We start from the raw sequence: 57,671 nt of genomic DNA, 5'->3' as shown, positions 1-57,671 counted from the left end.
GCCGGGGGCGCGCTGTAGCTGCCCTCCCAGCTGTTGGTGCAGCCGCCGGCGAGGGCGCCCTCGCTGGACTGGAGCCAGGTCAGGAACTCCAGCTGCCGGGTCAGGCTCTTGGACCAGTCCGACCTGGCCGTCGCCGACTTGGGGGTGAGCGAGGGGACGTTGGACAGCGCCCACGCGGCGAGCGGGTTCTGATAGCCCTGGTGGGATGCGCCGTCACCGATGCGCCAGGCCCAGCCGCCGCCGCTGCCCGCGGCGGCTCCGCCCCATGCGTAGTACCACGACAGCAGGTAGTGCTGGGAGTCCCGGCCGGATGCGGCCGGGCAGGAGTCCGGGTCGGTGCAGTCGCCGACGCGCTTGAAGTACTTGTCGAACATCGCGTAGCGGAGGAAGTCGCCCATCTTGGCGGCCTTCGCCACCGACGCCGCGACCTGGCTCTCCTTGCCCTGATCGGAGGCCCAGCGGTACGCCCAGTAGGCCGCCTGCACCGCGCGGGCGTCGGCGTCCGGCGCGTTGGTGTACTTCCACTGCTTGGCGTAGCTCTTGTCCCCGACGAACAGGTCGAGGTACCCGTTGGGGCCGCCGTACTTGAAGAGGTCGGTGGTCGGCTGCGGGACGGTCTCCCACACCGACTCCTGCGCACCGCGCTGGTAGGTGTTGATGAAGGACGCGCCGGCGCCCGGCCCGGACTCGCCGCCGGTGCCCGGCTTGTTGCCGTAGCCGTAGACGTTGTCCAGGTCCATCAGCCAGTGCATGCCGTAGACGTCCTTGGTCCCGTAGGACGAGGCGAGTTCGGCCGAGAGCGGGTCGGTGCCCACCGGGACGGTGCTGTCCAGCGCTGAGGGGTAGCCGCTGGGCAGCGGGTGCTCGGGCGCGTAGGTCGCGGGCGCCGAGGGGTTGTACGAGTCGCTGGTGGACTGGTCCGCGTGCTGCGGGATGATGGTCTTCTCCGCCACCGCCCAGGCCGCGTTGAACGGTGCCCAGTCACCAGTCACCCTGCCGTACGCCGCCTCCAGCCACATCCAGAAGCTGACGGCCTCCGAGGTCGTCTGGTGGCCGTGGTCCGGCGCCTCGACCATGAGGGTCTCGACCGAGTGGTACGGGAGACCGTCCGGGCTGAAGTAACCGTTGGCGGCGTCCTTGATCTTGCCGTACTGGGTGAGGAAGGCCTGCGTGTACGGGTCGTCGCCGGCGGCGGCCGCGCGGGATCCGGTACCGGCCTGCGCCGAGGCGGGCCGGGCGATCGCGGTGCCCTGGGCCAGACCGATGGCCAGCACGCTGCCGCCGAGGGCGCTGCTGAACGTTCTACGTGATATCGACACAAATCCTCCAGTGGCGGGTGTCGTCGAGGGGGAGGGGAGGAGGGGAAGCGATGGGGACGGGGTGCGGCGGTTTCGCGGGAGGGTTCACACAAGGGGAGCGGGGGCCTGAGCGTGGCCCCCGGGATCAGGGCTCGATGCCCCAGACCAGTTCGCCACCGACGTACACGGTGACCTTCGAGGCGTCGGCGTACGAGGCGCCGGTGCCGTGGCTGTAGTCGTCGGACTCGTTGAAGTTCGACCAGTCCGTCTTGCTCAGGCGCAGCTGCATCTCGCCGGTCGATGCGCCCGGGGCGAGGGTGCCGCTCGCGAATCCGACTTCGAGGTAGTGGTCGGCGCCGGCCTTCGGGGTGCCCGCTGCGGCCACCCGGTGCGTGATGGTGGAGCAGTCGATCGGGGACCAGTCGCACCAACTGCCGTACGTGGAGGCGCCGTTGTCGCCGGAGAACCAGTAGCGGACGGTCACCGCGGGCAGGTTGACCGAGGCGCTGCCGGTGTTCACGAGTTGGAGGCCCGGCTTGATCTGGTTGTCGCCGGCCGAGGTGTCGTTGGCGCGGTACTGGGCCTTCAGCGTGCCCGGCGTACCGTCGTCGTCGCCCCCGTCGCCCCCGTCGCCCCCGTCGCCCCCGTCGCCCCCGTCGCTGTCGTCGCCCAGGGCGGTGCGTACGGCGGCGTAGGCGGGCTTGGGGGCCAGGTTGTCGTCGTACAGGTTGGCCGCGCCCTCACCCGGGAAGGTGCTCGGAACCCAGGAGTACTTGTCCGTGTAGTCCCAGACCGTGATGCCGACGCACCGCTCGACGGCGAGGCAGGCGTCGACCACCTGCGCGTAGTACGAGGACTGGGTGGCGAGCTTGGTGGCGTCCGCCGGAAGTTGCATGCGCACGTCAAGCTCGGTGACGGCGACGTCCAGGCCGAGATCGGCGAACCGCTGCATGTTCGCCTGCATCTGGTACGGAAACCCGTACTGGATCGCCAGGTGCGCCTGCATCCCGACCCCGTCGAGCGGCACACCCTCGTCGAGCAGGTCGCTCACCAGGTCGTACAGGGCGTCGCTCTTCGCGCCCTTGCCCTCGACGTTGTAGTCGTTGATGTAGAGCTTCGCGTCCGGGTCGGCCGCGTGCGCCGCGCGCAGGGCCTCGGCGATGTAGTCCTTGCCCATGGCGTTGTAGAACGGGCTGGTCCGGAAGGTCCCGTCCTCGTTGAACGGCTCGTTCACCACGTCCCACGCGGCCACCTCGCCGCGGTAGTGGGTGGCTTCCGCGGTGATGTGGTCGGTCATGGCCGTCTCCACCTGCGCGGCCGGCAGCGAGCCCACCCAGTCGGGCAGCTGGCTGTGCCAGACCAGGGTGTGGCCGCGCACGGTCTGGCCGTGCTCCCGGGCGAAGTCGGTGATCACATCGCCCTTGGTGAAGTCGAACTGGCCCCGGGCTGGCTCGGTGGTGTCCCACTTCATGGAGTTGCCCGGGGTGACCTGCCCGAACTCGGCGCCCAGTTTCGCCGCGTAGGCCACGTCGGGAAGCTCGGGGTTGTCGGTGGCGGAGCCGAAGTACTTGCCCTGGGCTGCGGCGAGGTCGTGCAGTGTGTCCTGCGGTGCGGCCGACGCCGGCCCGCCCGCCAGGCCGGTGGCCAGGGCGAGTGCGCCGACCGCGAGGGCCGGGAGCCCCGGGGAGCGGCGGGGCCTACAGCGCTTCACCAAGCTCATGACAAACGCCTTCCTCTGCCGGGCAGCGCGGAACATCACGGGGAGCGCGGCTGCGCCCCGTAACGCCCTTGCCGCACAACGGCGTTGGGGGAGAAGGGAGGGGGTGGAGTGTGCAAGTCTTGATTGTGGGAGCGCTCCCAAGGTGGCGTGGCGACAGGCACCTGTCAAGGGTTGAAGCGCAACTGGCTTACGGGCACGTGAACACGGCCATACGTCGAACGGATGCTGCGCGCAGCGGAGTTGACGGCCGGTAACGAGCGATGGGCGGCTGCGCCGTGCTGCCCGGCGGTGTCGCCCCGTGGCGTTCGCAATCGCATGCGCGGGGCCGCCGGGGCGGCCGGATGCCGGCTTCGGGCGTGCGCACGACTGATCACCCAGGGTGATGAGTGCCTCCGGCGCGGCGATGGGTTCCGCAGCGCGCCGAAGACGCCGAAGCGCAAGGGCAGGGGCGCATTCGACCGGGCGAGGTGCATCCCCGGCCGGTGCGCGCCGGCCCGGCGCCGATGGCCGGCGACGCCCTGAAACGGACGGGGAGTGACGGGCGGGGCAGGAGCGACGACGGCCGCACGGGACGTTTGCGACGCTGGCATCGCCGTCGCCGGACGCGAAGGTGTACGCGTCGACGCACCGCGTGCGCCCGCGCGGGGGGCTGGGGTCCCCGAGGCGGACGGCCCCGCCGCGCGGCACGCCCCTCCGGAAAGTGCGGGTTGCGGCCGGTCACCGTATGCGCTGGTTCACCTGGGCGTAACGCTGCCGGATCGCCGCCCGCCGGCCTGGACAGCCGCATGGGAGCGCTCCAGCCGGGCGGGATCCCACCTCCAGCATCCCGACTCCGACTCACGCTGCGGCAGCGGCCCGGCACGCCGGAAGGACGCCGCAAGCCCGGACGTCGAGTGTGTACGGGAGAGCGCGGTCCCCGGCCGCCCGCACCGGGCGGGCGGCCGGGGACCGGTCCCGTACCGGCAGAGGCGGCCACCGGCCGCCCGCTCACGTCTCCCGCGTAGCCGCCATACCGATCGTGATCAGCCCCAGCAGCACCCAGCCGAACCAGAGCCAGCCGTTGCTTCCCAGGGCCACCGTGTAGGCGGTCACCGCCACCAGGGCTCCGGCGGTGAGCATCCCCATCGTCTTCGTGGATCCGGACATGCGCGCACCCTCCTCATCGGCCGCGCGGCCGTAAAGGCCATCGTCACCCGAAAGGAGGGTCTGCCGCTACTGCCCGCGCGCCTGCAACGACGCGAGATACGCGTTGTACGCCTGGAGCTCCTGGTCCCCGTCGCGGTCCGCGGCCCGGTCCGTGCGCTTCGCCGTGCGCTGCTCCGAGCGGTACCACTGGAACACCAGGGCCACCAGGACCAGTACCGAGGGGATCTCGCTGAACGCCCACGCGATGCCGCCGGCGGCGCTCTGGTCGGACAGGGCTTCGATGCCGAGCGAGACCGGGGGGTCCTTGTACACCTCGATCATCGGCGTCGACGCCATCATGAGGGCGATCCCGAAGAACGCGTGGAACGGCATTCCGGCGAAGAGCTCCAGCATCCGCATCACATAGCCGGGCCGGTGCGGCCCCGGGTCCACGCCCATGATCGGCCAGAAGAAGAACAGACCGACCGCGAGGAAGTGCACCATCATCACGAGGTGCCCGGTCGTCGAGCCCATCAGGTAGTCGAAGAGCGGGGTGAAGTACAGACCGTAGAGGCTGGCGATGAACAGCGGGATCGTGAACGCGGGATGCGTGACGATCTTCATGTACCGGCTGTGCAGCAGCATGAGGAGCAGCTCGCGCGGCCCCTTCGTCCCGCGCGGCGCGACCGGCAGGGCACGCAGCGCGAGCGTCACGGGCGCGCCCAGCAGCAGCAGGATCGGCGACAGCATGCTGATCACCATGTGCTGCACCATGTGCACGCTGAACATGACCATGCCGTAGTCGTTGAGCCGGGTGCACATCACCAGCGCGATGGTCAGCACGCCCACGACGAACAGGACCGTGCGGCCCGCCGGCCACGCGTCACCGCGCCTGCGTAGCCGCAGCACCCCGTACCCGTACAGCAGCACGGCGAGGACGCAGCCGACCAGGAAGAACGGGTCCGCGGAGAAGTGGAGCCCGCGTCCCAGCGTGAACGGCGGCAGGTCCATGTTCATGCCGTGCCCGCTGTGATCCATCTGTTCACTCCCGATGGGAACGCCGGGACGTCCCCGTTTCGTGCTGGTTGTCCCGACCAGAGTAGAACCGCCCCCGGCCGCTGATGCGGCCGGGGGCGGTCTCTCGTGTCGGGGTGTCGCTCAGAGCACGCACTCCGCCTCGGCGTACCGGGCGGCCGGGACCGTCTTCAGGGTCTCCACCGCGTGCGCCAGGGGCACCAGCGTGATGTCCGTGCCGCGCAGTGCCGTCATCATGCCGAACTCGCCCCGGTGCGCCGCCTCCACCGCGTGCCAGCCGAAACGGGTCGCGAGGACCCGGTCGTACGCGGTCGGCGTGCCGCCGCGCTGGACGTGGCCGAGGATCACCGGGCGGGCCTCCTTGCCGAGGCGCTGCTCCAGCTCGACGGAGAGCTGGGTCGCCACGCCCGTGAAGCGCTCGTGGCCGTAGACGTCCTTGACGCCCGACTCGAACTCCATGGTGCCCTCGCGCGGCTTCGCGCCCTCCGCGACCACGACGATCGCGAACTTCTTGCCGGCCGAGAAGCGCCGGCCCACGACCTCGGTCAGCTCGTCGATGTCGAAGGGGCGCTCCGGGACGACGACGGCGTGCGCGCCGGCCGCCATGCCCGAGTGCAGGGCGATCCAGCCGGTGTGGCGGCCCATGACCTCGACGATCATGACGCGCTGATGCGACTCGGCGGTGGTCTTCAGCCGGTCGAGCGCCTCGGTGGCGACACCGACCGCGGTGTCGAAGCCGAAGGTGACGTCGGTGGAGGCGATGTCGTTGTCGATGGTCTTCGGGACCCCGACGATCGGCAGCCCCGCCTCGGAGAGCAGGTTCGCCGCCTTGAGGGTGCCCTCGCCGCCGATGGGGATGATCGCGTCGAGCCCGAGATCCTTGACGTGGCCCCGGGCCGTCTCGACGCCCCCGCGCAGGTGTGCCGGCTGGACCCGGGAGGAGCCGAGGATCGTACCGCCACGGGCGAGGATGCCACCCACGGCGTCCAGGTCGAGCTTGCGGTAGTCGCACTCCAGGAGGCCTCGCCACCCGTCGTGGAAGCCGATGACCTCGTCGCCGTGGTCGACCACAGCGCGGTGGACGACGGACCGGATGACGGCATTGAGGCCGGGGCAGTCGCCGCCGGAGGTGAGCACACCAATTCGCATTGCCCGGGGAACCTTTGCAACGTGGGCCGACGACCGGACCACGTCGTCCGGTTGGATCCCCGCCACCCTACCGGCGCAGGGTGGCGGGACCGAACCCGGCGTCCGCCTGCTGGACGCCGCTCAACTGAGCTGCGCCCGCCTCATCGGACCACCGGTGGAACGCCTGGTCAGGCGGGCTGTGTGGCCGCCGCGACGCGCTCCGCGCGCAGCGCCTCGTACCACCGGTCGTCGGTCGGCGGGAGCGCGTTCACATCGAGGGCCAGCTTCAGCAGCAGGTCCGCGATCATGGGGTTGCGCGCCATCACCGGACCGTGCATGTACGTGCCGAACACGGTGTCGTTGTACGCGCCCTCGGTGCCGTCGCCCGTGCCGTTGCCCCGGCCGAACCGCACCCGGGCGAACGGCCGTGCCGTCGGACCGAGGTGCGTGACGCCCTGGTGGTTCTCGAACCCGGTCAGCGGCGGAAGGCCCAGCTGGGGGTCGATGTCCGCGAGCACGTCGCCGACGCACCGCGCACCCTCGCCGCGCGTCGAGACCACGTCCAGCAGGCCGAGACCCTGCTCGCGCTCACCGAGGTCGTTGATGAACTCGTGGCCGAGAATCTGGTAGCCGGCGCAGACCGAGAAGATGATCGCGCCGTTGGACGCCGCCCGGCTGAGCCCGCCGTCGCGGCGAAGCCGCTCCGCCGCCAGCCGCTGCGGCCGGTCCTCGCCGCCGCCGATCAGATAGATGTCGCCCGACGTGGGAACCGGCTGGTCGCTGCGCACGTCGACGCGCGCCACGTCCAGGCCGCGCTGACGGGCCCGGCGCTCCACCACCAGGGCGTTGCCCTGGTCGCCGTAGGTGCTCAGCAGGTCCGGGTAGACCCACACCAGCCGCAGGCTGTTGTTGCTCATGCTTCGTCCTCTCCGGAGGGGCCCGGGGCCGGGGTCAGTTGCCGACACGGCGGCGCAGATCCTGGAAGGCGGTGTAGTTGGCGATGACCTCGATGCGTCCCGGCGGTGCCTGCTGGACGGCCTCGTCGAGGTTCTCGCAGACCCGGAAGTCGAGTCCGGCCACTTCGAGGCGGACCGCGAGGTCCAGCTTGCGGTCGCCGAGCACGAAGATCGGGTGGCCCGCGAGCTGGGTGTAGTCGACGTCCCACAGCCAGGAGGTGTCCGTGCCGTCCGCGCCGCGCGCGTTCACGGAGAGGATCACCGGGGTGGGCGGCGGGTCGATCAGCGAGAACGTCTCCAGCCAGCCCGCCGGGTTCTTCGCCAGCAGCAGCCGCAGCTCACGGCCGAGGAAGCTCACCACGTCGTAGCGGCCGGCGACGGCCTGCACCTGGTACATCCGCTCCAGCGCCACCTGCGGCGGCACCCCGAAGACGGCGGCGACGGCCGCCGAGCTCGTGGCATTCGCCTTGTTGGCGCGGCCCGGGAGCTGGAGGTGGATCGGCCACGCCGAACCGTGCGGATCGAGCACGTAGTCGCCGTGCAGCACCCAGCTCGGCGGCGGACGGCGGAAACCGCACTCACCGCAGAACCAGTCGTCGCCGGGCCGCTGCATGACCCCGCCGCAGGACGGGCAGGACCAGGCGTCGTCCTTCCACGCCTGGCCGGCCGCGACCCACACCACGTTGGGGGAGGAGGAGGCCGCCCAGACGATCAGCGGGTCGTCGGCGTTGGCGACGATCACGGCCTTGGAGCCGGAAAGACCCTCGCGCCACTTCTCGGCCAGCATCCGGGTCTCCGCGGCCCGGTCCAGCTGGTCGCGCGAGAGGTTGAGCAGCGCGATCACCTTGGGCGTCGTGTCGCGGGCTACACCGGCGAGGTACTTCTCGTCGACCTCGATCACGCCGTACTGCGCGTCGGAGCCGCCGGCCAGCGCCGAGGTGATGCCCGCGGGCATGTTGGCGCCGAGCGCGTTCGAGACGACCGGACCCGCGGCCCGCAGCGCCTCGGCGATCAGCCGTGTGGTGGTGGTCTTGCCGTTCGTCGCCGAGACGAGGATCACGTCCAGGTGCTGCGCCAGCCGCCCGAGCAGGTCGGGGTCGAGCTTGAGCGCCACCCGGCCGCCGATCACCGATCCGCTGCCCCGCCCGGCCGCCCGCGACACCGCCGCAGCGGCCTTGCCCGCCGTCACGGCCAGCTTGGCCCGCGGCGACAACGGCTCCGTGTTGCCTGCCATCGTCCTAGATCCTCCTTGCATCGGTCCGCAGCCCAGCCTATCGATGTCCGGCACTATGACCGTACGGCGGCACCGTCCGGCACCCGGACTTCCTCTGGAACGGAGGAGGACGCGTGCGGGCACCACCGCGTTCTCCATGGGGCCACCGGCGTCGGAAATTCCGGTGCACGGGCGGCCGGGGGAGCGTTACCTTCGACTTATGGACGTCAACGGCATCACCACCACCGCGACCGCGCGAGCGCCCCGCTCGCCGGTTGCCGCCGTCTGACCTTCCCTTCCCCCGGCGACCGGAAACGGTCCGTCGGTGGTGCCGCGGTGTTTTTCGCCAGCGGCCGGGTGACTGAACGGTTCCGTTCTCCGGCGCCTCCCGCGATCGCGCGAAGGAGCCGTCCCCATGGACACCGAACAGCTGGCCCGTACCTTCATCGAGTACTTCGAGGAGCGCGGCCACCGCCGCATCACCGGTTCCACCCTGCTGCCGCCGCCCGGCGACCCCGTGCTCTTCACCACATCCGGGATGCACCCGCTCACCCCGTATCTGGAGGGCCGCCCGCATCCACTGGGCAGCAGGCTGGTCAACCGGCAGCGCTGCCTGCGCACCACCGACCTGGACGAGGTCGGCGACGCCACCCATCTGACCGTGTTCGAGATGCTCGGCAGCTGGTCGCTGGGCGACTACGAGGGGCCGCGGAGTCTGGAGTGGGGATACGGGCTGCTCACCGAGGGCCTGGGGATCGACCCCGGCCGGCTGCACGCCACCGTGTACGCCGGTGACGACCGCACCGAGCGGGACACCGCTTCGCTGCGGGTGTGGCAGGACCTCGGCGTGCCCGTGGAACTGACCGTCGAGGACAACTGGTGGTCCAACGGTCCGGTCGGGCCGTGCGGCCCCGACTCGGAGATCTTCCTGTGGAGCGGCGAGGGCCCGCCCCGCTCGACACCCACGGGTGACGACCGCTGGGTGGAGGTCTGGAACCACGTCACGATGAGCCACCGCAGGCTCGACGACGGCTCGCTGGTGCCGCTGCCGCAGCGCAATGTCGACACCGGGCTCGGTCTGGAGCGGCTGGCCTCGCTGCTCCAGGGCAAGCGGTCGGTGTTCGAGTGCGATGTCTTCGACCCGTGGCGCCGTCTCGCACCGGCCCTCTGGCCGCTGGACGAACCCTCGCTGCGGCTGGTCTGCGACCACCTGCGCTCCGCCGTCGTCGTCCTCGGCGACGGGGTCCGCCCGGCCGTCACCGGACGCGGGTACGTGCTGCGCCGCCTGCTGCGACGGGCCCTGACCGTGCTCCGGCGCGACGATCCCTCGCGCACCCTGGGCGACCTGCCGGCCGAGTTGGTCCGGCACACCCTGGACCATTTCCGGCAGGACACCGACCCGGGCGAGGTACTGCGGGTGCTGGCCGACGAGGAGCGCCGGTTCGTCCGGCTCCTGGAACGCGGGCGGCAGGTGCTGGCCCGGCCCCGGTTCCGCGGGCCGCTGACCGAGGAGGACCTGCACTACCTCCACGACACCCACGGCCTGCCGCGCGACCTGGTCACGAGCCTGCGGGAGGAGTGAGACGGCAGCGGTGCCGGGGGCCGCCCCGGCACCGCTGGAGGTGTTACGGAGTGACCACGTTCCCGCCGAAGGACACGACCAGGTGGCCGTCGGACGCGAACGACCAGGCGAGGGCGCCGGAGTACGCGGAGCACCGGGAGCCGTTCGAGCCGGACCAGAACTGGTTGGAGCCGTCCGCGTCCCCGACGGTCTTGTCGTTGGAGCCGTCGTCGCTGCGGCAGGAGGTGTTGGAGCGGAACACCGAAGTGCCCTTGTCGAAGGAGAAGTTGCGCTCCTCGTTGTCGATGCCGACGTTGTGGGACACGGTCATCGAGCCGGGGTTGCTGTTGTACGTGAAGCCGTGGTGCCCGTTGTTGTAAGCGATGTTGCGCCGCACGATGTGGTTGACCTTGATCTTGTCGCCGCCGAGCTTGAAGCCGTTGCGGTCGCCGTCCTCGTTCACGGTCCCGTCGGAGAGGGTGCCGTTGTCGTAGCTGAGGGAGTCCTCGATCGTCACCGGACCGATGGGGCCGGTGGCCTTCTTGGTGTACAGGTCCCAGCCGTCGTCGATGTTGTTGTGGGAGACGGTGTAGCGGAAGACGTTGCCGGGGCCCGCGGTGAGCTTGGCGGCGAACCCGTCGGCGTCCTCGCCGTCGGAGTCGGCGTTGTCGTGCGACTCGGAGCTCAGGACGAGGTTGTTCGCGGGCCACTCGTCGTCGGGTGTGCTGGAGGAGATCCGGGAGATCTGCAGGCCCGAGTCGTGGTTGAAGCGGGTCACGACGTGCTCGACGACGTTGTCGCTGCCGCCGACGAAGATGCCGTTGTCGCCGGCGTGCTCGACCGTGATGCCGTCGATGTGCCAGTAGTCGCCGTTCACGGCGAGCCCGCGGTTGGCCGGGTCCTCGCTCATCTCCGAGAAGTTCAGCACCGGCTTCTCGCCCGGGTAGGCGGCCATGGTGGTGCGGGCGCCCGAGGTGCCGTCGTTGCCCGGCGGGATGGTGACCGTCTGCCCGTAGCGGTACGTGCCGCCGCGCAGGTAGATCGTCCCGCCGGTGTCCACCCGGCTGATCGCCGAGGCCAGTGTGGTGGGGTCCGACTCGGTGCCGGCCGCGTCGGTGGTGCCGTCCGGTGCCACGTACAGCGCAGCGGCTGCAAAGGAAGCGTTTTCCGGACCCGGTGCGGCTTGCGCCGTGGTGCCCAGGGCGGTGAGGGAACCGGCCAGCAGGCCGACACATGCGAGAACAGGCTTGAGCTGCATCTTCGACTCCAGGTGGGGGGAGTGAACCGGACGGACTGCCGTCCGGCATGGTGCAAGCGCTTTCCGTCGACCGTAGAGTGACGCCATGGGCACGTCAATGGTCATGCATGTGTTCGCTGATCGGATATGTGAACGTTCTGGCGCCTCCACGCGAAGGCCTTTACGCGAAGGTGTACGGGCGCAGCACCATGAGCGAGTCCTCCTGCGTCGCCGCCATGGCGAAGGAGAACCGATCGAGTTCGAGGCAGAGCGCCACGTCATCGGTGTGGGATCCCTCGCGCACCCCCTGCGCCAGCTCGGCGGCGGCGCGCGAATCCCCGGCCCGGCGCAGATACGGCGCCGCGTCCGCCGTCTCCCCGGCCGCCCGGCGGGCGATGTACTGGGCGCACGCCAGGTCCTCGTCGGCGCGCCCGTCCTCACCGGTGACCACGAAGGTGACGTCGTGGCACCCGCGTTCCCGCAGCAGCCGGGCCGTCGCCCCCCGCCACCACGAAGCCGGCGCACAGCACCAAAGACGCGTCCTTCACCGCGAGGGCGCCGACCGTCCCCGCCGTGGTCTTCTGCACCACGGTCCGGCCGCCCAGGTCCTGCGAGCGCAGCTGCCCCGGAGAGTTGACGGCGTCGAACCCGGGCGCGGGCGCCCCGTCCTTGAGCGCCACCCAGTCCGGGCGCCCCGTCCTTGAGCGCCAGCGCCTCGTCGAGCGACCCGGCGAGCACGATCTTCTCCGCGCCCCGGGCGAAGGCCCAGGCCGCCACGGTGTAAGCGCGCATGACATCGACGACGACCGCCACGGAGGGGGTCGCGGACAGCTCGGCGATACCGAGGAAGCGGGCGTCCATCCGCCCATGATCGCCCACGGCCGGCCGTGCCCGCCCGGCACAGTGGAGCACATCACACCGGCGGCCCGGGAAGGCCGCCCGGGTGACCGCGGCAAGGGCGTTGACGCAGGCCTCCGGCGGGCCGTTCGGCGTCTTTGGCACCGCCCCATGGAACGTACGATGGCCGCCATGCGCAACCGCCCGATCCCCGGCAGCTCCGGAATCGTCCGCACCATGAGCCTGCTCGGCGACCCGGTCCTGCACGCGCCGTGTGAACCGGTCACGGACTTCGGTCCCTCGCTCGCCCGGCTCGTCGAGGACATGTACGCCACGATGTACGAGGCGCGGGGCGTCGGGCTCGCCGCCAACCAGATCGGTGTGCCCTCAAGGGTGTTCGTCTTCGACTGTCCCGACGACGAGGACGTGCGCCACCTCGGGCACGTCGTCAACCCGGTCCTGGTGGAGGCGGACGGGATCACCGTGCGCGGGCCCGAGGGCTGCCTCTCGCTGCCGGGCCTGGAGGCCGGTACGCGGCGCTTCGACCACGCGGTCGTCGAGGGCGTCACGGTGGCGGGCGAGCCGGTCCGGATCGACGGCACCGGCTTCTTCGCCCGCTGCCTCCAGCACGAGTGCGACCACCTGGAGGGCCGGGTCTACACCGACCGGCTGACCGGACTGCGCCGGGCCCGGGTGCTGCGTGCGGCCCGCCGGGCACCCTGGGGGCGCACCGACTGACACCCGGCCGACGGCCCGTCAGAATCCGGGGCCGTCCGCGCGGTCGCCCGCCGCGGCCAGCCTGCCCCAGAGGAGATCGGCCAGGCTGCGGACCAACTGCTCGCGCGAGCACGGGCGTTCGCCGAGCCACCAGTCGCCCGCCGCGTGCATCATGCCGACGATGCCGTGGCCCCAGATCCGGGCCATCGCCTCGCTGTCCGGGCCGAGGTCCACCCGCTCCGCGATGACGGTGGCCAGTTCCTCGCCCAGCCGGCGCAGCAGTGGCGCGGAGTGCCGGCCCACGTCGAAGCCCTGCTCGGGGGAGGGGGTCGCGTCGTCGGACGGGTGCATCAGGAAGCGGTACACCTGAGGGCGCGCCTCGATCGCCGCGAGGTAGGTGTCGAGCGTCGACTCGACCCGGGCACGCCGGTCGGCGGGGGCGTCGAGCGCGGCGCGCAGGGCGCTCAGCAGTGCGTCGGTGTGCCGCTTGGCGAGGGCGCGGTAGAGCCCGCCCTTGTCGCCGAAGTGCCGGTAGAGGATCGGCTTGGTGATCCCCGCCTCCGCCGCGATGGCGTTCATCGAGGCGCCGGGGCCGTCCCTGAGCACCACGCGGTCGGCGGCCTCGAGCAGCTCGCGGCGGCGGCGCTCGGCCGTGGTCCGCTGGCGCTCGGCCTGTCGTGTGGTCTCCATGTCGTCTCTCCCACCCCTGGCCGTGCTGTCCGTCGTGCCTGCGCAACGTAACACCCTGTCCGGCGCGGTGCGGATGGCGTCTCATCCGGTTGACAGAGGCTACTTGCCAGTAACAGACTGTTGTTACCGCAAGTAACGACGCGTTTCGACGGCAGCACGTGGAGGGGAACATGGCCGAGTTCACGCTTGAGCTCAACGATGACCAGAAGCAGGTCCGTGACTGGCTCCACGGCTTCGCCGCGGACGTGATCCGGCCGGCCGCTTCCGAGTGGGACGAGCGTGAGGAAACGCCCTGGCCCGTCATCCAGGAGGCGGCGAAGGTCGGGATCTACTCCCTCGACTTCTACGCCCAGCAGTTCTTCGATCCTACGGGGCTCGGCATCCCGATGGCCATGGAAGAGCTGTTCTGGGGCGACGCCGGCATCGCCCTGTCCATCGTCGGTACGGGCCTGGCGGCCGTCGGCGTCCTCGCCAACGGCACCGAGGAGCAGATCGGCACCTGGATCCCGCAGATGTACGGGGACGCCGACGACGTGAAGGTCGCGGCCTTCTGCTCCTCCGAGCCCGACGCCGGCTCCGACGTCGCCTCGATGCGCACCCGCGCGGTCTACGACCAGGCCAAGGACGAGTGGGTGCTCAACGGCACCAAGACCTGGGCGACCAACGGCGGCATCGCCAACGTCCACGTGGTGGTCGCGGTCGTCGACCCCGGGCTCGGCTCCAAGGGGCACGCCTCCTTCATCGTCCCGCCGGACACCCCCGGCCTCTCCCAGGGCCAGAAGTTCAAGAAGCACGGCATCCGCGCCTCGCACACCGCCGAGGTCGTCCTGGAGGACGTGCGCGTACCGGGGCACTGCCTGCTCGGCGGCAAGGAGAAGCTCGACCAGCGCCTCGCCCGCGCCCGCGAGCGGGCCGCCACCGGCGGCGAGCGCGTGAAGAACGCGGCGATGGCCACCTTCGAGGCGTCCCGCCCGGCCGTCGGCGCCATGGCCGTCGGCACCGCCCGGGCCGCGTACGAAGTGGCGCTCGACTACGCCAAGACGCGGACCCAGTTCGGCCGCCCGATCATCGACAACCAGGGCGTCGCCTTCCAGCTCGCCGACATGCGGACGCAGATCGACGCGGCCCGGCTGCTGGTCTGGCGCGCCTCCTGGATGGCCACCACCGGCAAGCCGTTCGAGTCGGCCGAGGGCTCCATGTCCAAGCTGTACGCGAGCGAGACGGCCAAGAAGGTCACCGCCCAGGCGGTCCAGATCCTCGGCGGCAACGGCTTCACCCGCGAGTACCCGGTGGAGCGCATGCACCGGGACGCCGCGATCTACACGATCTTCGAGGGCACGAGCGAGATCCAGCGGCTGGTCATCGCCCGCACCCTGTCCGGCATGCCCATCCGCTGACCGCACCCCGCGGCCCGCGCACACGAGCGGCCCCCGCCTCCCGGCCCACTGCCGGGAGCCGGGGGCCGCTCGCGCCCGCCGTCACGATGGTGTGCACCTGCCATGTACCTGTAGATTCCCCGTGGAGATCGTGACCGGGACATGGAGGGGGCAGAGATGGTGGGGTCCGGTGCGGGACGGGTCGCGGCGGTCGCCGCCGCGGCGTTCGGGCTCGTCGTCACCGCGCAGACGACGGCGTCCGCCGAGCCGCGGACGGTCGAAGCGGTCTTCGGCGGCCACGGGGAGTGGAACGCCGACCCGTACGGCTCCGCCCCCGGGGACTCGATTCGCGCCTGCGACACCGAGGCCGACGGCTGGAGCATCGAGGTGAAGCTCGACATAGGACGCGACGGCACCTGGGACCGCGTCGCGACCACCCGCGGCCACACCTCGCCCTACTGCACGCCGTGGAAGACCGGCAACATCAAGGAGGGCACCCCCGTCCGCGTCCAGGTGACGAACGTGGGCGGCGATGCCACCTACCCCAAGGGCTCCCTGCTGCTGAGCCACGCTTAGGGGGTGTCTTGTCGATCAGGGCCGGGTCCGCGGCGCCTGGCACGGCACCTCGCGGCGTTGCCGAACCGCCCTAATCGCTCCTTCCCCAAGCTCTCAACTCCGTTCGAGCAGGGGAGACCCCACTGAGAACGCTCCGGCGCCTTGCGATGCACCGCACCAGACGCCGCGGCCTATCCGACCCTGACCGACAAGACACCCCCTAAGCAGGCAGCTGCGCCTCGATCGCAGCGACCAGCTCCGGGGCGTCCGGCTCCGTGCGGGGGCGGATGCGGGCCACCGGCTCGCCCGCCGGGGAGATCAGGAACTTCTCGAAGTTCCACTGGACGTCCCCGGACTCGCCGTCGGCGTCCGCGAGCCGCGTCAGCTCCACGTACAACGGGTGCCGGCCCTCGCCGTTCACCTCGGTCTTCTCCAGCAGCGGGAAGCTCACCCCGTACGTCGTCGAGCAGAACGTGTCGATCTCCTCCGCGCTCCCCGGCTCCTGGCCGCCGAACTGGTTGCACGGCACGCCCAGCACGGTGAGACCGCGGTCCCCGTACTCCTTCTGGAGCCGCTCCAGACCGGCGTACTGCGGGGTCAGACCGCACTTCGATGCCACGTTCACCAGCAGCACCGCCCGGCCGCGGTAGTCGCCCAGCGACGTCGGCTCGCCGTGGAGGGTACGCAGCGGAATGTCGTACAGCGTCATGGATGTCTCCTCATCAGTGTCTTCGGGGATCATTCTCGCCCGCCCTCCGGTACGAGGCCGACCGCCTTGTAGTAGAAGGTCGTCGGCTTCAGCACCCCGGCCGGGTCGGCCGCGTAGTCCGGGACGGACCCGCACTCCGTCCAGCCCGCCGCGCGGTACAGCCGCTCCGCCGGGCCGCCGCTCTCGGTGTCCAGGACCAGCAGCGTGACGCCCTCCTCGGCCGCCGCGCGCTCGACCGCGGCCAGCAGTTCCCGGCCGAGACCGCGTCCGCGCGCCGACGGGCGGACCATCAGCTTGGCCACCTCAGCGCGGTGGCGGGCGTTGGGCAGCGGCGTCCGGACCAGACCGATCGTCCCCGCGATGCGTTCCCCGTCCCGGGCGATCCACACCCCCAGCTGCCCCGCCTCCACGGACGCGGCCCGGGCGCGCCACCACTCGGCGGCCACGCCCCGGTCCAGCGGCACGAGGAACCCCACCGACGAGCCGCCGCCGACGGTCTCCACCAGCAGGGCGGCCAGCTCATCGGCGTACGTGACCAGCTCGGGTCCGGACACGGGGGCGATCTCGGTCATGGGGCAGGTCCTTTCCACGGGACGAAGGGGGCGGCACCGACGGGGCCGTACGCCGGTCCGCGCGGAGAGCGGCGTGATCATAAGCCTCCGCTCGCCGAAGGTGCGAGCGGCACTCCCACGGCCCCTGCCCGCCGTAGTGCCGGGCACGCACGCTCGTGCCACGCTGGAACCCGGACGCCCGGTGCGGCACACCGTTCCCGCCGGACGGCCACGCCAACGAAGGAGGCCCGAAATGGCCGGTACCGGCAGCGCAGCACAAACGACTCACGGCACGAGCGGATCGCACCACCCCTTCAGAACGGGCTGGACCGCGTTCGCCGCAATCCTGATGATCTTCGGTGGTGCCATGGCGATCCTGCAAGGGATCTCCGCCATCGCCAAGGACGACGTATTCGTCGCCACGCGCAACTACGTCTTCCAGTTCAACCTGACGGGCTGGGGCTGGATCCACCTCATTCTCGGCATCGTCATCGTGCTCGCGGGCTGTGCCCTGTTCACCGGAGCGCTCTGGGCACGCGTCCTCGGCGTGCTGCTCGCCGGTCTCGGCGCGCTCGCCAACTTCGCTTGGCTGCCGCACTATCCGCTGTGGTCCATCGTGCTCATCGCCATCGACGTCTTCATCATCTGGGCGCTCTGCACGGGCGGGGACCACCGCGCGAGGGCGTGAAGGGGCCGCCTCACGGCTCCCTCAGCAGTACGAGCGTGTCGCCCGGAACCGGCTCCGGGCGCTCGCCGTCCGTGACCGGGACGAGCCGGCCCTCCGGACGCACCACGAACAGCACATGCTCACCGGCCGCGGGCGGGCCGTCCGCGGGCCGCGTCACCACCCGCGCCCCGGCCTCGTACTTCCTGGTGATCTCGGGCCGGGTGAGGCCCGCGTCGAACAGCGACTCGCCCTCCGTGCACGGGGCCACCACACCCTCGCTCGCGGCGGACGGCGCGAGGCGGCGTACCGTCCCCTTGACGTTCTCGCGGAGAGTGAGCGAGGCCAATGCGTTGAAGTCGTCCTCACCGGTGAGCAGCAGCACGTCGGTGATCCCCTCGAGCACCGCGCCGATGCCCTCCGCGGAGGACAGCAGCTCGCCGGGCGCCAGCTCCAGTCCGGCCGCCTCGATCCGCGACCGTTCCTCCTCAGCGCCCGCCCACACCAGCACGTCGAGCCCCGCCGTCCTCAGGGCGCACGCCAGGTCGACCGCCCAGGGCGCCCCGCCCACCAGCAGGGGCCTGGAGCGAGCCGACCGCAGCACCCCGAGCCGCCGCGCCACCGGGAACGCCGTCAGGCCGTAGAGCATCACCGTCGCGACGATCACCACGAACGTCGCGGGCAGGATGCGCTCAGCACCGGCGATGTGGTGCGCGGCGAGTTCGGCCGAGAACGTGGAGGCGGTGGCCGCGGCGACGATGCCCCGGGGCGCCATCCAGCCGATGAACCACCGCTCCGGGACCGGCACATCGGTACCGGACGCCGCCAGGTGCGCGATGAGCGGCCTGGTCACCAGGACGAGCAGGGCGACCAGCGCCAGCGAGGGCAGCACCACGTGCCGCAGCGACGCCGGGGTCACCGTCGCCGAGATGGAGACGAACAGCAGCCCGATGATCAGGGAGACCAGCGTCTCGAAGAACGGCCGGCGCGTGGGCAGCTCCAGGCCCGGCAGGTTGGCCATGGCCATCCCCATGACGACGGCGGAGATCAGGCCCGTGTCGTCGCGCAACGCGTCGCAGGCGGCGGCCACCCCGATCACGGCCGCCAGTTGCACCGACGTCGCCAGCTCCTCGCCGATCCGCACCCGCCCCAGCACCAGCCACAGCACCCCCGCGCCGACCGCGCCCGCCCCGACGCCCAGCGCCGCGCTGGCCAGGAAGTGCCCGAGGCCGCTGCCGAACCCCGGCCGGCTGCCCGCGAGGACCCCGTGGAAGACGAGCGCCCCAAGAATGCCGCCGACCGGGTCGATCAGCGAGCCCTCCCAGACGAGGATCCGCTGCAACCGCTCGGTGGGCCGTACGAAGGCGAGCAGCGGCCCCACGACCGTCGGGCCGGACACGACGAGGATCGCCGCGAGCATGACGGCCGCCTGTGCCGACATGTCCAGCACCGGTACGGCGAACAGCGCGGCGGACACCACCGTCAGCAGCACTCCCAGCCACAGCAGCCGGATCACCACCCGCCGGTTGTGACCTCTGAGCCGCTTCAGGTCCAGCCCCAGGCCGGCGTCGTACAGGATCACCGCCACCGCCAGCGACACCAGCGGCGAGAAGGAGGCCCCCAGCAGCCGCTGCGGATCGACGTCGTCGGTGAGCGCCCCCACGGTGAACCCGGCCGGCAGCAGCACGAGCAGCGCCGGCACCCGCAACCGGCTCGCCAGCAACTGCGACCCGACCGCGAGGACCACGATCAGCCCCAGCCCCACGTACACCTGATCCGCCGTCATCGACCCGCCTCCTCCGGCGCACCCCGGGCGCCGGACGCGACCCGCACAGCAGCGCGCGCGTTCCAGCTTCCGTGCCGCAGGGCGGCGCAAGCGCGAGGGCTCGCGCCCCGGGCGTTCTCCGCGGCCCCGCATCCCCTGTACGGACCAATCGACAGGAGACCCCCCGGGGCCTTTCGTTCGGATCAGGCCGGGCTCGCGGGCTCCGGCACCGCACCCCGCGCCGCCCGACATCCGTCACCGGCGGCACGAGGTCGGTCAGGACGTGCTCCCCGGCACCTGAGCCGTTACGCGGACGGCGCGTCGCCCAGCCGCCGGAACAGGCCCTCCTGCACCACCGACACCAGCAGATGGCCCGACCGGTCGTAGATCCGGCCGCGCGCCAGACCCCGCCCGCCCGTCGCGACCGGCGACTCCTGGTCGTACAGGAACCACTCGTCCGCCCGGAACGGCCGGTGGAACCACATCGCGTGGTCCAGCGACGCCATGTCGAAGCCGCGCGGACCCCACAGCGGCTCCACCGGGATGCGGACCGCGTCCAGCAGCGTCATGTCGCTCGCGTACGTCAGCGCACACGTGTGCACCAGCGGATCGTCGCCCAGCGGGCCGACCGCGCGCATCCACACCGCGCTGCGCGGATCCGCGTTTTTGATCTCGTCCCGCGTCCAGCGCAGCCGGTCCACGTAGCGGATGTCGAACGGCTGGCGCCGCGCCATCCGCTCCAGGGCCTCCGGCAGACCGCCCAGGTGCTCGCGCACCTCCTCGGCGACCGTCGGCAGTTCCTCGGGATCCGGCACCACCCGGGCCGGCGGCAGTTGGTGCTCGAAGCCGGCCTCCTCGGGCCGGTGGAACGACGCCGTCAGGTTGAAGATCGTCCGGCCCTGCTGGACGGCCGTCACCCGGCGGGTCGTGAACGACCTGCCGTCCCGGACGCGCTCCACGTCGTACACGATCGGCACCCCGGGACGGCCCGGCCGCAGGAAGTAGGCGTGCAGCGAGTGCACCGGCCGGTCCCCGTCCGTGGTGCGGCCCGCCGCCACGAGCGCCTGACCCGCGACCTGTCCGCCGAAGACCCGCTGCAGCGACTCGTCGGGACTGCGGCCCCGGAAGATGTTGACCTCGATCCGCTCCAGGTCGAGCAGATCGACCAGGCGCTCGGCGGGGTTCGTCATGCCGTCCTTCTCCACTCTCACAGCTGGCCCACGGACGTGACCCGCACGACCGCCCGGCCCTCCTCATCCGACGCGGCGAGGTCGACCTCCGCGCTGATCCCCCAGTCGTGGTCGCCGTTCGGGTCGGCGAACGTCTGCCGGACCCGCCACACACCGTGCGCCGCGTCCTCGTCGATCTTCAGCAGCTTCGGACCGCGCGCGTCGGGACCGGTGCCCAGCTCCTCGTACTCGTCCCAGTACGCGTCCATCGCCTCGCCCCACGCGTCCTCGTCCCAGCCCGCGTCCGCGTCCAGCTCGCCCAGGTCGCGGACCCGGTCCAGCGCGGCCAGCTCCACCCGGCGGAACATCGCGTTGCGCACCAGCACCCGGAACGCGCGGGCGTTCGCCGTGACCGGCTTGACCTCGTCCGCCCGCTCCTGCGCCTGCTCGGCGGTCTCCACCTCGGGGTTGGCCAGCTGCTCCCACTCGTCGAGAAGGCTGGAGTCGACCTGACGGACCATCTCGCCCAGCCAGGCGATCAGATCCTCCAGGTCCTCGGACTTGAGGTCGTCCGGAATGGTGTGCTCCAGCGCCTTGTACGCACTCGCCAGATACCGCAGCACGATGCCCTCGGTGCGCGCCAGCTCGTAGTTCGAGGTGAACTCCGTGAACGTCATGGCCCGTTCGTACATGTCACGGATCACCGACTTCGGCGACACCGGATGGTCGCCCACCCACGGGTGGCTGCGCCGGTAGACGTCGTACGCGTGCCACAGCAGCTCGCTCAGCGGCTTCGGGTACGTCACCTCCTGGAGCAGCTCCATCCGCTCCTCGTACTCGATGCCGTCGGCCTTCATCTGCCCGACCGCCTCACCGCGCGCCTTGTTCTGCTGCGCGGCCAGGATCTGGCGCGGGTCGTCGAGCGTCGACTCCACCACGGAGACCATGTCCAGCGCGTACGACGGCGAGTCCGGGTCCAGCAGCTCGAAAGCGGCGAGCGCGAACGTCGACAGCGGCTGGTTCAGCGCGAAGTCCTGCTGGAGGTCGACGGTCAGCCGCACGATGCGGCCCTCCGCGTCCGGCTCGTCCAGCTGCTCCACCACACCGCCGTCCAGCAGCGACCGGTAGATCGCGATGGCCCGGCGGATGTGCCGCAACTGCGCCCGGCGCGGCTCGTGGTTGTCCTCCAGCAGATGCCGCATCGCCTCGAAGGCGTTGCCCGGCCGGGCGATCACGGACAGCAGCATCGTGTGCGTGACCCGGAAACGCGAGGTCAGCGGCTCCGGATCGGACTGGATCAGCTTGTCGAACGTGGTCTCCGACCAGGCCACGAAGCCCTCGGGCGCCTTCTTGCGGACGACCTTCCGCTTCTTCTTCGGGTCGTCACCCGCCTTCTTGACCGCCTTCTCGTTCTCGATGACGTGCTCGGGGGCCTGGGCGACGACGAAGCCCGCCGTGTCGAAGCCCGCCCGGCCCGCCCGGCCGGCGATCTGGTGGAACTCACGCGCCCGCAGAGTCCGCACCCGGGTGCCGTCGTACTTGGTGAGCGCCGTGAACAGCACCGTGCGGATCGGTACGTTGACGCCCACGCCCAGCGTGTCCGTACCGCAGATCACCTTCAGCAGACCCGCCTGCGCCAGCTTCTCCACCAGCCTGCGGTACTTGGGGAGCATGCCCGCGTGGTGCACACCGATCCCATGGCGCACGTACCGCGAGAGGTTCTGGCCGAACTTGGTGGTGAAGCGGAAGTTGCCGATGAGATCGGCGATCTTCTCCTTCTCCTCCTTGGTGCACATGTTGATGCTCATCAGCGACTGCGCCCGCTCGACGGCCGCGGCCTGGGTGAAGTGCACGATGTAGACCGGTGACTGCCGGGTGTCCAGCAGTTCGGTGATCGTCTCGGTGATCGGCGTCAGCCGGTACTCGTAACTGAGCGGGACCGGGCGGGTCGCCGAACGCACCACCGAGGTGGGGCGGCCGGTGCGCCGAGTCAGGTCCTCCTCGAACATCCGGACGTCACCGAGCGTCGCCGACATCAGGACGAACTGCGCCTGCGGCAGCTCCAGGATCGGGATCTGCCAGGCCCACCCGCGGTCCTGCTCCGCGTAGAAGTGGAACTCGTCCATCACGACCTGGCCGATGTCCGCGTACTTCCCGTCACGCAGCGCGATGGAGGCCAGCACCTCGGCGGTGCAGCAGATCACCGGTGCGTCGGCGTTGACCGACGCGTCCCCGGTGAGCATGCCGACGTTCTCCGTACCGAACAGCTTGCACAGGTCGAAGAACTTCTCCGAGACCAGCGCCTTGATCGGCGCGGTGTAGAAGGTGACCTTGTCCTGGGCCAGGGCCGTGAAGTGCGCACCCGCCGCGACCAGGCTCTTCCCGGACCCCGTAGGGGTGGACAGGATCACGTTGGCCCCGGACACCACCTCGATCAGCGCCTCCTCCTGAGCGGGGTAGAGGGTGATCCCCTGCGTCTCGGTCCAGGACGAGAAGGCCTCGAAGAGAGCGTCGGGATCGTCGGTCGGGGGCAGCTGATCGATAAGGGTCACGCCCCCATCTTGCCTGTCTTCCGCCCCGATGAGGGAACCGGACGACGGCAGGAAGATCACGGACGATACGCTGCCCTCGCAACTCGGCCACGCCGCAACGGCGGTGGCCGGATCCCGCGCCCGGGCACCGCTCGGCGCACTCGGCGACACCTACGGGGGCTCGGCAGTCATGATGGGACCGGCACACTCTCTGTCAGGGGCAGCGGCCTGGCTGGGGGTGGGCGCCGCGGCGGCCGCCACGGGCCACACCATGCCGTGGCCCGTCCTCGTCGTCGGAGCCCTGATCAGCGCGGGTGCCGCGCTCGCCCCCGACCTCGACCACAAGTCGGCGACCATCTCGCGCGCCTTCGGACCCCTCTCGCGCGGGGTGTGCGAGATCGTCGACAAGCTCTCGCACGCCGTCTACAAGGCCACCCGGATGCGGGGCGACTCCAACCGCAACGGCGGCCACCGCACCCTCACCCACACCTGGGTATGGGCGGTCCTGATCGGTGCGGGTGCCTCGGCCGTCGCGATCAGCGCTGAGCGGTGGGGAGTCCTCGCCATCCTCTTCGTCCACCTCGTCCTCGCCGTCGAGGGGCTGCTCTGGCGCGCCGCCCGGGTCTCCAGCGACGTCCTGGTGTGGATGCTCGGGGCGACCAGCGCCTGGATCCTCGCCGGCGTCCTCGACCAGCCGGGCAACGGCGCCGACTGGCTGTTCACCGACCCCGGCCAGGAGTACCTGTGGCTCGGGCTGCCCATCGTGCTCGGCGCACTCGTCCATGACATCGGCGACGCCCTGACCGTCTCGGGCTGTCCGATCCTGTGGCCGATCCCGTTGGGCCGCAAGCGCTGGTACCCGATCGGGCCGCCGAAGTTCATGCGCTTCAGGGCCGGCAGCTGGGTGGAGATCAAGGTACTGATGCCGGTCTTCATGATCCTCGGCGGCGTCGGCGCGGCGGCCGCGATGAACGTCATCTGAGCCGCCCGGGGGCCGGTGGACCGGCCCCCGGGCTCTGTGTCACCCGTGCCAGGACCGCCAGAGCGCCGCGTACGCCCCGTCCGCCGCCACCAGCTCGTCATGGCTGCCCAGCTCACTGATCCGGCCCTGTTCGACCACGGCGATCACGTCCGCGTCGTGCGCGGTGTGCAGTCGGTGGGCGATCGCCACCACCGTGCGGCCCTCCAGCACCCGGGCCAGCGACCGCTCCAGGTTGCGGGCCGCCCGGGGGTCGAGCAGGGAGGTCGCCTCGTCCAGGACCAGCGTGTGCGGATCGGCCAGGACCAGCCGCGCCAGCGCGATCTGCTGGGCCTGCGCCGGGGTGACCACCAGACCGCCCGAGCCGACGTCGGCGTCGAGCCCGTCCTCCAGCGCCCTCGCCCAGCCGTCCGCGTCGACCGCCGCGAGCGACGCCCACAGCTCCGCGTCCTCGGCGTCCGTACGGGCCAGCAGCAGGTTGTCCCGCAGCGAGCCGACGAACACATGGTGCTCCTGGTTGACCAGCGCCACGTGCGACCGCACCTGCTCCGTCGCCATCCGCGACAGCTCGGCCCCGCCGAGCGTGACCCCGCCGGTCCGGGGAGCGTAGATCCCCGCCAGCAGCCGGCCCAGCGTCGACTTGCCCGCACCCGACGGGCCGACCAGCGCGAGCCGCGTACCCGGCGCGATGTCCAGCGACACCCGGTGCAGCACGTCGACCCCCTCCACGTACCCGAAGCGCACCTCGTCCGCCCGCACGTCACGGCCCTCCGGGGTGATCGCGGCGTCGCCCGCGTCCGGCTCGATCTCCCGGACGCCCACCAGCCGCGCCAGCGACACCTGAGCCACCTGCAACTCGTCGTACCAGCGCAGGATCAGGCCGATCGGGTCCACCATCATCTGCGCGAGCAGCGCACCCGTGGTGAGCTGGCCGACGGTGAGCCACCCCTCGATGACGAACCAGCCGCCCAGCAGCAGGACCGCGCCGAGGATCGTCGCGTACGTGATGTTGATGACCGGGAAGAGCACCGTGCGCAGGAACAGCGTGTACCGCTCCCATGCGGTCCACTGCTTGACGCGCAGATCGGACAGGGCGACCCGGCGCGCCCCCAGCCGGTGCGCCTCCACGGTCCGTCCGGCGTCCACGGTCTCCGCCAGCACCGCAGCGACCGCCGCGTAACCGGCGGCCTCCGAGCGGTACGCCGACGGACCCCGGCGGAAGTACCAGCGGCAGCCGATGAGCAGCACGGGCAGCGCCACGACCACCGCGAGGGCCAGCGGGGGAGCGGTGACGGTGAGGGCGCCGACGAGCAGCCCCACCCACACCACGCCGATCGTCAGCTGCGGCACGGCCTCGCGCATGGCGTTGGCGAGGCGGTCGATGTCCGTGGTGATCCGGGACAGCAGATCGCCCGTACCGGCCCGCTCCAGCACCCCCGGCGGCAGCCGCACCGACCGGACGAGGAAGTCCTCGCGCAGGTCGGCGAGCATCTCCTCGCCCAGCATGGCGCTGCGCAGCCGCATCATCCGGGTGGCCACCGTCTGCACGACGAGCGCCAGCGCGAACACCACGGCGGTGCGCTCCAGATGCAGGTCGCGCACGCCGTCGGACAGGTCCTCGACGAGCCCGCCCAGCAGATACGGGCCGACGATCGAGGCGATCACCGCCAGCGTGTTGAGCAGGGTCACCACGACGAACGGCTTCCGGTGGCGGCGCAGCAGCTGTACGACGTACGCCCGTACGGTCGTGGGACCGGCGACCGGCAGGGTCGTCGCCGTCTCCGGGGCCGCCGGGTCGTAGGCGGGTGGCTGGTGGGCGGGTGTGTGCCGGGCCGGTGTCCCGTGGGCCGGTGCGGCGACGCCGGTCACTGCCTCTCCTCTCATGCCCGTTCCTCGACTTCCTGGTTGGTGCCGATGCCCTCGTGCCGCTCAGGTGCGGCCGCGGGCGCCATCTCGTCGTCGGTGTCACGGGCGACGACCGCCCGGTAGCGCTCCTCGGAGCGCAGCAGATCGCGGTGCGTGCCGACCGCCACGACCGTGCCGCCGTCCACCAGCGCCACCCGGTCCGCCAGGTCCAGCAGCAGGGGCGAGGACGAGAAGGCGACGGTCGTACGGTGCGTGCGCAGCGCCTTGACGCCCGCGGCGACCCGGGCCTCGGTGTGCGAGTCGACCGCGGAGGTGGGCTCGTCGAGGACGAGGGTGTCCGGGTCGGTCAGCAGGGACCGGGCCAGTGCGAGCCGCTGGCGCTGGCCCCCGGACAGGGACCGGCCGCGCTCGGTGATCCGGGTGTCCAGCGGTTCGCAGTCCGGGTCGGGGGAGGCCTGGGCCAGCGCGGCCAGCACGTCGTCGCACTGGGCCGCGGTCAGGGCGGCCCCGGGCTCCACCCGCCCGGACGAGGGCACGTCCAGCAGCTCGCGCAGGGTGCCCGAGAGCAGCACCGGGTCCTTGTCCTGGACGAGGACGGCGGTCCGCGCCGCGGCCGGTTCCAGGTCGTCGAGCGGTACGCCGCCCAGCAGGACGGAGGGCGGCTCGGGGACGTCGGACGGGTCGGGCTGGGCGTGGCCGCCGAGGCGTTCCGCCAGTCGGCCCGCCTCGTCGGGGTCGCCGCAGACCACGGCGGTGAACAGGCCCTGCGGGGCGAGCAGTCCGGTGGCCGGGTCGTACAGGTCGCCGGACGGGACGGTGGTGGCCGTGGCCGCCCGGGTGGTACGGCGCAGCGACAGCACCCGCACGGCACGCTCGGCGGAGGGCCGCGAGAAGGAGTAGGCCTGCGCGATCTCCTCCACGTTCCGCAGGGGGAACAGCATCAGCGTCACCGCGCTGTACACCGTCACCAGCTGACCGACCTCGATCACGCCGTCCCGGGCGAGTGCGGCGCCGTGGATCACCAGGGCCAGCAGCAGGGCGCCCGGCAACAGCACCTGGACCGCGGAGATCAGCGACCACATCCGGGCGCTGTGCACGGCGGCCTTGCGGACCTCCTGCGAAGCGCGCCGGTAGCGGTCCAGGAACAGCTCCTCGCCCCCGATGCCGCGCAGGACGCGCAGCCCGGCCACGGTGTCCGAGGCGAGTTCGGTGGCCTTGCCGCCCTTCTCGCGCTGTACGTCGGCCCGGCGGGTGGCACGGGGCAGCAACGGCAGCACGGACAGGGCGAGGAACGGCATGGCGATCGCCACGAGGATGCCCAGGGACGGGAGATAGACGAGGAGCCCGACGCTGACCACGACGAGTGCCGCGGCGGCGGCCAGGAAGCGGGAGAGGGCCTCGACGAACCAGCCGATCTTCTCCACGTCACCGGTGGACACCGCCACCACCTCGCCCGCCGCGACCCTGCGCGTCAGAAGCGAACCCAGCTCCGCGGTCTTGCGGGCCAGCAGCTGCTGGACCCGGGCCGCGGCGGTGATCCAGTTGCTGATGGCGCTGCGGTGGACCATGGCGTCGCTCACCGCGGTCAGCACGCCCAGCAGCGCGGTCAGCGCGCCGGCCAGCGCGAGCCGGTTCCCGGACCGGTCGACGACCGCCTGGACTGCGAGCCCCACCGCGAGCGGGTAACCCGCGATCGAGCACTGGTGCAGCAGCCCCCAGAGCAGGGACTTGAGCTGGCCGCGAATCTGATTGCGGCCCAGCCAGATCAGGAAGCGGGGACCCGAACGGACGTCGGGATCGCCGGGATCCGAGTACGGAAGATCGCGAATGTGCATGACATCCCAAAGGATCGGAAGAAACCGGGCCCGCGAGGCGCAGCGGAAGCGCGTCGGGGCAGCACTGGATCGCCTGCGGGCTGCGCAGACGGGGGAACCAAACCGTGCAAGCCTCGCGTAGCGCCGGGGACGCGGCAAACGGTTTTATGCCGGGGGAGAGGGACAGCGCGTAGAGCTGCGCGGGCAGGGGCGGGTAAAGATTCGGCACGCTTTCGCCGGGCGGGCCCGGGGCGGGCGAAGGCGCACATCGCCAGGTGCGAGCATGGACGAATGCATATAGCCGGTGCGGTACGAGTGGTGGTCTCGGCGGCCGCCTGTGGTGTCCTGCTCACGACCCTGACGTCCTGCGGCAACGGGGACGACGCGCACAAGGGCGGCGCCGACAGGCCGGCCGCTGCCGAGAAGGGCCGTACGAAGGCTCCGACCACCGACCTCAAGCGCATCCCCGATGTGGGCGACCGGCTCCAGTCTAAGATCCCGGCCGAGTCCCGCCAGGTCGTCGCCGTCTACGGCGAGGGCAAGAACTCCGCGGACTCCACCGTCGTGCTCTACACCAAGTCCGGCTCGACCTGGGACAAGACGGCCGGCTGGAAGGGCCACAACGGCAAGAAGGGCTGGACGGCGGACCATCACGAGGACGACAAGCGAAGCCCCGTCGGCGTCTTCACCCTCAGCGACGCGGCCGGCGTACTGCCCGATCCGGGCGCCCGCATCCCGTACACGCAGACCGCCTCGATCCAGGCGCCGCACTACTGGGCCAAGTCCCACTGGCACGACTTCGACTACGTCATCGCCATCGACTACAACCGGGTCAAGGGCACGCCGCCCAACGACCCGACGCGCCCGCAGGGCCAGTCCAAGGGCGGCAGCATCTGGCTGCACATGGACCACGGCAGTGGCACCTCGGCGTGCGTGAGCGTCTCGAAGCAGGCCATGGAACAACTACTGCGCACCCTGGACCCGAAGCAGCACCCGGTCGTCGTCATGGGCGACCGGGCCAGCCTCCGCGCCTGACGGGTCGCCGCTCAGGCGGGCCCCGGGCGGGTCGCCCACTCCAGTTCCATCAGAGCCGAGTGGTACGAACGGCCCGTCGCCCGGTCCATGCCGATCTCGCACATCCGGTTGGCCGAGAGATACGCGTCGTACTCCCGGGGCCGTACCTCGGCCGCCTCCTTCGCGGTGGCGGACTCCGTCAGCTCCTTGTGCAGCATCCCGCGGTCGCCCGCGAATCCGCAGCACGCGGCATCGTCGGGGATCACGGCCTCGTGCGCGCAGGCCTCCGCGACGGCGCGCAACTGAGCGACGTCGTCCAGGTGTTCCATGGAACAGGTCGGGTGCACCACGGCCGAATCAGACTTCCGCAGCACCGTCAGCTCCGGCAGCAGCTCGTCCGCCGCCCAGACCAGCGAGTCGACCACCGTCAGCTCGCGGTGCAACTGCCGGTTGTCCTCGGTGAGATACGGAACGACCTCATGGGCGATGCCCAGCGTGCAGGAGGAGGCGTCGACGACCAGCGGCAGTCTTCCGCCGGCCGTCCAGCCCCAGGCGGCCTCCACGATCCGGTTCGCCATCACGGCGTTGCCGGAGTCGTACCCCTTGGAGTGCCAGATCGTGGCGCAGCAGGTCCCGCTGACGTCGTCCGGGATCCAGACGGGCTTCCCCGCACGGGCCGACACGGCGACCACGGCCTGCGGCAGGGACGGGCCGCGATGACTGTCCGGGCTGCCGAAGATGCGGTTGACGCAGGCCGGGTAGTAGACCGCGCTCGCCCCCGCCCGGGAGGTGCGCGGCAGCTTACGGGAAGCGGCTCCCGGCATCTCCGGCAGCCACTCGGGGACCAGGTCGGGGCGCACCGCGCGGCGGGCGAGCCGGGTGACGCCCTGCAGCAGCCGGTCGTCGATCCGGCTCGCCGCGGCGAGCGCGAGCCGCGCCGCCGTCTCCGCCTTGCCGAAGTGCTTGGCGGCGAGCGCGGCGATCCGCTCCTCGCGCGGGGAGTGCCGCTGGTGGCGGAAGTCCTTCATCATGGCGCCCGTGTCGATCCCGACCGGACAGGCGAGCTTGCAGGTGGAGTCACCGGCGCAGGTGTCCACGGCGTCGTAGCCGTAGGCGTCGACGAGACCCGTCTCGACGGGCGAACCGTCGGGCTGCCGCATCATCTCCCGCCGCAGCACGATGCGCTGGCGCGGTGAGGTGGTCAGGTCGTGGCTGGGACAGGTCGGTTCGCAGAAGCCGCACTCGATGCACGGGTCGGCGACCGCCTCGACCTTCGGAATGGTCTTCAGCCCGCGCAGATGGGCCTTCGGGTCGCGGTCGAGGACGATCCGCGGGGCCAGGACCCCGTCGGGGTCGATGACCTGCTTCGTACGCCACATCAGCTCGGTCGCCCGCGGACCCCACTCCAGTTCGAGGAAGGGGGCGATGTTGCGGCCCGTCGCGTGCTCCGCTTTGAGCGATCCGTCGAACCGCTCCACCGTCAGCCGGCAGAAGTCGGCCATGAAGGCGGCGTAGCGGTCGACGTCGGACGGGCGCGCCGCGTCGAAGGCCAGCAGGAAGTGGAGGTTGCCGTGCGCGGCGTGACCGGCGACGGCGGCGTCGAAGCCGTGCTCCGCCTGGAGCGCGAGCAGCGCCTCGCAGGCGTCGGCCAGCCGGGAGGGCGGGACGGCGAAGTCCTCCGTGATCAGCGTCGTCCCCGAGGGGCGGGAGCCGCCGACCGCGGTGACGAAGGCCTTGCGTGTCTTCCAGTAGCCGGAGATGGTGCGGGCGTCCCGGGTGAACTCGTTGGTCACCGAGGTGACGGGCCGTACCAGCTCCAGCTTCCGCACCACATCGGCCGCCGCCCGCTCGTACGCCTCCTGGCCCTCCTCGTCCGGGGCCCGGAACTCCACCAGCAGCGCGGCGGTCGCCTTCGGGAGCCCGGCCCAGTCGGCGGGGACGCCCTGCACGCTGACGGAGGCGCGCAGGGTGTTGCCGTCCATCAGCTCCACGGCGATGGCGCCCGCCTCGTTGAACAGCGGCACAGCGGCGGCCGCGGCCGTCAGTGAGGGGAAGAACAGCAGCGCCGTGGAGATCCGGCGGTCCAGCGGCAGGGTGTCGAAGACGACCTCGGAGATGAAGCCGAACGTCCCCTCGGAGCCGACCATGAGGCCGCGCAGGATCTCCACCGGGGTCGAGCCGTCCAGGAACGCGTCCAGCCGGTAGCCGTTGGTGTTCTTGATCTCGTACTTGGCCCGGATGCGGTCGGTGAGTGCGGCGTCGGCCTCGATCTCCGCCTTGAGCGCCAGCAGCCCCTCGCACAGGCGCGGCTCGGCCCGGGCCAGCTCCTCGTCGGCGGCCGGATCGCCGGTGTCCACGACGGTGCCGCTGGGCAGCACGAAGGTGAGCGAGGAGACGGTCCGGTACGAATTACGGGTGGTGCCGGCGGTCATGCCGGAGGCGTTGTTGGCGACGACCCCACCGACCGTGCACGCGATGGCACTGGCCGGGTCGGGGCCCAGCAGCCGGCCGTGCCGGGCGAGGGCCGCGTTGGCCCGTACGACCGTCGTCCCGGGGCGGATACGGGCGCGGGCGCCGTCGTCCAGGACTTCGACGCCCGCCCAGTTCCGCCGGACGTCGACCAGGATGTCCTCGCCCTGGGCCTGGCCGTTGAGACTGGTGCCGGCGGCGCGGAAGACGACGTTGCGGCCCCTGCCGTGCGCGTACGACAGGATCGCGGAGATGTCGTCGATGTCCTCGGGGACGAGGACCACCTGGGGTACGAACCGGTACGGGCTGGCGTCGGAGGCGTACTTCACCAGGTCGGAGATCTTCCAGAGCACCTTGTGCGCGCCGAGCAGGGCGGTCAGCTCGTCGCGCAGTGTCTCCGGAGTGCCCGCGGCCTGCGCGTCGGGGACGCGGTCGTGGGCGGGCGGGCGCACCGCCGAGGGGCGCAGGGTGTCGGGGTCCGGCTCCAGCAGCGGCATGATGGTTCTCCTCGGCGGCTTGTCGGTCCGGCGGCTCGGCGCCGCTTCCCGCGTCCGGTCAGCAGCGGCGCTCCGGCATTCCGTTGACCAGGGCGGTCAGCAGGCCGCCGAGCACCTCGCGCTGGTCGGCGGTCAATGGAGCCAGGATCTCCTCCGCGGCCGCCCGGCGCGCGTCACGCAGCGAGCGGAGCGTGGCGATGCCCTCGTCCGTGATCTCGATCCTGACCACCCTACGACTGTCCGGATCTGGGACACGGCGCACCCTGCCACCGGCCTCCAGGGCGTCCACCAGCGTCGTCACCGCGCGCGGGACCACGTCGAGACGCTGCGCGAGATCCGCCATCCGGGGCGGTCCGTCGTAGTGCGCGACGGTGCGCAGCAGCCGGAACTGCGCCGGCGTGATGCCGATCGGCTCCAGCTGGCGGCTCTGGATGCGCTGGAGCCTGCGCGTCAGCCGCAGCAGCTGTTCGGCGAGCACGCCGTCGGGGTCGGGGGAATCCATGGGGACAACACTATCAGGACCCTGTTCATTGTGAGTATGGGTAACAATGAGCTATGCTCCTGTTCGGCTCGACTGTCACGGTCGCGATTCCCGCGTCCGGGCGGCCCTGCCCGCACGCAGTCCGGGCGCGCCCGCCACCCTCGGCCGCGCCCGCCGCACGCCCCACGAAGGAGCCCATGAAACCCGACGAACCCACCTGGACACCCCCGTCCAAGGACGCCGCCCAGCCACCCGCCGAGCTGCGCAGGATCCTCCGCCTCTTCCGCCCCTACCGCGGCCGCCTCGCGGTCGTCGGACTGCTCGTCGGCGCCTCGTCGCTGGTGTCGGTCGCCTCGCCGTTCCTGCTGCGCGAGATCCTGGACACCGCCCTCCCGCAGGGGCGGACCGGGCTGCTCACGCTGCTCGCCCTCGGCATGATCCTCACCGCCGTGATGAACAGCGTCTTCGGTGTGCTGCAGACCCTCATCTCCACCACCGTCGGCCAGCGCGTCATGCACGACCTGCGCACCGCCGTCTACGCACAGTTGCAGCGGATGCCGCTCGCCTTCTTCACCCGCACCCGCACGGGCGAGGTGCAGTCCCGGATCGCCAACGACATCGGCGGCATGCAGGCCACCGTCACCTCGACGGCGACCTCACTCGTCTCCAACCTCACCGCGGTCATCGCCACCGTCGTCGCCATGCTCGCGCTCGACTGGCGGCTCACCGTCGTCTCGCTGCTCCTGCTGCCGGTCTTCGTCTGGATCAGCCGCCGGGTCGGCCGCGAACGCAAGAAGATCACCACCCAGCGCCAGAAGCAGATGGCCGCCATGGCGGCCACCGTCACCGAGTCGCTCTCCGTCAGCGGCATCCTGCTCGGCCGCACCATGGGCCGTTCCGACTCGCTCACCCAGGGCTTCGCCGAGGAGTCCGAGCGGCTGGTCGACCTCGAAGTGCGCGCCAGCATGGCCGGCCGGTGGCGGATGTCGACGATCGGCATCGTCATGGCCGCCATGCCCGCCGTCATCTACTGGGCGGCAGGCATGGCCCTGCAGTCCGGCGGACCAGCCGTCTCGATCGGCACCCTCGTCGCGTTCGTCTCGCTCCAGCAAGGCCTCTTCCGCCCCGCAGTGAGCCTGCTCTCCACCGGCGTGCAGATGCAGACGTCACTCGCGCTCTTCCAGCGGATCTTCGAATACCTCGACCTCACCGTGGACATCACCGAGCCGGAGAACCCGGTGCACCTCGACAAGATCCGCGGCGAGGTCCGCTTCGAGAACGTCGACTTCAGCTACGACGAGAAGAGCAGCCCGACCCTCAGCGGCGTCGACGTGACCGTGCCCGCGGGAGCGGGACTGGCCGTCGTCGGCCCCACCGGCTCCGGCAAGTCCACCCTCAGCTACCTCGTGCCCCGGCTGTACGACGTGACCGGCGGCCGGGTGACCCTCGACGGGGTCGACGTGCGCGACCTCGACTTCGACACCCTCGCCCGGGCCGTCGGCGTCGTCTCGCAGGAGACCTACCTCTTCCACGCCTCGGTCGCCGAGAACCTGCGCTTCGCGAAGCCGGACGCGACCGACGAACAGATCGAGGCAGCGGCCCGCGCGGCGCAGATCCACGACCACATCGCCTCGCTCCCCGACGGCTACGACACCCTCGTCGGCGAACGCGGATACCGCTTCTCCGGAGGTGAGAAGCAGCGCCTGGCCATCGCGCGGACGATCCTGCGCGACCCGCCGGTGCTGATCCTCGACGAGGCGACGAGCGCCCTCGACACGCGTACCGAATTCGCCGTGCAGGAGGCGATCGACGCCCTGTCCGCCGGACGCACCACGATCACCATCGCCCACCGGCTCTCCACCGTCCGCGACGCCGACCAGATCGTCGTCCTCGACGGCGGCCGCACAGCGGAACGCGGCACCCACCGAGAACTGCTCCAGCAGGACGGACGGTACGCGGCACTGGTCCGCCGGGACACCGAACTGACCCCGGTCGGCGGCTGATGACCGACCGCCGGGAACAGCCTCCCCCGAGACACGACCGGCGCGGGTTAGCGTGCCCGCATGGCGCACCAGACCCCGGAGACCCCGCCCCCGGTCACCCCGCCCCGCCGCAGGACGCGCCTGACCCGACGCGGCCGCCTGACGCTGCTCACCGGCGCCGTCCTCGTCCTCGTCGTGGCCGCAGCCGTGCTCGTCCCCCTGCTCACCAGGGAACCGAAGACCGAGAAGACCGCCCGCACGCTGGTCATCCCCGAGGGGTGGCGCGCGACCCAGGTCTACGCGGCCGTCGACAAGGCCCTCGGCGAGCCCGCCGGCACCACCACGAAGGCCGCACCGACAGCGGACCTGCCGCTCCCGGCCGGGGCGAAGGGGAACCCCGAGGGCTACCTGTACCCGGCGACGTACCCGGTCACCTCCGCGACCACCACGAAGAGCCTGCTGCGCTACATGGCCGACACAGCGGTCGAACGCTTCGGCGCGGACCACATCACCGCCGGCGCGCGACGGAACGACGTGACCGTCTACCAGACGGTGACCATTGCCAGCATCGTCCAGGCCGAGGCCGACACCGAGGCTGACATGGGCAAGGTGGCCCGGGTCATCCACAACCGGCTCGACCGGGGCATGCCGCTCCAGATGGACTCCACCCTCAACTACGCGATGAACCGCAGCACGCTGGACACCAGCACGGGTGACACGAGGATCGAGAGCCCGTACAACAGCTACGCCCGCAAGGGCCTCCCGCCCACCCCGATCGGCAATCCGGGGGAACAGGCGATGACCGCGGCCATCAACCCCACCGCGGGCCCCTGGCTGTACTTCGTCACGGTGGCCCCGGGCGACACCCGCTTCACCGACGACTACGCGGAACAGCAACGCAACGTCGCGGAGTTCAACCGGAACCGCCGGGAGTCGGGGAAGGGGTGAGAGGCCCGCGGCGTGTGGGCTCGAGGGGTGCAGCCTTGCGCGGATCTCAGACGTACGCGGCGGCCCGGGCGAGGTCCTGGACCGGCGCTCCGGCCGCCTCCGCACTCGTAGCCCCGCCCCCAGACGCTCGCCCCAACAGCTCCATGACCTCCCGCACGGCGGCGCGCCCGGCCCGGTTGGCGCCGATGGTGCTGGCGGAGGGGCCGTAGCCGACCAGGTGGATGCGCGGGTCGCGTACGGCGCGGGTGCCCTCGACACGGATGCCGCCGCCGCGCTCACGCAGCCGGAGCGGGGCGAGATGGTCGATGGCTGCGCGGAAGCCGGTGGCCCAGAGGATGACGTCCGCGTCGACACGGCGGCCGTCGTCCCAGGCGACACCGGACGGCGTGATCCGGTCGAACATGGGCAACCGGTCGAGTACCCCCGACTCGCGGGCGCGCCGGATGGCGTCGTTGACGGGCAGCCCGGTCACGCTCACCACGCTCTGCGGCGGCAGCCCCCGCCGGACACGGTCCTCCACCATGGCCACGGCCGCCCGCCCCTGGCCCTCACCGAAGGGCCCTTCCCGGAAGACGGGCGGTCGGCGCGTGACCCAGTGGGTCTCTGCCGCCACCACGGCGATCTCCATCAGATGCTGGGTGCCGGAGGCCCCGCCGCCGACGACGACCACCCGCTGCCCGGCGAACTCGGCCGGGCCCGGATAGCCGGCCGTGTGCAACTGCCGGCCCCGGAAGGTCTCCTGCCCGGGGTAGCGGGGCCAGAAGGGCCGGTCCCACGTCCCCGTGGCGTTGATCAGGGCGCGCGTCGCGTACGTACCCTCGGAGGTCTCGACGAGCAGTCGTCCGCCTGCGCCCTCTCGTACGGCGCCGACCTCGACCGGCCGGTGCACGCGCAGCCCGAAGGCGCGCTCGTACCGGTCGAAGTACGCGCCGATGACCTCGGACGAGGGCCGCTCGTCGTCCGCACCGGTCAGCCGCATCCCCGGCAGCGCGTGCATACCGTGCACCTTGCCGTACGTCAGCGACGGCCACCGGAACTGCCAGGCGCCGCCGGGCGCCGGTGCGTGGTCGAGGACCACGTAGTCCCGGTCCGGCTCCAGCCCCACGCGCCGCAGGTGATACGCGGCGGACAGCCCCGCCTGCCCGGCACCGATCACCACGACGTCCACCGACCGCATCCCGATATCGTTCACGCTTCTACCAACTACGACGGGCCCACGGAACTTCCCGTGGGCCCGTCGCTCAACGGTTTCGCCCCCGGCCCACGGCAGGATGGGCCCATGTCTTCTGCCTTCGCCACCACCGTCTTGCAGCTCACGACGGGCTCGACGGAGACCGTCACCGACCTGACACCGGACTGCGAGCAGTTCCTCACCCGGGCAGCCTCCGGCCGCGACGGCCTGCTCAACATCTTCGTCCCGCACGCCACCGCCGGAATCGCCGTCCTGGAAACCGGCGCGGGCAGCGACGACGACCTCCTCGCCACCCTCCACACCCTGCTCCCGGCCGACGACCGCTGGCAACACCGCCACGGCACCCCCGGCCACGGCCGCGACCACGTACTCCCGGCCCTGGTACCCCCACACGCGACCCTGCCGGTGATCGCGGGACGCCTGGAGCTGGGGACATGGCAGTCGGTGTGCCTGGTGGATACAAATCGCGACAATGCAAACCGTCAGGTCCGCCTGTCATTTTTCGGGTAGGGCTGCGTCTTGCCGTCGCTGTGGGAGTGATGTCCGGCCGCACCAAGTGAGAGAGGTCCAGCTCTGGGCAGGACTGGACGAGCAGTGCTGCGCGGCGATGTGCGCCTGGGGAGGGTGTCATCCGCGAGGAACTCGGCATCACCCGCATCGAACGCGTGCTGACCGACAACGCCTGGGCCTGCCCTTTGTCAGGCCATTGCCGGCAGTGGGCTGACGTCCGCCGCCGGGGCGCCCGGGGATTCCGCCCCTGGGAGCCCAGGAACGCTTGACCTGGAGTGCACTTCAAAATGCAGACTCCTCATCGAGCCCGGACTACCGGGCCGAATGGGAGAACAACCATGAAATGACGGGGGACAGGGCGGTCACAGCGAGAACGTCCTGGGCCGGTGGCGGCGCAGCCGGGGCGTCGGTGACGAGATCGTCATCGCCACCAAGCTCGGCGCCCGTCCCCTGGCTCCCGGCACCGGCTTCGTCGACAACCCGGAGGGTCTGTCGGCCAAGGCGATCCGCGAAGCGGCCGAGGCCAGCCGGGAACGGCTGGGTGTCGACAAGCTGGACCTGCTGTACGCACATATCGACGACCATTCCGTACCGCAGCAGGAAACCGTCGAGGGATTCGGCGCCTTGGCCGCGGAGGGTACGGTCGGACTCCTCGGCGTCAGCAACCAGGCGATGTGGCGGGTCGAACGGGCCCGGGCGCTGGCCGCCGCGGCCGGGCTGCCCGGATGCGAGGTTCTCCAGTACCAGCACAGCCACCTGCGCCCCCGGTTCGACGTGCCGAGCGACCTCTTCCCGGACGGCAGCCTCGGCCACGCCGGCCCCGAATTGTTCGGCTACCTGCGGGCTGAGCCCGCCCTGACCCTCGTCGCCTACTCCCCGCTGCTCGCCGGTGCGTACGTACGCGAGGACAAGCCGCTGCCGCCGGACTACGACCACCCGGGTACCCCGGCCCGGCTCGTCGAGCTGCGTTCCGTCGCCCGGGAGACCGGTGCCACCGTCAACCAGGTCGTCCTCTCCTGGCAGATCGGCGGCGAGCTGCCGGTCATCCCGCTGGCCGGGGCGTCGTCCCTGGCGCAACTGGAGGAGAATCTGGCCGCGGTGGACCTGGAGCTGACAGTTGATCAGCGAGCCCGGCTCGACGCCGTCCACTGACGGTCACGCGGCAGATCGGGGGGCTTCGGCGCCGTAGCCCGGACAGGCGACCGTTCCGTTGCTGAAGAGGTCTACCGGAAGCAGATCCGCCACGTGATCCAGGCCGGGCCGTGGTCATGCGCGGCCTCTTCGAGGGCGATCACGAACGGCGGTAGTCACGCCGCAACGCCAGAGGGCCCAGTGCAACTTGCACACTGGGCCCTCTGACCGGGCGAGGCCTGGAGGGCCACCTGTCGTCAGCCGGCCGGGGCCGGCTCGTCGGTCCAGCCCGCGACGGAGAACGCGGCCTCGTCGCGCAGCGCGGTGAGGGCGCCGGCCACCTGGGGGAGCAGCGGGGAGGGCAGTTCGTCCTCGGAGAAGAAGCCGATCCGGCAGCAGCGGTCCGGCTCCATGTTGCGCGGCTCGCCGGACCAGTGCAGAGCCTCGAAGAAGACGCTGACGCGGGAGGCACCGGCGCGGTTGCGGTGGTGCATCAGATGGCGGAAGGCCAGGTCCTGCGTCTCGACGACGATGCCCGTCTCCTCGGCCAGCTCCCGGACCGCACCGGCTGCAACGGACTCGTCCGCGTTCAGGTGGCCGCCGGGCAGCTGCCACCAGCCGCCGCCGGGGAGTTGGAGGGCACGCCTGCTGAGCAGCAGCCGCCCGTCCCGTTGTCGGAGGACGGTGTGCACGTGGACGACCGTGGTGAACCGGTCAACTGATTCCAGCATCAGGAGCCGCCCTAAAAGTGATCGAAACCGGAATGACACGGGGGAATCGGCCTGGCAGGGCGATCTGACGTGGCATCGCCTGGAGTGCGCCAGTAACAGTATCGCTCTGTCGTGTTGTCGCATAGGATGCGTCAGCTCGTGATGCCTGTGGATCCATCGCCGTTCCCACCGCAAGGGAGCAGAATGCCTGTGCTCACCTCCGGCTTACCTCCCGCTGACGCGCCGTACAAGCGGCCGGAGCACTGGGCGGCTGTCCTCCCCGACCGGGTGGCGGTCGCCGGGCGTGGCCCCGACGACTCGCTCACGTACGCGCAGTGGGACGCGGCGGCCGACCGGCTGGCGGATGCCCTGGAGGCACTGCTGCACGGCCCCGGCCCGGTGGCGGTCCGGATGCGGATGCGTGCCGAGTGGCCGTTGGCCGGCCTGGCACTGGCGAAGCTCGACCGCCGCATGGTCGTCCTCGACCCCGCGGCGGACGCCGCACGGATCCGGCAGGCGCTCACCGAGACCGGCAGCCGAGCGCTGCTCTTCGACGACCCGGCGGCCGAGGTCCGGCAGCACGGCGCGCTGTGGGAGGGGCTGGACCTCGTCCCAGTTGCCGTCGACCCCGGCTCCGGGTGGCTGCGTTCCGGCGCGGACACCCTCGCCGGGCTGCTCGCCCGCCCCGCAGGCATCCGGCGCGTCAGTTTCACCGACGCGCCGCTGGTGCTGTACACCTCCGGCACCACCGCGGCAGCCCGCTGCATCACCCGTCCCGCCGCCACGGACCGGGACTCGATGCGCGGGAAGCGGGAGTACCGGCGGGACATCGCCACCAGTCGGCCCGCGGGCGACAACGACCAGGTGCTGCTCACGCTGCCCCTGCACCACGGCGCCGGCCAGGCCCAGCTGCGCCGGGCGTCGGCCACCGCCGCCACCGTCCACCTGCACGAGCCGTTCGACGCGGCCCGTGTCCCGGGGCTGATCCAGGAGCGCCGCATCACCCACTGGGCCACCGTCTCCGCCCAGTTGAGGCAGTTGAGTGCCCTGCCTGCGGCTGTGCTGGCCGGCCACGATCTGACCTCCCTGCGGGTGCTGAGCGTCGGCGCCGACCCGGTGCCCTTCGTGCTGCGCGAGTGGCTGGCGCAGGCGCTGCCGCACGTGGGGCTGTACGAGAGCTACGGCGCGACCGAGGTCGGCCCGGTCGCGTGGACGGGGCCGAGGGAGGGAGCCGTACGGGGTGGCTTCCGCGGCAGGCCGCACCGCAACGTCGAGGTGCGCGTCGTGGACGCCGCAGGCCGGGACGTACCCGAGGGCGAAGTGGGGGAGCTGCTGGTGCGCACACCGCTGTCCGTCCCCACGGAGGCGTTCCCCGACGGGTACACCCTGATCGGCGACGTGGGCCGGCTCTGCGCGGACGGCACCCTGCATGTGCTGGGACGCACGGCCGACTGCGTGTGGGCGGACGGGGCCGTCCTGCACCCGGGTGAGATCGAGGAGGCCGTGCTGAGCCACCCCCTGGTCGACGACTGTGTGGTCGTCGCCGGGCCCGCGCCGGCGGGGAACGGCACCGCGTGGACGGCGTTCTGCGAGGCACCGGGCCTGACCGGTGCGGAGCTGGCCCGGGAACTGGCCGGCTCCCTCCCGGCTGACAGTGCGAGGAGCACCGGTGAGGCGGTGTTCGTGGAGGTGGTGGGGGAGTTGCCGCGCAACGCGATGGGCAAGGTGCCGCGCTGGACGCTGCGCGAGCGGACCGGCCGGGGCACCCCGGTGCCGGCCCGCGGGGAGGTGCCCGGACATGTCCGCTGACACCAACGTCACCGCGGAGGCGCTCGACCGGGCGTGGGCCCAGGTCCGCTCCGAACTCGCCGCCGACCCGCTGCCCGACCCCGCCGCGGCGGCGCGGTTCGCCGGACAGTGGCCGCAGGTACGCGCCCGCCTGCTCGCCGACCTGGCCGACGGCCGGCACCGGCCCCGGCCGTTCGAGATCGCGGAGGTGCCCAAGGGGGGCGGCGCGCACCGCCCGGTGCCGCTGCTCGACCTCGCCGACCGCGTCGTCTACGCGGCCCTCGTCGGCGAGATGGCCATCCGCATCGACGCGGCCCTCGACGACCACGTGTTCAGCAGCCGGCTGGACACGCAGGGCCGCCGGCGGCACTCCGGCGGGCGCGAATGGCTCAGGTTCGAGGGCGCCGCCCGCGTCCTGCACCGCGACCACGGCGGCAGGGCGCTGCTCGATACCGACGTGTCCGCCTTTTTCGAGACCTTGGATACCACCGTCCTGGCCGCCGACCTCGCCGCAGTGGGAGCGCCGGGGGGCCGGATCGAGAGGCTGCTGGACTTCCTCACGGGGCTCACCGCCGGCTCGGCCCTGCGGGGCCTGCCGCACGACCAGGATGCCACCGCGATCCTCGGCAACCTCTATCTCGCCCCCGTGGACCGGCTGCTGCGCGGCGAGGGGCTGGGCTTCGTCCGCTACCTGGACGACATCAAGGTCTTCGCGCCGGAGGCCGGCAGGCTGCACTCGGCCCGGCAGGCGGTCGAGGACGTCCTCGGCGCGCGCGGGATGGCCCTGGCGCCGCACAAGACGGAACTGCGCGAGGGCGACGCGGTCCTGGCCGGGCTCACCCCGCTCGGCGACGACCCGCGGGAGTTGTTCGACCGCGCGGTGGCGGACGGCGCGGTCCGTCGACGCGAACTGCGCTTCTCGCTCGCCCTGCTGGGCCGCGCCGGTGATACCCACGCGGTGCCGTGGGTGGCGGAACAGGTGGGCGTGATGCCCGAGTCCGCCTCCCACTTCGCGGGCTATCTGCTTGCCGCGCTGCCCACGAGGCCGCCGGCCGCCGGGCTGTGGCCCGCGGCCCTCGACAAGCTGCACGCGCTGCTCGCCGGGGACGCAGGTGAGACGATGGGGGCGACCGGGGAGGTCCACCCGTACACGGCCTTCCACCTACTGCGAGTGCTGACCGCGGTGCCCGGGGGCGACCAGCGGACGGCGCCGCTGCTGCACCGGTTCGCCGACGGCGACGCGTACCCGGGCTATCTGCGTCGCGCCGCCGGGGTGGCGCGGGCCGCGGCCCGATCGGACGCCGCGGCGAGCAGCCGCGCGGTCAGCGCGCCCGATGCACCGCCAGGTCGCACAGGATGCTGAGGGCGTCGGTCGCGGGCCCGGCGGGCAGCCCCTTCAGCAGCATCCGGGCCCGGTCCGCGTAGTCGGCGCAGTCCTGCCGCGCCCTCTCCAGCGCTCGGTGACCGCGCATCAGCGTCAGCGCCTCGGCGTGCCGGTCGTCGTTCGTCACGCCGCCGTCCAGTAGCTCCAGCAGCCGGGCGTCCTGAGGGCCCGCATCGGCCCGCAGGTAGAGCACGGGCAGGGTCGCCACGCCCTCCCGCAGGTCGGTGCCGGGCGTCTTGCCCGACTGCTCGCTCTCGCTGGTGATGTCGAGGATGTCATCGGCAAGCTGGAAGGCCACACCGATGTTCTCGCCGAACTCGGTGAGGTCGGAGACGATTCCGCGGTCCGCGCCGGACATCAGCGCGCCGAACCGCGCGGACGTGGCGATCAGCGAGCCCGTCTTGTCGACGATGACGTCGAAGTAGTGCTTGAGCGGGTCGTCGTCCTTGCGGGGGCCGAGGGTCTCCTTGATCTGGCCGGTGACCAGCCGTTCGAAGGTCACCGTCTGGATCATCACCGCCTCGGGACCGAACCCCGCGAGGATCTGCGAGGCCTTGGAGAACAGGAAGTCGCCGGTGAGGATCGAGACCGTGTTGCCCCAGCGGGCGTTGGCGCTCGGTACGCCCCGCCGCAAATGCGCCTCGTCCATCACGTCGTCGTGGTGCAGGGTGGCCAGGTGGGTCAGCTCGCAGGCGGCGGCAGTCGGTACGACGCCCGGGGCGCCCGGGTCGCCATACTGCGCGGCAAGCAGCGAGAGCGCCGGGCGGAAACGCTTGCCGCCGGCGTCCAACAGGTAGCGCGAGGTCTCCGTGACTGGCCGGTAGACGGTATCGGTGGCCGCCAAGAGGGCCTTGTCCACCGCCGCCATGCCCGTGGTCAGGCCGACGACGAGCTCCTTGTCGAGCATCCCGGCGTTGAACGGTCCGAGATTCAGCATCTGGGGTCTCTCCTGGTGCCGGCGGGCGCCTCGGGGAGCCCGGGAAGGGTGGGGAACACGGACCGGGCGGCCCCTGGGGGCCGAGCGACCGGGTGGACTCAGGCGGCAGAAAGCCGCTGGTCGAGCAGGGGACGCAGGACGGCCGTCACCTCGGCGGTGTTCGCCTCGACGACGAAGTGGCCGCCGGGAACGGTCAGACTGTCCACCCGGCCCTTGGAGAAGTCCGCCCAGGCGCGGGCGGAGTCGGGGGTGACCACGGGATCGTCGGCGCCGGCGATCACGATCAGGTCGCAGCTCACCGGTGCGGGGCACGACCGGGCGTAGTCCTCGAACAGCTCCATGTCGGCCCGCACGATCGGCAGCAGCAGATCGCGCGAGGCCGGGTCGTCCAGCAGGTGGTGCACCGGACCGCCGTAGCGGGCGGCGAAGGCGGCGAGGAACGCCTTGTCGTCGAGTCCGGCGACCGGTGGCAGCAGCGGCAGCAGGCTGGGCGCCGCGCACGACAACAGCACCACGGCGGCCGGCGGCCGGCCCACCGCCTCGGCCCGCCGCGCCAGTTCGAAGGCCACCAGTGCTCCCATGCTGGAGCCCAGCAGTACGAACGGGCGGTCCCAGCGGTCCACCAGCTCGCCGCAGAGCAGGTCGACCATCCGGTCCATGCTCCGCACGAGCCGCTCGCCGGGGCGCAGCAGGTGCCCCGGGTAGTCGGTGGTGACGACTTCGTGGCCGGGCAGCTCGTCGGTCCAGGAGCGGAACGCCATGCTGCTGCCGCCGGCGTACGGCAGGCAGAACAGCAAGGTGGCGTCCCCGTCCGTGGAAGGGGATGTGGGCACAGGATTCGTCATCTCGTCATCCGGTCAGTCGTCCGTGGCGGGCACATCGGTCAGGGGGCGTGCGAAGGCGGCGAGTTCGCGCAGGGTCGGGTGCTCGAAGACGTCCTGGACGGCCACCGGTCGCCCGGCCAGCACGGTGAGCCGGGTCGCCAGCTGCATCGCCGCCAGCGAATGGCCGCCGAGCTCAAAGAAGTCGTCCTCCGCGGAGAGCAGGTCGAAGAAGTCGTCCTCGGCGGTCACCTCGGCGCGGTCCAGGACCTCCCGCCAGACCTTGGCGACCTCCGCCTCGAACGCCTCGGTGAGCGGCGCGAATCCCGCCCTCACCGGGCGCGGCTCGGGCAGCAGAGACCACTGCACCTTGCCGCGGGCGCTGCGCGGGATCGCCTCGACCAGCTCCACCACCGAGGGCACCGAGCCCCGGGGCAGCCGCGCGCGCAGGTGGTCGCGCAGCTCGGTGCCCGTGGCGCCGGGTGCGACCGTGTACGCAACGAGCCTGGCCCGGGTGCCCTCGCCGTGCGGGGTGGCGACCGCGTCGAGTACGGCGGGGTGGCCGCTCAGCACCGTCTCGACCTCGACCAGGTCGACGCGCATGCCGCGGACCTTGGCCTGCCGGTCGGCGCGGGCCAGCCAGTGCAGCCGGCCGTCCGGCGTGTACCGGCCGAGGTCGCCGGTGCGGTGCAGCCGCTCGCCGTCCGCGATGCCCGGGTGGTGCACGAACCGCTCGGCGGTGGCCTCGGGGTCGCCGAGGTATTCGGCCGTCAGGTGTGGCCCCGACAGGTGGATCTCGCCGGTGAAGCACGGCGGCAGCAGTTGCCCCGCCGGTCCGAGCACCCAGGCGCCGACGCCCGGCAGCGGGTGTCCGATCGGCATCGTCGTGGCGCGCACCCGGTCCGGGCCGGTGCGGCCGGAGACGCTCACCATGGTGGCCTCGCTGGGCCCGTAGTCGTTGTGCGGCACGCAGCCCAGGACGCGTACCGCCAGCTCCGCGACCGAGCGGGGCAGCGCCTCGCCGCAGCAGCGGACGGTTCGCAGCGCCGGCCGGACGCCCTGCCGGTCCAGCTGCAGCGCGACGGCCTCGAGGACGCCGGGCACCGCCGCGAGGAGGGTGTCGGCGCGGCCTTCGGCCAGGACCGACGCCACCGCGTCCACGGGGTTGTCCTCCACGCCGTCGGGGATCACCAGCTCGGCGCCGGCCGCGAGCGTGGTGAAGACGTCCCGCATGCCCGGGTCGAAGCTCGGCGGCGGCACCTGCACCACCACTCGGTCGCGGTCCAGTTCGGCCGCGCCGCGTAGCACATGGCCGGCGAACGCGCCCATCGACGCCGCGACGGTGCGGGGCCGGCCCGTCGAGCCGGAGGTGCTGACGACGTAGGCCGTGGCGTCCGGGCCGGCCGCCCACTGCGGCGGCACCTCGGCGGCGCCGCCGGTCGCGACCCAGCGCAACCCAGGGGCGCGCGGCGGCTCGCCGGGGCCGAGTACACCGGTGGTCACCTTCAGCTCGTCGAGCAGGTCCGCGGCGCGTGGTGGGAGCGGCCCCGGCTCCAGGACGAGGACGGCCGCCCCCGCCCGCCACGCGGCGACCACGGCGAGCACCGTGTCGGCCCGCGCCGCGCAGGCCACTGCCACCACCTCGCCGGGCTCCGTGCCCGCCTCGCGCAGTGCCGCCGCGACCGCTCCCGAGCCGGACCACAGCTCGGCGTAGCTGATCCGGCGCCCGGCCGCGGTGACGGCGGTCCGCCCACCGTCCTGCCGTGACCAGCGCTCCAGCGCCGCCAGCAGGTCGGGCGCGCCGTCGGCCGGCAGGGCCGGGCCCACAGACCTGGTCGCGATCTCGGCCTGTCGTTCGCCGTCCAGCAGCGGCAGCTGCCACAGCCGGGCCTGCGGGTCGCGGACCAGTAGCCCCAGCACGTGCAGGTACGTCCGCCAGATCTCCCGGACGGTCTCCTCCTCGAACAGGTCCACCGCATAGGTGACCAGACCGACCAGGCCCTCGGCGTCGGGCACCAGCATCACGTTGAGGTCGAACTTCGCCGCCGAGGTGGTGTCCCACCGGCGTCGCACCGCCAGGTCACCGAAGACCACCGGCGGGATCGGCACGTTCATCAGCTGGAAGGCGACCTGCGCCAGCGGGTTCCTGGACCGGTCGCCCGACGGGCTCAGCTCCTGCGCGAGCTGGTCGTACGTGACGTACTCGGCCGCGTAAGCCGCGAGCGTCCCCTCCTTGGCCTGCTCGACCACCTGGGCGAGCGTCGGATCGCCCTCCAGCTCGAAGCGCAGCGGCAAGGTGCCGACGAAGAAGCCGACCGTGCGCGCCACGCGCGGGTCCGCCCGGCCGGAGGACTGCGTGGCGACGACCACCTCCGTCCGCCGGTCGTAGTGCGCGAGGTCCGCCGCGAATCCGGCCGCCAGCAACATGAACAGGCTGTTACCCGTGCTCCTGGCGGCCTCCCGCAGGGCGCCGGCCAGCTCGGCCGGGAGCTCCAGCTCCAGCGTCCGACCCCGGAAAGAGGGCACCGGCGGACGGGCGATGTCGGTCCGCAGCGAGTTGTCCGGCTCGGCCCCGCGCAGCCTCTCCAGCCAGCGGTTCAGCTCGGCGCGCGCCTCGGGTGTGCGCTGCCGTGCGGTCTGGAGCGCGGCGTACTCGCGGTAGGGCAGCCCGGCCGGTTCCGGTGCCGGGCCTGGGCCGAGCCGCCGGGTGTAGAGCCGTCCGAGGTCCTCCCACAGCACGCCCAGCGACCATCCGTCCGCCAGGATGTGGTGGATGAAAAGGGTCAGCGTGTGCTCGGCGGACCCGGTACGACACAGCAGGACCCGGAAGAGCGGCCCCGCCGACAGGTCCATCGGCTCCTGCCGCACCGCGGCGCACCGCTCCAGGGCGGCCTGCCTGGGGTCCGGCTCGCCGCTCAGGTCGGCGTGCTCGAAGCGGGGGACGACCCGGGCGGCGACCCGCAGCGCCAGCTCGTCCCCTTCCTCGGCGAAGGTGGTCCGCAGCGCCTCGTGCCGGGCGGCCAGGTCGCCGACAGCCCGCCGCAGGACCGGCACCTCAAGGGCGCCGGTCAGGTCCAGCGAACTCTCGATGTGATACGACCAGTTGTCCGGGTAGAGCCGGTCCAGCAGCCACAGCCGCTGCTGCGCCGGGGCGGCGGGACCGGTGATCACGGTCATTCGCCCGCCTCGGCGGCGGCCGTCAGCCTGCGGTCGATCAGCTCGGCCAGTTCGCGCACGCTCAGCCCGCCGAGGATGTCGGCGGGGGCGACCCGGACGCCGAAGGCGTTCCTGATCCGGGCTACCAACTGTGTGGCGTAGAGCGAGTCGCCGCCCAGGTCGAGGAAGTGGTCGTCGCGCCCGATCTGCTCGATGCTCAGCAGGCCGCCCCACAGCGACCCCAGCCGCTCCTCGGTGTCGCCCTCCAACGGAATGAGCGGGTAGGGCAGTTCGGGTCGTGAGTGGACGCAGGAGCCGGTCCCGCCGCCTTGGAGGACGTGGCCGGCCACGACGAACTGGTCGCCGGTGGCGGCCGGCACCCGACGGCTGACCAGCATGTGCGCGGGGCCGGCGCCCAGCGCGTCGCGAAAAGCCAGGACGCCCCGCCGCGCGGTGATGCCCTCGGCACCCGCCGCTTCACCGGCATCGGAACCGCGGCCGCTCACCGGCTCGTTGCCACCTGCCCGGATCACGACGACCTTGCCGATGTGGTGGGCGCGGGACATGAACGAGAAGGCGTCGTCGGCCTCATCCACCCCGAAGGTCCGCACCGGCAGGGGGGTGATCACCCCCTGCCGGAGCAGTTCGGTCACCGAGCGCCAGGCCCGCTCCCACGCGTCCCCGTCGATCTCCGGGTTGTACGCGCTGAAGGTACGCCCCGAGGCGAACAGCCCGAGGTCCAGCGAGGTGTGGGCGAGGATGTCGCGGCGGCCGATCTCGACGAACCGGCCCCGGGGGCGCAGTGTGCGCATACCCGCTGGGATGAACTCCCCGGCCAGCGAGTTGAGTACCACGTCGATGCCGCCCGCGGCCAGGGTCTCCGCCTCGAAGTCCAGCGAGCGGGAGTCCATCACCAGGGTGGCCCCCAGGCCCTTGACCACGTTCCGCTTCGTCTCGTTGCCGGCGGTGGCGAACACCTCGGCGCCGCGGTGGGCGGCGATCTGCATGGCCGCCAGGCCCACCCCGCCGGCCGCCGCGTGCACCAGGACCCGCTCGCCGCGCGCCAGCGCGCCGACGTTGACCAGGCAGTCGTAGGCGGTGGTGAATGCGACCGGGATGGAAGCCGCCTGACCGAAGGTCATCCCGGCCGGGATCCGACAGGCGAGCGCGTCCCGGACCACGACGTAGTCGGAGAAGCAGGACGCGCCGATCGCCATCACCGCGTCGCCGACCCGGAAGCGGATCACGCCCTCGCCAACGGCGGTCACGACGCCGGCGCACTCCAGACCGAAGCGGTGGTCCGGGCCGGGGGCCTCCAGGGCCCCCGCGGCGATCAGGACCTCCTTGAAGTTCAGGCCCGTCGCCCTGACCTCGACCTCGATCTCGCCGGCGGCGGGCTCGTGCCGCTCGGCGGGCACCATGCGCAGGGCGCCCAGGTCGCCCGCCTCGGTGGAGACCAGGCTGCGGTTGGCCGCCGCGGCGGGTTCCGCGTCCGCGCCGGCGCCGAGGTCCGCCGCGACCCGGTCGGGGTCCACCTCGCGCAGCGAATACCCGAGGATGTCGAGAACCGGCTGCCCGGACCCGTTCTCGATGCGTACGTCGAAGCGCAGCGAGCCGCTCTCGCCGGACTCCCGGTGCGTGATACGGCTGACGATCCGGGCCGGCATCGGGGCGTGCACGGTGATCCGCTCGTAGGACATCGGCAGGTGGACGCGGTCGCTGACGCCGGACACCAGCGCGCCGGCAGCCGTGTCCAGCAGAGCCGGGTGGACCCCGTAGCGGCCCAGGTCGTCGGTGAACCGCGAGGGGAGCCGGCAGTCGAGCAGCAGCTCGTCCGCGCCGCTCCGCCAGATCCGCTCGATGTTGTCCCAGCGCGGGCCGAAGGTGATCAGGTCCGAGCCCGGCAGGCTGCCCGGCTCGCCGCTGCCCGCCGGGATCTCCAGCCGCTCCTTCGGCTCGGCGACCGGAGCGCCGGGCTCGATCCGGCCGACGGCCTGGCGGTACCACTGCTTGTCCGGACCGAGACCGCAGACGGTGACCGCCATCTCGTCGTCGCCGGCGGACCCGTCCACGCGCACGGTGAAGGCGAGCGCGGGGCCGGGGGCGCTGAGCGGCCGCAGCAGGTCCAGCTCGGTGATGTCGAAGCCGGTGGTGCCCAGATGCGCTTCGGCGGCGGACCTGACGAACTCGACGACGGCGGTGCCGGGCACCAGGGACCGGCCGGCCACCCGGTGTTCGTCCAGGATCCAGTCGGTGCCCTGGCGCAGCTCGCCGCGGAAGACGCCGTACCCCTGCCCTTCGGCGCGCGCGGAGAACACCGGGTGCTCGAAGGGACGCCAGTCCTCGCCGTCCGCCTCGGTGGCGGCCGTGGTGCGTGAGCGCGTCGCCTCCTTGACCGCCATGCCGCCCTCGGTCCAGGCGTCGAAGCCCAGCGAGACCGTGCGGCGCCCGGCCGCGGTGCGCCACTGCGCGAAGGCGTCGAGGAAGGCGTTGGCGCTGCAGTAGTCGGTGTGGCCGAGGCCGCCGACCACTGCGGACATCGAGGAGCAGTAGGCCGTCCACGCGGTCGTGGCGTCGGCGACCACCTCGTCCAGCACCAGGGCGCCGTCCACCTTCGGCGACATCACCTGGCGGACGTGCTCGTCGTCCAGCACCGCCGCCAGCCGCCCGCTGGGCACACCGGCGGCGTGCACCACGCCGTGGAAGGGCCCGTAGCGCTCGCGCACCTCACGCATCGCCTCACGATCGGCGGCGTCGGCCCGCACGCAGTGCACCGCCGCGCCCGCGCGGCGCAGCCGGAGCAGGGCCGCGGCCCTCTCCCGCCACTCCGGCGAGGTGGCCGGGTCCTCGGCGACGCGCTCCCACGTGTCCTCGGCGGGCCATGCCGAACGGTGCGTCAGCACCAGCGTGACGCCGTCCGACTCCGCCGCGTCCTCGGCCAGGGCCAGGCCGATTGCGCCCAGGCCGCCGGTGATCAGATAGCTGCCACCGTCCCGCCACGGCCGCCCCGCGGTCAGCGCGGGCAGCGGCTCATGGGCCAGCAGCCGGCGTATCCCGGCCCGGTGCGCGACGGTGCGGGCCGTCACGGGCCTGCCCAGCTCGGCCAGCACCAGCGCGGCAGCGGCCTTCGGCTCCAAACCTGCCGACAGGTCCAGCTCGGCCAGGCGCACCGTCGGGTACTCCTGCGGCAGCACCCGGCAGGGGCCGGTCAGCAGGGCCATCACCGGGTCGATCGGATCGCCCGCCGCCACCTGGTGTCGGTCGGTGGTCACGACCAGGACGTCCAGACCGCGCTCGCCGCGGTGGGCGGCGACGCCGCGCACCGCGGTGACGAGCGGCCAGAACCCCTGCTCCAGCGCGTCGGTGACGCGCCCGGCGAGCGGGCCCTCCCCTGCGCCCCGGTCGGGGAGCCCGGCGAAGAGCACCGTGTCGATGCCGGACTCACCCGCGGCGAGGAGTTCGTGCAGCATCCGCAGGTCGTCGTGGTCGCCCGGGCGGACGACCAGCCGGGAACCGGCCGGGTCCAGTTCGGGACGGTCCCCGGGCAGCAGCGGCACGACGTGGTGCCCGGCCGCCTCCAGCGCCGCCGCCAGCGCGTCGGCGGCGGCGGAGACCGCGGGCCGCGGCAGCAGCACGCGCCGGGGCCCGGCCGGCGCCGGCGCGGCCTCGGGCGGCGACGCGACCGTCCAGCGCGGCACCTGGAGCCAGCCCGTGAGCCGGGACGAGCGCCGCAGGTCCGGCAGTTCGACGGGGGAGTGGTCCCGCGTGACGTCGATCCAGTGCTCGGAACGCTCGAACGGGTAGCCGGGCAGCGACACCTGGTGTGGCTCCAGGCCGGCGAACTGCCGGTCCCAGTCGATCCGCCCGCCCTGCACCCAGACGGCGCCGAGCAGCTCCGCGGTGGTCTTCGGCGCCCACTCGTTCCGCATCCACGGAGTGACCGGGCGGCTCTCCGCCGCGCCGCCGGAGTTCTCGAACATGCGGGTGAGCGCCCGGCTCGGTCCGGCCTCGACCACGGTGACGGGGCCGTCCTCCAGCACCGTGCGCGCCGCGTCGCGGAACCGCACCGGCTGGAGCATGTGGCGGACCCAGTACTCGGGGTCGGCCATCTCGTCAGGCCCGAGCTCGCGGCCGGTGACGGTCGAGACGATCCGCATCGACGCCTTGCCGAACCGCACCTGCGCCAGCAGCGCCCGGTACTCCGCCACGATGCCCACCATCAGCCGCGAGTGCGCGGCGTTGGAAGTGCCGAGCGGGGTGTGCCGCAGGTCCGTCTCCTCCAAGTGTGCCTGGAAGGCGTCGATCGTCTCGGTCGCCCCGGACACCACGCACTGCCCCACGGCGTTGACACACGCGATGTCCAGGTCGGCGGGCAGAATCGCGCGCAGCTCGTCCTCGTCCATGCCGACGGCCAGCATCGCGCCGTCCGGCGTCTCCTCCTGCATCAGGCGCCCGCGGGCGGACACCAGCCGCAGTGCGTCGGACGTGCTGAGCACCCCCGCCACGCAGGCGACGGCATACTCGCCGAGGCTGTGGCCGACCATGGTGTGCGGGACGACGCCCGCGGCGATCAGCGAGGTGGCGAGCGCGTACTGGGAGACGAACATCGCGGGCTGTGCCCACAGCGCGCGGCTCAGCCTGTCCGCGGCGGCCTCCTCGTCGCCCGGCTCGGGGTAGAGCAGCGTGCGGACGTCGAAACCGGCGATGTCCAGGGCGAGTTCGGACAGCTCGTCGACGGTGCGCCGGTAGGCAGCGTCGCCCTCGTACAGCGCGCGGCCCAGGCCCGCGTACTGCCCGCCTTCGCCCGCGAAGGCGAACACCACCGGCAGTTCGGCCTCCGGAGCCACCCCGCTGATCGTCGTCGCGCCCGAGGTCAGCTGGGCCGCGGCCTCCTCGGGGGTGGCGGCGGCGACGAAGGTGCGGTGCCGGAAACGCTTGCGGCCCCGCGCCAGCACGTGGGCGGCGTCCGCCGCCCGTAGCCCGGGGCGCGAGCGCAGCGCCAGGCCGTGGGCGGTGCGCAGCGCGGCCAGCGCGTCGGCTGAGCGAGCCGACAGTACGAACGGCAGGGCCCGTGCTTTCTGCTCGTCCCCGGAGTCCCGCGGTACGGGCAGGACGGCCGGGGCCTGCTCCAGCACCGCGTGCGCGTTGGTGCCGCCGACGCCGAAGGCGCTCACGCCGGCCCGGCGCAGCCCCTCGAACGGCCGGGACTCGGTGGGGATGTAGAACGGCGAACCGGTCAGCTCGATGCCCGGGTTGAGGCTGTTGAAGTTGACCATCGGCGGGATCTCCGCCCGCTCCAGCACCAGCGCCGCCTTGATGATCCCGGCGACGCCCGCGGAGGTGCCCAGATGGCCGATCTGCGCCTTGACCGCACCCAGCGCGCAGCCCGCGGTGTCGTCGGCCGCCGGGCCGAACGCCGAGACCAGCGCGGCCACCTCGATCGGGTCGCCGAGCGCGGTGCCGGTGCCATGGGTTTCCACGAAGCCGACGGTCGCCGGGTCGACGTCGGCGGTCCGCAGCGCCCGGCTGATCACCTCGGCCTGGCCGTCGACGCTCGGCCCGGTGAAGGTCATCTTCTCCGAGCCGTCGTTGTTGATCGCCGAGCCCTTGATGACCGCGATCACCCGGTCGCCCTCGGCTATGGCGTCCGACAGCCGTTTCAACACGACCAGGCCGCCGCCGTTGCCGAACACCGAGCCGTTGGCGTCCGCGTCGAACGGGCGCAGCCGTCCGTCCGGCGAGCAGATCGAGCCCTCCTCGTAGAGGTAGCCGTTGACCTGCGGGGTGTGCAGGTTCACACCGCCCGCGAGGGCGATGTCCGACTCGCCGAGGAACAGGCTCTGGCAGGCTAGATGGACGGCCACCAACGCGGTGGAGCACGCGGTCTGCACGTTCAGGCTCGGCCCGGTCAGGCCCAGCCGGTACGAGATCCGGGTCGCCAGGAAGTCACCGTAGTTGCCGATGTCCGCCTGCAGGCCGCGGATCGAGCCGTCGAGGTGGTCCTCGGGGTCGAACTGCGGCTCGATGTAGCGCAGGTACGCGTGCCGGCCGCCGCCGACGAACACGCCGACGTCACCCGGGTAGCGGGACGGGTCGTAGCCCGCGTCCTCCATCGCGTGCCAGCCGAGTTCGAGCATCAGCCGGTGCTGCGGGTCCATCAGCCGGGACTCGCTGGGGGTGATGCCGAAGAAGTCGGCGTCGAAGTCGCCTGCACCGTCGACCAGGCTGCTCACCCGAATGTAGTCGGGGTTGGCCAGCAACTGCTCGGGTATCCCGGCGGCCCGCAGATCGTCCTCGGTGAAGTGGGTCAGCAGCTCGCGGCCTTCGCGAATGCGCTCCCAGAACGCCTCGGGGCCGGGTGCGCCCGCGAAGTTGCAGGCGATTCCAATGATGGCGACATCTGTGGGCGAGACCTCCGTGTGGTGGTCAGTCATGGCTGTTGCTCTCCCGTCCCCGAGCCGATCGGCTGCGCCGCGCAGCGGCGAGAATCTGGTCCGGAGTGCGCTGGTTGAGCCTCCGGTGGTGGGTGGTGCCTGGAGCGACGGCGGGACCGGTCCGCTCGTTCCGCCCGGAAGCTTCGAGAAACTCGGCGAAGCGGCGGGCTGTCGGGAACCGGAACAGGTCGTGCAGGGCGAACCCGCGGTCGAGGATGCGCAGCAGCCGCAGGTAGAGGGGCAGGACCAGCAGGGACGTCCCGCCCGCGTCGAAGAACGACACGGTGGGGGAGTCGACCGGGCGGCCAAGCACCTGCGCCCAGGCGTCCAGGAGCTGCCGCTCGACGGCGGTCGCGGCCGCCCCACCGGCCGGTGAGGCGCTCGGAGCGGGCAGCGCCGACCGGTCCAGCTTGCCGTTGCGGGTGAGGGGCAGCCGGTCCAGGAACTCGACGTACGAGGGCACGGAGTAACCGGGCAGCTCCGCACGGGCGTGCTCCAGCAGCGCTTCCGCCGTGAGCGGCCCGCCGGCGGCGGCCACCACGTACGCGGCCAGCGCCGGTCCCCCCGCGGGCGCCGGTGCCGCGGTGACCGCGCAGTCGGCGACCAGCGGGTGGCGCAGCAGTACCGAGGCGAGTTCTGCGGGCTCCACGCGGTGGCCGCGGATCTTCATCTGCCCGTCCGTGCGACCCAGGAACTCCAGTTCGCCGTTCGCGCGGCGGACCAGGTCGCCGGTGCGGTAGTGCCGCCCCAGCCCCTTGGCGGGCTCACCGAAGCGGCCCGCGGACGCCGGGTCCTGCCCGGCGGGACCGAGGTAGCCGAGTGCGACGGCGGCACCGCCGACGTGCAGCTCACCTGGTGTGCCGTCCGGCACCGGCCGGCCCAGCGGGTCGAGCAGCAGCACCTCGGCCCCGCTGACCGGCCGCCCGATCGGCGGCCGCTCCGGCCAGGTCGACGGGTCGCCGGCCAGCCGGAAGGCGGTGACGACATGCGTCTCGGTGGGCCCGTACTGGTTCACCACGCTGACGCCCGCGGCCGCGCACAGCCGCCGTATCTCCCCGCTCACCACCAGCGCCTCGCCCGCGGTGATCACCGTCTCCAGCTGCCGCGGCGTGCCGCCGAGCGCCTCGTGGACGGTCGCCAGCTGGTGGAGCACGACAGGCGGGAGGAACGCCGTCTGGATGCCGCTGCGGTTGAAGGTCGCCAGCAGCTCCTGTGGGTCGCGCCGGGTCTCCTCCGGCACCACCACGAGCGTCCCGCCGCCCGCGGCAGCGGTCAGCATCTCCTGCACGGAGACGTCGAAGGACAGCGCGGCGAACTGACTGATCCGGCGGCGTCGCGCGAACTCCGGCTGGGCGATCTGCCAGCCGATCAGATTGGCGACGGCCCGGTGCGGCATCGCGACGGCCTTCGGCTCGCCGGTCGAGCCGGAGGTGAACAGTACGTACGCCTCGTCCTGCGGCTCCGCGCCGTGCCACGAGGACAGATCCGCCGTCCCCCCGGGGCCGTCCGACAGCACCGCCGCGCCGCTGCGGAAGGTCGCCGCGGAGGTGGGCCGGTCGGACAGCAGCACTTCGCCGCCCTGCCAGGCGGTGTCCGCCGCGGGAACGTCGGCCGAGCGGAGCGCGAAGCCGCAGCCGATGCCGCGCACCATCGCCTCCTGCCGCCGGCGCGGCAGCGTCGGGTCGACGGGAACGTACACGCAGCCCGCCGCCCACAGACCCAGCAGGGCGACCAGCGGGTCGTGGCCGCGCCGCAGGAAGCAGGCCACCCTGGTGCCGGGCCTGACCGCGTGCTCCACCAGCCGCTCGCGCAGCCGGGACACCCTGGCGGCCAGCCGCCCGTACGTCATGTCGGTGCCGTTGTGGCTCTGCACCACCTCCGCCGGCGCCCGGCGGACCTGCTGGGCCACCAGCGACAGCAGCGGCTGGACGCGCGCCGCTCCGGCAGCCGGTGCCGCGTCCCGTCGCTGCCGGGCCAGCCGGTCGGCCAGGCCCCGCACGGCCGGCTCGTCCGGGTGGGCGCCGGCCGTGCGGACGAGCTCGACGAACAGCTCGCCGTAGCGCCGCGCCTGCCCGGCGGAGAGCACCGACGTCCGGTAGCCGAGTGTGACGGCCGGGGCCTCGCCGAACGGGTCCTCGTTGACGGTGACCAGCAGCTCGAAGTCGGTCTCCTCGCGATAGCGGATGTCCCGCAGCCGGATGCCGAGCGCGGCCAGGTCGTCGTAGACGTGGAAGTCGGTGTAGTTGAAGGCGGTCGGGCACAGCCGCCCGAGGCCGGCGTCGGTCTGGATTCGCTCGAACGGGTAGCGGCGGTAGGGGTAGGTCCTGGACTCGTTGAGGAAGGATTCGGCGAGCAGCTCCCGCCACGTCTGGTCGCCGCCGCGCACGCGCAACGGCAGCGTGTTGAGGAACAGGCCCAGACCCCGGTCGCCGCCCTCGTCCTCGATCCGCCCGCTGGTGACGACACCGGTCACCACCTCGGGCCGGCCGGTGACCAGGGCCAGCAGCGCGGCGTGCGCGGCGAGGTAGGCGGTCTTGACCGGTACGTCCGACGAGCGGGCGAGCGCCCGTATCCGCTCGCCGTACGCCGCGGGGATCGGCACCGTCACGGTGGCGACGGGCGCCTCGGCGGCGCCGGTGGCATCCTGCCCGCCGGGCAGCCGGGAGGGCTCCGCGTCGCTCAGGTACCGCTGCCAGAAGCCGCGCTGCGCCGCGTCGTTCTCGGCGGCCCGCTCCAGCGCCAGGTAACGGCCCATGAGCCCCTCGGCGGCGCCCGCGGCCGGCCCGTCGGACAACACCGCGGCGTGCGCGGCCAGCAGTTCCGTGATGAGGGAGGCGGCGCTCCAGCCGTCCAGCACGCAGTGGTGTACCGACAGCGAGAGCGTCCAGCGCTGTTCGCCGACCCGGTGGACGAACAGCCTCAGCAGGCCGGGCTCCGTCCAGTCGAAGGGCCGCTCGCGCTCGGCGGCCGCCCAGTCATCCAGCCACCGCTCGCGCTCCTCCTCGGCAACACCGGTGAGGTCGTCGAGGACGAGGTCCGGCGCGGCGGACGGGTATACGACCTGGAGCGGGGTGACCGGCCCGTCCGCTACGAACGCGGTGCGCAGCACCGGGTGGCGGCGCACCACCGAGGCGAACGCCGCACGGAGCGCGGCCTCGTCGAGGGTGCCGTCCAGGGTGTAGCTGAGCACGTCGTGATAGACCCGCTCGCCGTCCAGGACGCTGTGCAGCAGCATGCCCTGCTGGAGCCTGGTCGCCGGGAAGGCGTCCTCAGCCCCGTCCGGCACCCAGCGCACCTCCTCCTCGGCGAGCAGCGCGAACGGCGCTGCGGACGCCCGCGGCCCGGCGTCCATGTCGGTGAGCGCCTCGGCGATCCGGCGCGGTGAACGCAACGCGTAGACGTGGGCCAGCTCCGCGCCCAGGCCCTCGCCGCGCAGCCTGGCCACCAACCGCACCGCGGTGATGGAGTCGCCGCCGAGCTCGAAGAATCCGTCGTCCGGGCCGCAGGCCGGCCGGCCGAGCACCGCGGCGACGGCCTCCCGCACCCGGGTGACGCGATGGTCCTCGGCCTCGTCGGCGGCACCGCCGGACGGCTCGGCGAGCGGGTCGGGCAGCCGGGCGGTGTCCAGCTTGCCGTTGACGGTACGGGGAAGCCCGTCGAGCAGGACGACCGCTGCGGGCACCATGTAACCGGGTAGCCGCCGGGCCGCCAGCGCCCGCAGCTCCTGCGGGTCGTACGGGCCGGGGCCGTCCATCACCAGCGCGGCGGCGAGCACCGGCGGGCGGCCGGGCCGCCGCACCACCCAGGCGCGGGCGCTGCGGACCTGCGGCAGCGCCAGGAAGGCGGCGTCGACCTCGCCGAGCTCGATCCGGTAGCCCCTGATCTTGACCTGCTGGTCGATACGGCCCAGGTACTCCAGCCGCCCGTCCGGCAGCAGCCGCCCCTTGTCACCCGAGCGGTACATCCGCGCGCCGGGAACGGAGGAGAAGGGATCCGCTCCGAACGGGTCGCGGGCACCCTCGGGCACCACGAGGTAGCCGGCCGAGACACCGGGCCCGCCTACGCAGATCTCGCCGGGCACGCCGAAGGGCGCCAGCCGGTCCCGCTCGTCCAGGACGTACAGGGCGGTGTCCGGCAGCGGACGGCCGATCAGCCGCCGGGTGCCGGCGGCGTCGGCGGCGGCGAGCGGGTAGAACGAGCTGTGCACGGTGGTCTCGGTGATGCCGTACATGTTCGACAGCCGGGGCTGCTCGTCGCCGTACCGGTCGAACCAGCGGGCGAGCGAGGCGAAGCTCAGCGCCTCCGCGCACAGCACCAGGTGCCGCAGGCCCGCGAACGCGTGCCCGGCCTGTAGGGACGCCTCACGGAAGCCCTCGAAAGCGGTGGGGGACAGGGTCAGCATGGTCGCCCGCTCGGCTTCGACCAATGCGGTCAGCGCCTCCGGGTCGCGGGTGACGGCCGGTTCCGCGACCACCACCCGGCCGCCGTGCAACAGGGCGCCGTACAGCTCCCACACCGAGGCGTCGAAGGCGAAGCTGTGCGCGTTGACCCACACGTCGCGGTCGGTGAAGCCGAACAGCTCCCGGGTGGTGTCGAAGAGCCGTACGACGTTGGCGTGCCGGACCTCGACGCCCTTGGGCCGGCCGGTGGACCCCGAGGTGAACAGCACGTAGGCGGGGGCGTCCGGGTCGTCGGGCCCGGCGACGGCCGCCACGGTCCCG

Annotated in this window: 37 protein-coding genes and 2 pseudogenes (2 of these 39 only partly in view); 13 read left to right on the top strand and 26 right to left on the bottom strand. The window is 72.3% G+C overall.

Features of this window, described 5'->3' with window-relative positions; translation table 11 throughout:
• The 7 genes from OG242_RS02955 to OG242_RS02925 all read right to left on the bottom strand — a co-directional run.
• Positions 1 to 1,274 carry the beginning of a glycoside hydrolase family 48 protein gene (locus OG242_RS02955; protein ID WP_405901490.1) on the bottom strand. Its footprint begins 1,489 nt before the window's first position, so 1,274 of the gene's 2,763 nt are visible here — the first part of the coding sequence; it begins with the start codon at positions 1,272 to 1,274; the stop codon falls past the left edge of the window.
• Positions 1,275 to 1,443: 169 nt separating this feature from the next.
• Positions 1,444 to 3,018 (bottom strand): endo-1,4-beta-xylanase, encoded by a 1,575-nt coding sequence (locus tag OG242_RS02950; protein ID WP_405896647.1) that lies wholly within the window; start codon positions 3,016 to 3,018, stop codon positions 1,444 to 1,446.
• Between the two features lie 987 nt (positions 3,019 to 4,005).
• Entirely contained in the window at positions 4,006 to 4,164 is a 159-nt protein-coding gene (locus OG242_RS02945; RefSeq protein WP_018522815.1) for a hypothetical protein, read from the bottom strand.
• 66 nt (positions 4,165 to 4,230) lie between these two features.
• Complete coding sequence (locus OG242_RS02940; RefSeq protein WP_405896646.1) at positions 4,231 to 5,181, bottom strand: cytochrome c oxidase assembly protein; 951 nt, start codon at positions 5,179 to 5,181, stop codon at positions 4,231 to 4,233.
• A gap of 120 nt (positions 5,182 to 5,301) precedes the next feature.
• A complete protein-coding gene (locus OG242_RS02935; protein ID WP_405896645.1) occupies positions 5,302 to 6,327 on the bottom strand; it encodes a 6-phosphofructokinase in 1,026 nt (341 codons plus the stop codon).
• A 167-nt stretch (positions 6,328 to 6,494) separates the two neighbouring features.
• Positions 6,495 to 7,223, bottom strand: a complete 729-nt coding sequence (locus tag OG242_RS02930; RefSeq protein ID WP_073865163.1) for a type 1 glutamine amidotransferase — start codon at positions 7,221 to 7,223, stop codon at positions 6,495 to 6,497.
• A 34-nt stretch (positions 7,224 to 7,257) separates the two neighbouring features.
• On the bottom strand, positions 7,258 to 8,496 hold the full coding sequence (locus OG242_RS02925; protein ID WP_136205529.1) for a MurT ligase domain-containing protein: 1,239 nt from the start codon (positions 8,494 to 8,496) through the stop codon (positions 7,258 to 7,260).
• A gap of 394 nt (positions 8,497 to 8,890) precedes the next feature.
• On the opposite strand from OG242_RS02925, the gene OG242_RS02920 reads away from it, so the two are divergent.
• Positions 8,891 to 10,057, top strand: coding sequence for an alanine--tRNA ligase-related protein (locus OG242_RS02920; protein ID WP_405896644.1), 1,167 nt, complete (start codon positions 8,891 to 8,893; stop codon positions 10,055 to 10,057).
• A 43-nt stretch (positions 10,058 to 10,100) separates the two neighbouring features.
• On the opposite strand, the gene OG242_RS02915 is transcribed toward OG242_RS02920, so the two are convergent.
• Both OG242_RS02915 and OG242_RS02910 read right to left on the bottom strand, forming a co-directional pair.
• On the bottom strand, positions 10,101 to 11,294 hold the full coding sequence (locus tag OG242_RS02915) for a right-handed parallel beta-helix repeat-containing protein (protein ID WP_405896643.1): 1,194 nt from the start codon (positions 11,292 to 11,294) through the stop codon (positions 10,101 to 10,103).
• 160 nt (positions 11,295 to 11,454) lie between these two features.
• Positions 11,455 to 12,134: pseudogene (locus OG242_RS02910) on the bottom strand (2-phosphosulfolactate phosphatase).
• A gap of 159 nt (positions 12,135 to 12,293) precedes the next feature.
• Here OG242_RS02910 and def point away from each other — a divergent pair.
• Complete coding sequence (gene def / locus OG242_RS02905) at positions 12,294 to 12,848, top strand: peptide deformylase (protein WP_405901489.1); 555 nt, start codon at positions 12,294 to 12,296, stop codon at positions 12,846 to 12,848.
• Between the two features lie 18 nt (positions 12,849 to 12,866).
• On the opposite strand, the gene OG242_RS02900 is transcribed toward def, so the two are convergent.
• Positions 12,867 to 13,517, bottom strand: coding sequence for a TetR family transcriptional regulator (locus OG242_RS02900; protein ID WP_405896642.1), 651 nt, complete (start codon positions 13,515 to 13,517; stop codon positions 12,867 to 12,869).
• A gap of 170 nt (positions 13,518 to 13,687) precedes the next feature.
• Between OG242_RS02900 and OG242_RS02895 the strand changes: the two genes are divergently transcribed.
• Complete coding sequence (locus tag OG242_RS02895) at positions 13,688 to 14,914, top strand: acyl-CoA dehydrogenase family protein (protein ID WP_405896641.1); 1,227 nt, start codon at positions 13,688 to 13,690, stop codon at positions 14,912 to 14,914.
• 156 nt (positions 14,915 to 15,070) lie between these two features.
• Positions 15,071 to 15,469, top strand: a complete 399-nt coding sequence (locus OG242_RS02890) for a hypothetical protein (protein WP_405896640.1) — start codon at positions 15,071 to 15,073, stop codon at positions 15,467 to 15,469.
• A gap of 199 nt (positions 15,470 to 15,668) precedes the next feature.
• On the opposite strand, the gene OG242_RS02885 is transcribed toward OG242_RS02890, so the two are convergent.
• Both OG242_RS02885 and OG242_RS02880 read right to left on the bottom strand, forming a co-directional pair.
• The gene (locus OG242_RS02885) at positions 15,669 to 16,157 is read right to left on the bottom strand and encodes a glutathione peroxidase (protein ID WP_405896639.1); all 489 of its coding nucleotides are present in this window, start codon (positions 16,155 to 16,157) and stop codon (positions 15,669 to 15,671) included.
• A gap of 29 nt (positions 16,158 to 16,186) precedes the next feature.
• The gene (locus tag OG242_RS02880) at positions 16,187 to 16,729 is read right to left on the bottom strand and encodes a GNAT family N-acetyltransferase (protein WP_405896638.1); all 543 of its coding nucleotides are present in this window, start codon (positions 16,727 to 16,729) and stop codon (positions 16,187 to 16,189) included.
• 232 nt (positions 16,730 to 16,961) lie between these two features.
• Here OG242_RS02880 and OG242_RS02875 point away from each other — a divergent pair, with 232 nt between their 5' ends.
• Positions 16,962 to 17,396: a hypothetical protein gene (locus tag OG242_RS02875; protein WP_405896637.1), complete on the top strand. Its 435-nt coding sequence runs from the start codon at positions 16,962 to 16,964 to the stop codon at positions 17,394 to 17,396.
• A 10-nt stretch (positions 17,397 to 17,406) separates the two neighbouring features.
• Here the strand turns inward: OG242_RS02875 and OG242_RS02870 are convergent, their stop codons facing one another.
• The 3 genes from OG242_RS02870 to OG242_RS02860 form a co-directional block, all read right to left on the bottom strand.
• Entirely contained in the window at positions 17,407 to 19,158 is a 1,752-nt protein-coding gene (locus tag OG242_RS02870; protein ID WP_405896636.1) for a cation:proton antiporter, read from the bottom strand.
• A 284-nt stretch (positions 19,159 to 19,442) separates the two neighbouring features.
• The gene (locus OG242_RS02865) at positions 19,443 to 20,327 is read right to left on the bottom strand and encodes an acyl-CoA thioesterase (RefSeq protein WP_405896635.1); all 885 of its coding nucleotides are present in this window, start codon (positions 20,325 to 20,327) and stop codon (positions 19,443 to 19,445) included.
• A 17-nt stretch (positions 20,328 to 20,344) separates the two neighbouring features.
• Positions 20,345 to 22,858 (bottom strand): DEAD/DEAH box helicase, encoded by a 2,514-nt coding sequence (locus OG242_RS02860; RefSeq protein WP_405896634.1) that lies wholly within the window; start codon positions 22,856 to 22,858, stop codon positions 20,345 to 20,347.
• A 169-nt stretch (positions 22,859 to 23,027) separates the two neighbouring features.
• Here OG242_RS02860 and OG242_RS02855 point away from each other — a divergent pair, with 169 nt between their 5' ends.
• Positions 23,028 to 23,819 (top strand): metal-dependent hydrolase, encoded by a 792-nt coding sequence (locus tag OG242_RS02855; RefSeq protein ID WP_405901488.1) that lies wholly within the window; start codon positions 23,028 to 23,030, stop codon positions 23,817 to 23,819.
• Positions 23,820 to 23,858: 39 nt separating this feature from the next.
• Here OG242_RS02855 and OG242_RS02850 read toward each other — a convergent pair whose 3' ends face one another.
• Together OG242_RS02850 and OG242_RS02845 are read right to left on the bottom strand one after the other, a co-directional pair.
• A complete protein-coding gene (locus tag OG242_RS02850; RefSeq protein WP_405896633.1) occupies positions 23,859 to 25,700 on the bottom strand; it encodes an ABC transporter ATP-binding protein in 1,842 nt (613 codons plus the stop codon).
• Positions 25,697 to 27,517, bottom strand: a complete 1,821-nt coding sequence (locus OG242_RS02845; protein WP_405896632.1) for an ABC transporter transmembrane domain-containing protein — start codon at positions 27,515 to 27,517, stop codon at positions 25,697 to 25,699. Before OG242_RS02845 ends, OG242_RS02850 begins: the two co-directional genes overlap by 4 nt.
• Positions 27,518 to 27,787: 270 nt before the next feature.
• Here OG242_RS02845 and OG242_RS02840 point away from each other — a divergent pair, with 270 nt between their 5' ends.
• Complete coding sequence (locus tag OG242_RS02840) at positions 27,788 to 28,531, top strand: L,D-transpeptidase family protein (RefSeq protein WP_405896631.1); 744 nt, start codon at positions 27,788 to 27,790, stop codon at positions 28,529 to 28,531.
• 11 nt (positions 28,532 to 28,542) lie between these two features.
• Here the strand turns inward: OG242_RS02840 and OG242_RS02835 are convergent, their stop codons facing one another.
• Complete coding sequence (locus tag OG242_RS02835; RefSeq protein WP_405896630.1) at positions 28,543 to 31,476, bottom strand: FAD-binding and (Fe-S)-binding domain-containing protein; 2,934 nt, start codon at positions 31,474 to 31,476, stop codon at positions 28,543 to 28,545.
• Between the two features lie 58 nt (positions 31,477 to 31,534).
• Entirely contained in the window at positions 31,535 to 31,978 is a 444-nt protein-coding gene (locus OG242_RS02830; protein WP_164634194.1) for a MarR family winged helix-turn-helix transcriptional regulator, read from the bottom strand.
• A gap of 176 nt (positions 31,979 to 32,154) precedes the next feature.
• Here OG242_RS02830 and OG242_RS02825 point away from each other — a divergent pair, with 176 nt between their 5' ends.
• The gene (locus OG242_RS02825; protein WP_405896629.1) at positions 32,155 to 33,960 is read left to right on the top strand and encodes an ABC transporter ATP-binding protein; all 1,806 of its coding nucleotides are present in this window, start codon (positions 32,155 to 32,157) and stop codon (positions 33,958 to 33,960) included.
• A gap of 60 nt (positions 33,961 to 34,020) precedes the next feature.
• Positions 34,021 to 34,887 carry an endolytic transglycosylase MltG gene (gene mltG, locus OG242_RS02820; RefSeq protein WP_405896628.1) on the top strand — a complete coding sequence of 289 codons (867 nt, stop codon included), beginning with the start codon at positions 34,021 to 34,023 and terminating at the stop codon, positions 34,885 to 34,887.
• A gap of 46 nt (positions 34,888 to 34,933) precedes the next feature.
• Here the strand turns inward: mltG and OG242_RS02815 are convergent, their stop codons facing one another.
• Positions 34,934 to 36,064, bottom strand: coding sequence for an NAD(P)-binding domain-containing protein (locus tag OG242_RS02815; protein WP_405896627.1), 1,131 nt, complete (start codon positions 36,062 to 36,064; stop codon positions 34,934 to 34,936).
• Between the two features lie 102 nt (positions 36,065 to 36,166).
• Here OG242_RS02815 and OG242_RS02810 point away from each other — a divergent pair, with 102 nt between their 5' ends.
• Together OG242_RS02810 and OG242_RS02805 are read left to right on the top strand one after the other, a co-directional pair.
• The gene (locus OG242_RS02810) at positions 36,167 to 36,589 is read left to right on the top strand and encodes a YjbQ family protein (RefSeq protein ID WP_405896626.1); all 423 of its coding nucleotides are present in this window, start codon (positions 36,167 to 36,169) and stop codon (positions 36,587 to 36,589) included.
• Between the two features lie 345 nt (positions 36,590 to 36,934).
• Positions 36,935 to 37,741 (top strand): annotated as a pseudogene (locus OG242_RS02805) (aldo/keto reductase); the annotation flags it as partial.
• A gap of 236 nt (positions 37,742 to 37,977) precedes the next feature.
• On the opposite strand, the gene OG242_RS02800 reads toward OG242_RS02805, so the two are convergent.
• Positions 37,978 to 38,451 carry an NUDIX domain-containing protein gene (locus OG242_RS02800; protein ID WP_405896625.1) on the bottom strand — a complete coding sequence of 158 codons (474 nt, stop codon included), beginning with the start codon at positions 38,449 to 38,451 and terminating at the stop codon, positions 37,978 to 37,980.
• A gap of 183 nt (positions 38,452 to 38,634) precedes the next feature.
• Between OG242_RS02800 and OG242_RS02795 the strand changes: the two genes are divergently transcribed.
• A complete protein-coding gene (locus tag OG242_RS02795) occupies positions 38,635 to 40,239 on the top strand; it encodes a class I adenylate-forming enzyme family protein (protein WP_405896624.1) in 1,605 nt (534 codons plus the stop codon).
• Entirely contained in the window at positions 40,229 to 41,581 is a 1,353-nt protein-coding gene (locus OG242_RS02790; RefSeq protein ID WP_405896623.1) for a reverse transcriptase domain-containing protein, read from the top strand. Before OG242_RS02795 ends, OG242_RS02790 begins: the two co-directional genes overlap by 11 nt.
• Here the strand turns inward: OG242_RS02790 and OG242_RS02785 are convergent.
• From OG242_RS02785 to OG242_RS02765, 5 genes are all read right to left on the bottom strand, one after another.
• A complete protein-coding gene (locus OG242_RS02785; protein ID WP_405896622.1) occupies positions 41,541 to 42,539 on the bottom strand; it encodes a polyprenyl synthetase family protein in 999 nt (332 codons plus the stop codon). The two genes, OG242_RS02790 and OG242_RS02785, sit on opposite strands and share 41 nt — an antisense overlap.
• Positions 42,540 to 42,637: 98 nt before the next feature.
• Positions 42,638 to 43,372: a thioesterase II family protein gene (locus OG242_RS02780; RefSeq protein ID WP_405896621.1), complete on the bottom strand. Its 735-nt coding sequence runs from the start codon at positions 43,370 to 43,372 to the stop codon at positions 42,638 to 42,640.
• A 24-nt stretch (positions 43,373 to 43,396) separates the two neighbouring features.
• A complete protein-coding gene (locus OG242_RS02775) occupies positions 43,397 to 46,537 on the bottom strand; it encodes a non-ribosomal peptide synthetase (RefSeq protein ID WP_405896620.1) in 3,141 nt (1,046 codons plus the stop codon).
• The gene (locus OG242_RS02770) at positions 46,534 to 52,950 is read right to left on the bottom strand and encodes a beta-ketoacyl synthase N-terminal-like domain-containing protein (RefSeq protein WP_405896619.1); all 6,417 of its coding nucleotides are present in this window, start codon (positions 52,948 to 52,950) and stop codon (positions 46,534 to 46,536) included. The genes OG242_RS02775 and OG242_RS02770 overlap by 4 nt, the downstream gene beginning before the upstream one ends.
• Positions 52,943 to 57,671: the 3' portion of an amino acid adenylation domain-containing protein gene (locus tag OG242_RS02765; protein WP_405896618.1), read on the bottom strand. Its footprint extends 1,004 nt past the window's final position; the window shows 4,729 of its 5,733 coding nt (coding positions 1,005-5,733); its start codon lies beyond the right edge, outside the window; its stop codon occupies positions 52,943 to 52,945. Before OG242_RS02765 ends, OG242_RS02770 begins: the two co-directional genes overlap by 8 nt.

Source organism: Streptomyces sp. NBC_00727 (genome assembly GCF_045161745.1).
In the GTDB taxonomy this organism is placed as follows: Bacteria; Actinomycetota; Actinomycetes; order Streptomycetales; family Streptomycetaceae; genus Streptomyces.
The sequence above is the reverse complement of the archived record's forward strand: the minus strand, read 5'-3'. Positions and strand labels throughout refer to the sequence as shown.

Bases quoted from the DNA above. Each gene is read 5' to 3' on its own strand.
- OG242_RS02770 (WP_405896619.1), bottom strand. From the start codon at position 52,950: ATGACTGACCACCACACGGAGGTCTCGCCCACAGATGTCGCCATCATT.
- OG242_RS02815 (WP_405896627.1), bottom strand. From the start codon at position 36,064: ATGCGGTCGGTGGACGTCGTGGTGATCGGTGCCGGGCAGGCGGGGCTG.
- OG242_RS02945 (WP_018522815.1), bottom strand. From the start codon at position 4,164: ATGTCCGGATCCACGAAGACGATGGGGATGCTCACCGCCGGAGCCCTG.
- OG242_RS02830 (WP_164634194.1), bottom strand. From the start codon at position 31,978: ATGGATTCCCCCGACCCCGACGGCGTGCTCGCCGAACAGCTGCTGCGG.
- OG242_RS02870 (WP_405896636.1), bottom strand. From the start codon at position 19,158: ATGACGGCGGATCAGGTGTACGTGGGGCTGGGGCTGATCGTGGTCCTC.
- OG242_RS02810 (WP_405896626.1), top strand. From the start codon at position 36,167: ATGTCTTCTGCCTTCGCCACCACCGTCTTGCAGCTCACGACGGGCTCG.
- def (WP_405901489.1), top strand. From the start codon at position 12,294: ATGGCCGCCATGCGCAACCGCCCGATCCCCGGCAGCTCCGGAATCGTC.
- OG242_RS02840 (WP_405896631.1), top strand. From the start codon at position 27,788: ATGCATATAGCCGGTGCGGTACGAGTGGTGGTCTCGGCGGCCGCCTGT.
- OG242_RS02850 (WP_405896633.1), bottom strand. From the start codon at position 25,700: ATGAGAGGAGAGGCAGTGACCGGCGTCGCCGCACCGGCCCACGGGACA.
- OG242_RS02800 (WP_405896625.1), bottom strand. From the start codon at position 38,451: ATGCTGGAATCAGTTGACCGGTTCACCACGGTCGTCCACGTGCACACC.
- OG242_RS02920 (WP_405896644.1), top strand. From the start codon at position 8,891: ATGGACACCGAACAGCTGGCCCGTACCTTCATCGAGTACTTCGAGGAG.
- OG242_RS02915 (WP_405896643.1), bottom strand. From the start codon at position 11,294: ATGCAGCTCAAGCCTGTTCTCGCATGTGTCGGCCTGCTGGCCGGTTCC.
- mltG (WP_405896628.1), top strand. From the start codon at position 34,021: ATGGCGCACCAGACCCCGGAGACCCCGCCCCCGGTCACCCCGCCCCGC.
- OG242_RS02865 (WP_405896635.1), bottom strand. From the start codon at position 20,327: ATGACGAACCCCGCCGAGCGCCTGGTCGATCTGCTCGACCTGGAGCGG.
- OG242_RS02790 (WP_405896623.1), top strand. From the start codon at position 40,229: ATGTCCGCTGACACCAACGTCACCGCGGAGGCGCTCGACCGGGCGTGG.
- OG242_RS02775 (WP_405896620.1), bottom strand. From the start codon at position 46,537: ATGACCGTGATCACCGGTCCCGCCGCCCCGGCGCAGCAGCGGCTGTGG.
- OG242_RS02935 (WP_405896645.1), bottom strand. From the start codon at position 6,327: ATGCGAATTGGTGTGCTCACCTCCGGCGGCGACTGCCCCGGCCTCAAT.
- OG242_RS02885 (WP_405896639.1), bottom strand. From the start codon at position 16,157: ATGACGCTGTACGACATTCCGCTGCGTACCCTCCACGGCGAGCCGACG.
- OG242_RS02900 (WP_405896642.1), bottom strand. From the start codon at position 13,517: ATGGAGACCACACGACAGGCCGAGCGCCAGCGGACCACGGCCGAGCGC.
- OG242_RS02930 (WP_073865163.1), bottom strand. From the start codon at position 7,223: ATGAGCAACAACAGCCTGCGGCTGGTGTGGGTCTACCCGGACCTGCTG.
- OG242_RS02880 (WP_405896638.1), bottom strand. From the start codon at position 16,729: ATGACCGAGATCGCCCCCGTGTCCGGACCCGAGCTGGTCACGTACGCC.
- OG242_RS02895 (WP_405896641.1), top strand. From the start codon at position 13,688: ATGGCCGAGTTCACGCTTGAGCTCAACGATGACCAGAAGCAGGTCCGT.
- OG242_RS02845 (WP_405896632.1), bottom strand. From the start codon at position 27,517: ATGCACATTCGCGATCTTCCGTACTCGGATCCCGGCGATCCCGACGTC.
- OG242_RS02825 (WP_405896629.1), top strand. From the start codon at position 32,155: ATGAAACCCGACGAACCCACCTGGACACCCCCGTCCAAGGACGCCGCC.
- OG242_RS02925 (WP_136205529.1), bottom strand. From the start codon at position 8,496: ATGGCAGGCAACACGGAGCCGTTGTCGCCGCGGGCCAAGCTGGCCGTG.
- OG242_RS02890 (WP_405896640.1), top strand. From the start codon at position 15,071: ATGGTGGGGTCCGGTGCGGGACGGGTCGCGGCGGTCGCCGCCGCGGCG.
- OG242_RS02855 (WP_405901488.1), top strand. From the start codon at position 23,028: ATGATGGGACCGGCACACTCTCTGTCAGGGGCAGCGGCCTGGCTGGGG.
- OG242_RS02785 (WP_405896622.1), bottom strand. From the start codon at position 42,539: ATGCTGAATCTCGGACCGTTCAACGCCGGGATGCTCGACAAGGAGCTC.
- OG242_RS02875 (WP_405896637.1), top strand. From the start codon at position 16,962: ATGGCCGGTACCGGCAGCGCAGCACAAACGACTCACGGCACGAGCGGA.
- OG242_RS02835 (WP_405896630.1), bottom strand. From the start codon at position 31,476: ATGCCGCTGCTGGAGCCGGACCCCGACACCCTGCGCCCCTCGGCGGTG.
- OG242_RS02795 (WP_405896624.1), top strand. From the start codon at position 38,635: ATGCCTGTGCTCACCTCCGGCTTACCTCCCGCTGACGCGCCGTACAAG.
- OG242_RS02950 (WP_405896647.1), bottom strand. From the start codon at position 3,018: ATGAGCTTGGTGAAGCGCTGTAGGCCCCGCCGCTCCCCGGGGCTCCCG.
- OG242_RS02940 (WP_405896646.1), bottom strand. From the start codon at position 5,181: ATGGATCACAGCGGGCACGGCATGAACATGGACCTGCCGCCGTTCACG.